15 protein-coding genes (2 of these 15 running past the window's edge) are annotated in these 57,671 nt (G+C 69.0%); 14 read left to right on the top strand and 1 reads right to left on the bottom strand.

What is annotated here, in order from left to right; genetic code table 11:
- Window positions 1–670 carry the 5' portion of a GNAT family N-acetyltransferase gene (locus tag IM25_RS00580; RefSeq protein WP_033096087.1) on the bottom strand. Its footprint begins 314 nt before the window's first position, so 670 of the gene's 984 nt are visible here — the first part of the coding sequence; it begins with the start codon at window positions 668–670; its stop codon lies beyond the left edge, outside the window.
- A 97-nt stretch (window positions 671–767) separates the two neighbouring features.
- Here IM25_RS00580 and mftE point away from each other — a divergent pair, with 97 nt between their 5' ends.
- The 14 genes from mftE to IM25_RS00510 all read left to right on the top strand — a co-directional run.
- Window positions 768–1,451, top strand: coding sequence for a mycofactocin biosynthesis peptidyl-dipeptidase MftE (gene mftE / locus IM25_RS00575; RefSeq protein ID WP_019291273.1), 684 nt, complete (start codon window positions 768–770; stop codon window positions 1,449–1,451).
- Complete coding sequence (gene mftF / locus IM25_RS00570) at window positions 1,448–2,881, top strand: mycofactocin biosynthesis glycosyltransferase MftF (protein ID WP_006553535.1); 1,434 nt, start codon at window positions 1,448–1,450, stop codon at window positions 2,879–2,881. Before mftE ends, mftF begins: the two co-directional genes overlap by 4 nt.
- A gap of 1 nt (window position 2,882) precedes the next feature.
- Window positions 2,883–4,343: a mycofactocin dehydrogenase MftG gene (mftG, locus tag IM25_RS00565; protein ID WP_033096086.1), complete on the top strand. Its 1,461-nt coding sequence runs from the start codon at window positions 2,883–2,885 to the stop codon at window positions 4,341–4,343.
- A 36-nt stretch (window positions 4,344–4,379) separates the two neighbouring features.
- The gene (locus IM25_RS00560; protein WP_065995642.1) at window positions 4,380–5,678 is read left to right on the top strand and encodes a GAF domain-containing protein; all 1,299 of its coding nucleotides are present in this window, start codon (window positions 4,380–4,382) and stop codon (window positions 5,676–5,678) included.
- 66 nt (window positions 5,679–5,744) lie between these two features.
- Window positions 5,745–7,268 (top strand): aldehyde dehydrogenase, encoded by a 1,524-nt coding sequence (gene adh / locus IM25_RS00555; protein WP_065996447.1) that lies wholly within the window; start codon window positions 5,745–5,747, stop codon window positions 7,266–7,268.
- Window positions 7,269–7,361: 93 nt separating this feature from the next.
- Window positions 7,362–7,886 (top strand): DUF779 domain-containing protein, encoded by a 525-nt coding sequence (locus IM25_RS00550; protein ID WP_065995641.1) that lies wholly within the window; start codon window positions 7,362–7,364, stop codon window positions 7,884–7,886.
- A 133-nt stretch (window positions 7,887–8,019) separates the two neighbouring features.
- Entirely contained in the window at window positions 8,020–8,568 is a 549-nt protein-coding gene (locus IM25_RS00545; RefSeq protein WP_006553530.1) for a hypothetical protein, read from the top strand.
- Between the two features lie 146 nt (window positions 8,569–8,714).
- On the top strand, window positions 8,715–10,115 hold the full coding sequence (locus tag IM25_RS00540) for an MFS transporter (protein WP_006553529.1): 1,401 nt from the start codon (window positions 8,715–8,717) through the stop codon (window positions 10,113–10,115).
- 97 nt (window positions 10,116–10,212) lie between these two features.
- A complete protein-coding gene (locus tag IM25_RS00535) occupies window positions 10,213–11,880 on the top strand; it encodes an AMP-binding protein (protein ID WP_006553528.1) in 1,668 nt (555 codons plus the stop codon).
- A gap of 145 nt (window positions 11,881–12,025) precedes the next feature.
- Window positions 12,026–12,295 carry a GlsB/YeaQ/YmgE family stress response membrane protein gene (locus IM25_RS00530; RefSeq protein WP_016932945.1) on the top strand — a complete coding sequence of 90 codons (270 nt, stop codon included), beginning with the start codon at window positions 12,026–12,028 and terminating at the stop codon, window positions 12,293–12,295.
- Window positions 12,296–12,438: 143 nt separating this feature from the next.
- A complete protein-coding gene (locus tag IM25_RS00525) occupies window positions 12,439–14,400 on the top strand; it encodes an acetoacetate--CoA ligase (protein WP_006553526.1) in 1,962 nt (653 codons plus the stop codon).
- A gap of 65 nt (window positions 14,401–14,465) precedes the next feature.
- Window positions 14,466–14,819 (top strand): hypothetical protein, encoded by a 354-nt coding sequence (locus tag IM25_RS00520; protein ID WP_006553525.1) that lies wholly within the window; start codon window positions 14,466–14,468, stop codon window positions 14,817–14,819.
- Window positions 14,820–15,101: 282 nt separating this feature from the next.
- On the top strand, window positions 15,102–35,981 hold the full coding sequence (locus IM25_RS00515; protein ID WP_065995640.1) for a non-ribosomal peptide synthetase: 20,880 nt from the start codon (window positions 15,102–15,104) through the stop codon (window positions 35,979–35,981).
- 141 nt (window positions 35,982–36,122) lie between these two features.
- Window positions 36,123–57,671, top strand: partial view of a non-ribosomal peptide synthetase gene (locus tag IM25_RS00510; RefSeq protein ID WP_065995639.1) — the 5' portion only. 8,028 nt of this gene lie beyond the right edge of the window; only the first 21,549 of its 29,577 coding nucleotides appear in the window; its start codon is at window positions 36,123–36,125; its stop codon lies off the right edge, out of view.

Here is a 57,671-nt window from a genome sequence, read left to right as displayed (position 1 = left end):
GATACGCGACCGCTCGTCCGTGCTCGTCGAACCACGCCCAGCAGCGGCCCGCGTCCCGGTGAGCGCGCAACTCCTCGACGGACGGAGGATCGTCGTCGGCGACGAACGCCATCCCGATCTCGGCGAAGGGCTTGCCCGCCGCGCGTTCGATCTCCTGCAGCACCGGCAGGTCGTCGTCGGTCGCCGGACGGATCGGGGGCAGTTCCTTGCAGTAGTACATCGCCGTCGGTGATTCTGCGTAGAGCCCGAAGCGCTCGGTCATCGGCACGTACCCGGCCTTCGCGTACAGCGCGATCGCTTCGGGTTGCTCGCTGCCCGTCTCGAGGATCATGCGACGGCGACCGGCATCGGTCGCCGTGCGCTCCAGCGCACCCAGCACCCGTGCTGCCACACCACGTCGCCGCATGCTCGCCCGCACGTACATCCGCTTGATCTCGGCATCATCGTCGCGTACCCCTCGATGCGAATGCTCCGGTGCACGCCAGCCGCCGATCCCGGCCGGAACCCCGTCGGCCACCGCCAGGAGGAACACCCCGCGTGGCGGTTCGAATTCGTGCGGCGCCAGTTCGGTGTCGTCGGGTCCGCCGTACCTCCGCACGTATTCGAGTTGGACCTCGCCGATGAGGTCCTGCACGTCCGGATCGTCCAGCGGACGAGGTTCGATCAGCACCGGGAAAGCGTACCGACCGGATCTCGGCGTCCGGGCGGACCCACCGAGACCTCCGGGTTTCGTGCACGCCCGCGAAACCCTTAGCATCGGAGCGGTGATGCGGGAGCTCGCCGACGCCTGTTGGACGGACATCGAACCCGACCGGGTGACGGTGGCCGTCCCGATCGGTGCGTTCGAACAACACGGCCCACACCTTCCCCTCGACACCGACACCCGGATCGCGACTGCTGTCGCCGCCGAGCTGCCCGAGGTGGTCCTCGCGCCACCCCTGCCCTACGGAGCCAGCGGGGAACACGAAGGTTTCGCCGGCACCGTCTCGATCGGAGCCGAGGTGACGAAGGCGCTGATCGTCGAATACGGCAGGTCGGTGTGCCGATGGGCGAAGCGGGTCGTCTTCGTCAACGGGCACGGCGGCAACGCCTATCCGCTGATCGAGGCGGTGAGCCTCCTGCGATACGAAGGCCGCGACGCTGCCTGGCTTCCGTGCGCGGTGCCCGGATCCGATGCCCACGCCGGTGTCACCGAGACGAGTCTGCTGCTGCACCTGGCGCCCGGGGCGGTCGACATGACGCGGGCCGCGGTCGGCGCAACGGAACCGATCGGAGCACTGATGCCACGACTGCGCGAAGCCGGTATCGTCTCGGTGTCCGCGAACGGAGTGCTGGGAGACCCCACCGAGGCCACCGCAGAACTCGGCGCGCGCCTGTTCGCGAGTCTGGTCGAGCGGGCGAGTGCACAGGTCGCCCGGTGGCAGCCGGGAACGGAAGGAAGGCTTCGGTGAGTCGGGCGATCACTCCACAGGCGACGTCCCCGGAGGCGGCGCAGCCCTCAGCGACCCGGCTCCCCGACGGTTTCGGTGTGCGCATCGACGCGCGGGTGCGCAGCTTCGCCGGAGGACGCGTCCTCGTCGGAGGATCGCCCACGCGCATGCTCACACTTGCCCCCGCCGCCGTAGCGATGATCGACGAGGACTTCGTCGAGGTGGTGGACGCGCAGAGCGCCGCGGTCGCGCGACGCCTGCTCGACTCGGGCATCGGAAACCCCCGGCCGACGAAGCTGCCGCCGAGTTCCGCCGTCACCGTCGTCGTCCCGGTCAAGGACAATCCGTCCGGCCTCGCCCGTCTGCTCGCCGCTGTCGAAGGGCACGAGGTCGTGGTCGTCGACGACGGTTCCGAGAAACCGGTCGAGGCGCCGGAACGTGGTCGCGTCCGGGTGATCCGGCACGAGACCGCACGCGGGCCGGCGGCGGCCCGCAACACCGGATTGCAGCAGGTGGCAACGGAATTCGTCGCCTTCCTCGATTCCGATGTGGTGCCGCAGCTGGGCTGGCTCGAACGATCACTGGGGCACTTCACCGATCCTGCGGTCGCACTCGTCGCGCCGCGCGTCGTGGCCCTCGAACCCGACAGCAGCGCGCTCGCGAAGTACGAGCACGCACGCTCGTCGCTCGACCTCGGCAGCCGGGAATCCGCTGTGGTCGCGGGTGGTCCCGTCTCGTACGTGCCGAGCGCGGCGCTGCTCGTCCGTCGCGACGCGCTCGTCGCCTGCGGTGGTTTCGACGAGACGATGCACGTGGCCGAGGACGTCGATCTGTGCCGGCGACTGCAGACCTCGGGGTGGCGGTTGCGGTACGAGCCCATCTCGCGGGTCGCGCACGACCATCGCACCCGCTTCCGGACGTGGTTGACGCGCAAGGCATTCTACGGAACCGGTGCGGCTCCGCTCGCTGAGCGGCATCCGGGTTCCGTCCCACCGATGGTGATGTCGATCTGGACGCTCCTCGCGTGCGTCGCGATCGCGACCTTCACCCGCGTCGGGGTGATCGCAGCGGTGCTGACCCAGGTGGTCACCTTCGTGCGGTTGCGGCGGATGTTCTCCGGACTCGACCGGCCCGACCGCATCGCCGCGCTGCTCACCGCCCAGGGATTCGCCGGTGGTCTGTGGCAGGTGGCGTCGGCGGTGTGCCGGCACTACTGGCCGGTCACGGTCGTCGCAGCGGTGTTCTCCCGCAAGGTTCGGCGGGCGGTTCTGGCTTGCGCTGTGGCCGAAGGCATCTGGGACTGGAAGACGCACCGCGAGAGCGGCGGCCTCGATCCCGTCCGGTACCTGCTCTACAAGCGCCTCGACGACCTCGCCTACGGCGCGGGGCTGTGGAAGGGTGCGCTCGACGCCCGCACGGCGGCCGCGCTCGTACCCGACATCCGGAAGTGACATGATCCCGGCGCACGCCGATGTGGTGATCGTCGGCGGGGGAAGTTGTGGCTGCGTTCTCGCCGCCGGGCTCAGCGACGATCCGGACCGCACCGTGCTGCTGCTCGAGGAGGGCACGGCGTTCGGGTCGGCGTCCGCTGTTCCGCGCGAGATCCGTGACGCTGCCGTCCTTCCGGTTGGTCCGGAGAGCCCGTGGACGGCGGACTTTCCCGGACGGTTGACCTCGGACGTCCAGGCGACCGTGACGCGGGGCCGGGTGCTCGGGGGCTCCGGCGCGGTCAACGGCGCGTACTTCGTGCGTGCGCGGCCGGACGACTTCGCGTCGTGGCCCGCCTCGTGGTCGTACGAGGAGGTGCTGCCGTCCTTCCGGGCCGTCGAGACCGACACGGATGTCCCCGGCGACCTGCACGGAAGTTCCGGCCCGATACCGGTCGCCAGGGTGCCGCGCGAACGGATGCATCCGCTCTCGCGTGCCTTCGTCGACGCCTCCGAAAGTGCGGGATTCGCACCGGTCGCCGACCTCAACGCTCCCGGACCCGACGGGGTGGGTGCGGTTCCGTCGAACATGCGCGATGGCACGAGAGTGGGTCCGTTCCTCGCGTACCTGGCACCCGTCCTGGACCGGCCGAATCTGACGGTCGCCGGCGGGGTGAGCGCGACCCGAGTCGTGATGGCGGGCGGTCGCGCGGTGGGTGTCGAGATCGCCGGACCCGACGGACCACGAACGATCTCGGCCGGACACGTGATCGTCGCCGCAGGCGCAGTGAGGTCCCCGCAGCTGCTGATGCTCTCCGGGATCGGACCGGCCGACGAACTGGGCCGGCTCGGCATCGATCCGCTGCACGACCTTCCCGGGGTGGGCCGCGATTTCTCCGACCATCCGGAGTTCGCCGTCCCGTACCGATTCCGCCCGGGCCTCCCGTCGCACACGCTGCTGCTCGAGACGGTCCTGCACACCGAGAACCTCGAACTGCGCCCGTACACCGCGGCATTCGGTGCGGCGATCCCCGGCAGCGGTGTCGCCGATCCGGTGCTCGGCGTCGTCCTGACGCGCCCACGCAGTCGCGGACGCATCGTGCTCGACGAACGTGACCCGCGACGTCCACCTCTGCTCGACTATCGATACCTGACCGACCCGGCCGACCGGCAAGCTCTGGAGGAGGGTGTCCGGCTCGCCGCCGACCTCCTCGCCGCGACCACCGGCGTCGTCGAGGCCGGCAGCGTGGACGCGCGCGGCGGCAGGCTCGGAACGTCCCTGCACCTGTCCGGCACGTGCCGGATGGGCGACGACGAGAACGCCGTGGTCGACGAGTGGTGCCGCGTGCGCGGGATCGAGGGGTTGAGCGTCGTCGACACCTCGGTGTTTCCGCAGGTCCCCAGCCGTGGGCCGCACGCCACCGCGGTGATGCTCGCCCACCGCATCGCCGCGACCGCGAGGGATGCCCTGCCCCACACGGTGTGATCCCGACTACAGTGTCGGGGGAGGAGGCGCCGGTACATGACGGATCGTGGAATCGCGACGACCAACCCCTGGGTGGCACTCGACCCGGGAGCGGACGTGGCCGCGCACGCACGTGCGGTACTGCGCGCGCACGGCACGTTTGTCTCCGCCCGCGGCAAGGATCGGCTCGACGGGGGGCGCTCGGTGGTCCGCGACTCGTGGAGCCGGAGCCTGCAGCGCGGCATCGATCCCGACGTCGTCGAACAACCCGCACTGCTCTCCGGGCACGACCTCGAGGAGTACCGCGCCGGCCACCCCATGTCGCTGATCCGCCCGGTGGTGCGCAAGCTCCTCGTCGAGGACGCCGACGACAGTGGACTGCTCGTCGCCATCACCGACGGACAGGGACGGCTGCTGTGGGTCGAGGGCGATCACGCCGCGCGCGACCGCGCCCTGTCGATGAGCTTCGTCGAAGGGGCCGACTGGAGTGAGGACCGCGTCGGCACGAACGCTCCGGGAACGGCTCTCGCCGTGGATCATTCGGTGCAGATCTTCGGCGCCGAGCATTTCAACCGCACGGTGCACGAATGGAGTTGTTCGGCCGCTCCCGTGCACGACCCCACCAGCGGCCGGGTCCTCGGTGCCATCGACATCACCGGTGGGCACCGCGTCGCCGCGCCCGAGGTCCTGCAACTCGTCCGCGCGACGGTCGCGGCGGCGGAGGCCGAACTGCGGTTGCATGCCCTGAGCGGCCGCCCGTTGTTCCCGTCGGCGACGCCGCGCATCGAGACGATCGGCGCCGGGCGGCCCGCCCTGCACCGCGGAGGCGAACGCGTCGGCCTGTCCCGCCGGCACGCCGAGATCCTGCTGATCCTCGCCGATCACCCCGAAGGCCTGAGCTCCGACAGGCTCGCGATGCTGCTCGACGAGAACGAACTCGACTCGGTGACCATCCGCGCCGAGATGTCGCGCCTGCGCAAGGTGCTCGGGGCCGAACACCTCGGATCGCGGCCCTATCGGCTGCTCACCACGCTCGACACCGATGTCGCGGACGTGCGCCGCGCACTCGACCGCGGCGACGTGGCCTCGGCGGTCCGCCTCTGTACCGGGGAGATCCTGCCCGGATCGGTGGCGCCGGGCATCGAGGAGATCCGCGACGAACTCTGCTCGGGCGTGCGGGCGGCGCTGTTGCGCTGCGGCGAGGAGCATCTGCTCGCGCAATGGACCGCGTCCGTCCACGGCCGCGAGGACATCACCGCCTGGGCGGCCTACCGGGCATCGATCGATCCCCGGTCACCCCGCTTCGCGCAGGTCGACGCCACATTGACCCGATTGGACAGGCAGCTCGCAACGTAGTTGCAACCCTCGCGTTCGTAGTGTTTCGGATCACATACCGACCGCTCGACGCTGCAGGAGATGCACATGACCGTGTACGCCCGCCCCGGTTCGCCCGACGCCCACATGTCCTTCCAGTCCCGGTACGACAACTGGATCGGTGGCCAGTGGGTGCCCCCGGTGAAGGGGGAGTACTTCGAGAACGTCACCCCCGTCACCGGCCAGGTGTTCACCGAGGTCGCTCGCGGCACCGAGGAAGACATCGAACTCGCGCTCGACGCAGCCCACGCCGCCGCGCCGGCCTGGGGGAAGCCCTCGCCCGCCGAACGCGCGGTGATCCTCAACAAGATCGCCGACCGCATCGAGGAGAACCTCGAGTCGATCGCCCTCGCCGAGTCGTGGGACAACGGCAAGCCCATCCGCGAGACCCTCAACGCCGACATCCCGCTCGCGATCGACCACTTCCGCTACTTCGCGGGAGCCATCCGCGCGCAGGAGGGTTCGATCTCCGAGATCAACTCCGAGACGGTCGCCTACCACTTCCACGAGCCGCTCGGCGTCGTCGGCCAGATCATCCCGTGGAACTTCCCGATCCTCATGGCCGTGTGGAAGCTCGCGCCGGCCCTGGCCGCCGGCAACGCGGTGGTCCTCAAGCCCGCCGAGCAGACACCGGCGTCGATCCTGCACCTGATCTCGATCATCGGCGACCTGCTGCCGCCCGGCGTGGTCAACATCGTCAACGGTTTCGGTGTGGAGGCGGGCAAGCCGCTCGCGTCGAGCCCGCGCATCCGCAAGATCGCGTTCACCGGTGAGACCACCACCGGCCGGCTGATCATGCAGTACGCCTCGCAGAACCTGATCCCGGTCACCCTCGAACTCGGTGGCAAGAGCCCGAACATCTTCTTCTCCGACGTGCTGTCGGCGAACGACGACTACCAGGACAAGGCGCTCGAAGGCTTCACGATGTTCGCCCTCAACCAGGGTGAGGTGTGCACGTGCCCGTCGCGTGCGCTGATCCAGCAGGACATCTTCGACGACTTCCTCTCGCTCGCCGCGGTCCGCACCAAGGCCGTCCGCCAGGGCGATCCGCTCGACACCGACACGATGATCGGCGCTCAGGCCTCGAACGACCAGCTCGAGAAGATCCTGTCGTACATCGAGATCGGCAAGAGCGAGGGTGCCAAGGTCATCACCGGTGGTGAGCGCGCCGATCTCGGCGGCGACCTCTCGGGCGGCTACTACGTGCAGCCGACGATCTTCCAGGGCAACAACAAGATGCGCATCTTCCAGGAGGAGATCTTCGGCCCGGTCGTGTCCGTGACGTCCTTCAGCGATTTCGACGATGCGATCTCGATCGCCAACGACACCCTCTACGGTCTCGGTGCCGGTGTGTGGTCCCGCGACGGTGGCGTCGCCTACCGTGCCGGTCGCGCCATCCAGGCCGGCCGGGTGTGGACGAACACCTACCACCAGTACCCCGCGCACGCGGCCTTCGGTGGTTACAAGCAGTCCGGCATCGGCCGCGAGAACCACCACATGATGCTCGACCACTACCAGCAGACGAAGAACCTCCTGGTGTCCTACGCCCCCAAGGCACAGGGCTTCTTCTGATCCGAACTTCGGCGCCTGTCACGTCCGCACGGCGTGGCAGGCGCCGTTGCCATACGCTCGGAACACCGTGCACCCCAACGGAAAGGCAGGCCTGTGACCGCCCCGCGAATCGTGGCGACCGTCGATGCCGTCGCCCTGCTGCGCCGCCTCGCGCAGCGCAACGGACCGCTCATGATGCATCAGTCCGGCGGATGCTGCGACGGCTCCGCGCCGATGTGTTATCCCGACGGCGATTTCGTCGTCGGCGACTGCGACGTGCTCCTCGGAGTCCTCGACCTGCGCCTCGGGGCAGGGGAGACCCGCTCCGATCCGCCGGTCGGCGCGGACGCCGTGCCGGTGTGGATCTCCGGTTCGCAGTTCGAGGCGTGGAAGCACACCTGTCTCGTCCTCGACGTGGTGCCCGGGCGCGGCTCCGGGTTCAGCCTCGAGAGTCCGGAGGGGGTGCGTTTCCTCAGTAGGGGGCGCGCGTTCACTTCCGACGAAATGGCTCTCCTGGAAGCCCACCGGCCACTCACCGGGCGGGACCGGGAGGCCGGCGTGGAGCCCGCCGTGTCCGATGTGCCCACCGTGGTCGCCGAGGCCGCCGACGCGTGCCCGGTACCCGGCCTGTCCCCGTGATCCCATCTGCGTGATCCCATCGGGAGGAGGGTGACTCGCCTGCCGGTTGCCGGTGTGCGTCAGAATCGGGACGGAATCCGTCCGGATTCCGGACGACGACGTGGGCGCCCGGCGGGTGCGACGAGGAGTGGGCATGGCCTTCGCAGGCAACGTGGACGAACTGGCACTGCTGCAGACGGTGCGCCTGAAGAAGCAGGTCACTGCCGAGGTGATCGCCGCGCACCTCGGTGTGTCGGTGGCGGCCGGCCAGGCTGCGGTGGCCGCGCTCCTCGAACAGGGCAAGGCGTCGGAGAACGGCGGCGGCATCAGCCTCACCGACAAGGGCACCTCCGAGCTGAACGATCAGCTCGATGCCGAACGGGTCTCCATCGACGAGGATTCGATCTCGGAGCTCTACGACCAGTTCCTCCCGCTCGACGAGGAGCTGAACACGCTCCTCGAGAACGCGGACGCCGACGGATTCGTCGACGGCCTCATCGACCTCGACCGCCGGGCGCAGAGTCTGTTCGACGACGTGTCGGCGTTCGTGCCGCGCCTGTCGCGCTACCAGGACCTGTTCGCCGAGGCCCTGGAGAAGATCAAGGGCGGCTCGCTGGCGTGGGCCACGGCCGCCAACATCGACTCCTACGCCTCCGTGTGGGGCGAGATGCGCCAGGAGATCGCGGGCGCCGCCGGCCGCTGACAATTTCGTTCGTTCGGCGCACTATGTGATGCCGGTCACCTCTACCCCCCTTTCGGGGGTGGTGCGGGGGTGACCGGCATCACTACGTTTCGTTCATCCGCCGAGGCGATCACGCCCGCGGTTCGAACGGACAACGGAGGACTCACGTGACCAGTGTGTCGACCCCGGGGGCTGCCGAACCCCCCGTCGCCGGACCGGTGGGACGTTCGCGTCCCGATCCATCCACACCCCGCCACGCGGGCCCCTCGAAGGAAGGGCCCGGTATCCGGCGCGTCGCCGTCGCCAGCTGCATGGGCACGACGATCGAGTTCTACGACTTCTTCATCTACGGCACCGCCGCAGCGCTCGTCTTCCCGACGGTCTTCTTCCCCGCGCTCGGATCGACCGCAGGTACCGTCGCCTCCTTCGCGACCTTCGCCGTCGCCTTCATCGCCCGCCCCGTGGGCGCAATGCTGTTCGGGCACTTCGGCGATCGCATCGGACGCAAGAAGACGCTGATCTCCACGCTGCTGCTGATGGGTATCTCCACCCTGCTCATCGGCCTTCTGCCCGGCGCCGAGACCATCGGTGTCGCCGCCCCGATCATCCTCGTGCTGCTGCGATTCGCCCAGGGCTTCGCAGTGGGCGGTGAGTGGGCCGGTGCGACCCTGCTCACCGCCGAATACGCGCCACCAGGCCAACGCGGTCTGTACGCGATGTTCCCGCAGCTCGGTCCCGCCATCGCATTCGCCCTGTCGAGCGGAACCTTCCTGTTCACCGGTCTCGCCCTCGGCGACACCAACGACGCCTTCCTGAACTACGGCTGGCGGATCCCGTTCCTGCTCAGCATCGTTCTCGTCGGCATCGGCCTCTACATGCGCCTCGCCATCGAAGAGACTCCTGTCTTTCGTGCGGAGCAGGAAGCCCGCCGTAGTGCCCCGGCCGCCGAGATCGAGGCCCCGCGCCGGCTGCCCTTCCTCGACGCGTTGCGCTACCAGGCCAAGGAGATCTTCCTTGCCGGCGGCGCGCTGGCCATCATGTTCGCCTTCTTCTACATGGGCACGGCCTACCTGACCAGCTACGCGACGTCCGAGCTGGGATTCGACCGGCCGTTCGTCCTGGTGGTGGGCATCGCCTCGTCGCTCGTCTTCGGTCTCGCGATCGTGCTGTCCGCGCTGTATTCCGACCGCTTCGGGCGCAAGAAGGTCATCATGGTCTCGTGCGCCTTCTCCGTGGTCTGGGCACTGGTGTTGTTCCCGCTCCTCGACACCGGCTCACCGATTGCGTTCGTGCTCGGAATGATGATCACCCTCGCGATCTTCGGTATCGCCTACGGGCCGTGCGGAGCACTGCTGCCCGAGATGTTCGCGACCCGCTACCGCTACACCGGTGCCGGTCTGGGCTACAACTTCGCCGGTGTCCTCGGCGGCGCCATCCCGCCGATGATCGCCGCACCGCTCGCCGCCTCCTACGGCGGTATCGCGATCGGGATCATGCTGGCCGGAATCGGCCTCGTGAGCCTGGTCTGCACCGCGGCGCTCGTGGAGACCCGCGACCGGGCCCTCTGATCCACCGCCCCACCGATCCACCCCCGGTGGCGGTCGTCCGGCAGCAGCCCGACGACCGCCACCACAGCCGTTTCCCCGCCTCGTGAAGGAGAATGCGATGTCCGGCCTCGACGTCGACCGTCTGCCCAGCTACACCCAGGGTGCCTGGGACGTCCCGCTGCTCGGCGACACCATCGGCGACAACCTCGACCGCACCGCCGCCCGCTTCGGCGACCGTGAGGCGCTCGTCGATTCTGCCGCCGGAAAGCGCTGGAGTTACACCGAATTCGTCGCGGACATCGACGTGCTCGCGCTCGGTATGCTGCGGGCGGGCATCACCAAGGGTGACCGCGTCGGAATCTGGGCACCCAACTGCTGGCAGTGGGTGCTCGTGCAGTACGCGACCGCGAAGATCGGGGCGATCCTCGTCAACATCAACCCCGCCTACCGCTCGCACGAGCTGCAATACGTCCTCGAGCAGGCCGGTGTGCGGATGCTGGTGTCCGCCCCGACGTTCAAGACCTCCGACTACGCGCAGATGATCGAGACCGTCCGGCCCAACTGCCCCGATCTCGAGGACGTCGTCCTGCTCGACTCGCCGCGGTGGGACGAACTCGTCGACTCCGGCCGCGCCGCGCTCACCGAGGACCGGGCACCGCTCGACGCGGCCCAGGCCTCGTTGTCGCCCGACGATCCGATCAACATCCAGTACACCTCGGGCACCACCGGTTTCCCCAAGGGCGCCACCCTCAGTCACCACAACGTGCTCAACAACGGTTTCTTCGTCGGCGAGCTGTGCCACTACACCGAACGCGACCGGGTCTGCATCCCCGTCCCGCTGTACCACTGCTTCGGGATGACGATGGGCAACCTCGCGTGCACGAGTCACGGCGCGACCATCGTGTTGCCGGCGCCGGGATTCGACCCCGCTGCGACGCTCGGTGCGGTCGCCGAGGAGAAGTGCACGTCGCTGTACGGCGTGCCGACGATGTTCATCGCCGAACTGGCCGACCCCGGATTCGACAACTACGACCTGTCGAGTCTGCGGACCGGAATCATGGCGGGATCACCGTGTCCGGTGGAGGTGATGAAGCAGGTGATCGACCGGATGGGCATGAGCGAGGTCTCCATCTGCTACGGCATGACCGAGACCTCCCCGGTCTCGACGCAGACCCGCAGCGACGACAGCATCGAGCGGCGCGTGAGCACCGTCGGTCGTGTCGGCCCGCATCTCGAGGTGAAGGTCGTCGACCCCGTCACCGGACTGACGGTGCCGCGCGGCGAACCCGGCGAACTATGCACCCGCGGTTACTCGGTGATGCTCGGCTACTGGGATCAGCCCGACAAGACCGCCGAGGCGATCGACGCGGCCCGCTGGATGCACACCGGCGACATCGGCGTCATGGACGAGGACGGGTACGTCTCGGTGACCGGCCGGATCAAGGACATGGTCATCCGGGGTGGGGAGAACATCTACCCCCGCGAGATCGAGGAATTCCTCTACACCCACCCGGACATCCTCGACGCCCAGGTCGTCGGCGTGCCCGACACGAAGTACGGCGAGGAACTCATGGCGTGGATCCGGATGCGCGAGGGCGCCGAACCGCTCGACGCCGATTCGCTCCGGACGTTCTGCACCGGCAAGCTCGCCCACTACAAGATCCCGCGCTATGTGCACGTGGTCGAGGAGTTCCCGATGACGGTGACCGGGAAGGTCCGCAAGGTGGAGATGCGCGAGCAGGCGATCGCCTTGCTCGAGGCGACACGAGCGGACGGGGGCCGGTGAGACCACGGCCCTGCCGGAGAAGGATGTTCACTCGACAGGCACGTCGAATCCGCCTCGTGTGAGGGGTTCATGATCGACACTGATGGGGTACATGGTCGTCGAGGTTGCGCCGCCCCGGGTGCGGCGCCGAACAGAGAGGCTCACCATGGGACAGATCATCGGCACGATCATCTTCGGCGCAGTCATCGGTATCCTCGCCAGGTTGGTGATCCCCGGTAAGCAGGCGATGGGGATGCTCATCACCATCGTCATCGGCATCATCGGTGCGCTGATCGGTTACTGGATCTGGGGTCTGATCTCGTCCGAGGGGAACGAGAACACCTCCGGCATCGATTGGATCCGCTGGATCATCTCCATCGCCGTCGCTGTGGTGCTCACCCTCATCTACACGTCTGCGACGCGCGAGCGGCGGTAGCCGAGAGTCCTCGCGCGAGACTCCGTTTCGGACGTCTCGGACGCCGTGCACGGGCAGTCCGTCCGTGCACGACGGTTCCCGGCCGGTCCGGGCGGGCCTTCGTCCGTGTTCAGGTACGGTCCCGGACCGGGAGGTGAACTGTGGTGGAACCGCAATGGACTCCGACGGACGTCGACATCGAGCAGGCGAACGTCACCGGATTCACCCGGTTCGTCGAGGAGAGACACGGACTCGACCTGCCCGGCTACCGGGCGTTGTGGCAGTGGTCCGTCGACGAGCCCGGCGCATTCTGGCAGGCAGTGTGGGACGCCTTCGACGTCGTCTCCCACACCGACCCCGGCCCGGCTCTGGCCGACGCCTCCATGCCCGGTGCCGTGTGGTTCCCGGGCGCGCGACTGAACTTCGCCGAGTACGTCTTCCGGGAGCGTCCCCCGGACGAGGCCGCCATCGTCCACCTCGACGAGGAGGGACGCCGGCGCGAGGTCTGCTGGTCCGAACTCGAACGCCGGACGGCCGCGCTCGCCGCGACGCTCCGCGCGCACGGGGTGGGGGAGGGTGATCGTGTCGTCGGCTACCTGCCCAACATCCCCGAAGCGATCGTCGCCCTGCTCGCCACGGCGAGCATCGGGGCCGTCTGGGCCGGATGTGGACAGGACTACGCCGCACCTGCGGCGATCGACCGTCTGGGCAGACTCGAACCACGAGCACTCGTCACGGCAACCGGATACCGCTACGCAGGACGGCGGCACGACCGCGTCGACGAGGTGGACGTACTCCGCGCCGCGATGCCTGGCCTCGCCCTGACGGTCGTCGTGTCGGAGGAGGAGACATCGTTCGACACGTCCGGGTTCGACATGTCCGGGCAGACCGGGACCGTTCTGGACTGGCGGGACGCTGTCTCCGGCGACGCCGCTCTCGAACCCCTACCCGTTCCCTTCGACCATCCGTTGTGGGTGGTCTTCTCCTCCGGCACCACCGGCCCACCGAAAGGCTTGGTGCACGGCCACGGTGGTGTGCTGCTCGAACACCTCAAGGCGTTGTCGCTGCACCTCGACCTCCGTCCCGGCGACCGCTTCCTCTGGTACACCAGCCCGAGCTGGATGATGTGGAACTTCCTGCTCTCGGGGCTGCTCGTGGGATGCACCGTCGTCACCTACGACGGCGCCCCGTCCCATCCCGAGGTCGATCGCCTGTGGCGGATCGCGGCCGAGGAGAACGTCACGGTGCTCGGGACGAGCCCCGGCTATGTGCTGGCCTGCATCAAGGCCGGTGTCGTCCCGCAGGACGACCACGATCTGTCGGCCCTCCGCGGCGTCGGGGTCACCGGGTCGACGCTGCCCGCCTCGTCGTCGGCGTGGCTGTCGGACAACGCCGGCGAGCACGTGCAGGTGATGTCGATCTCCGGCGGGACCGACGTCGTGACGGCCTTCGTCGGCGCCGTCCCCACGGTGCCCGTGTGGCCGGGGGAGATCTCGGTGCCCTGCCTCGGCGTGGCGGTCGACGCCTTCGACGAAGGGGGCCGGCCGGTGCGCGGAGAGGTCGGCGAACTCGTCGTGACCGTCCCCATGCCGTCCATGCCCGTGCGGTTCTGGAACGACCCGGACGGCAGTCGCTACCGCGATGCGTACTTCTCCGTCTATCCGGGTGTGTGGCGCCACGGCGACTGGATCACGATCACCGAGCGCGGAACCTTCGAGATGCACGGCAGGTCCGACTCCACCCTCAACCGCCACGGTGTGCGGATGGGCAGTGCCGATATCTACCAGGCCGTGGAGAACCTGCCCGAGGTCGTCGAGTCGCTCGTCCTCGGCATCGAACAACCCGACGGCACGTACCGCATGCCGCTGTTCGTCGTCCTCGCCGAGGGCGTCACGCTCACCGACGACCTGAAGGAACGGATCCGTGCGGCCGTGCGCGAGCACGCCTCGCCCCGGCACGTGCCCGACGAGATCGTCGCCGCGCCCGGGGTGCCGCACACCCGCACCGGTAAGAAGCTCGAGGTTCCCCTCAAACGGATCCTGCAGGGAGCCGATCCCGGCCGCGTCGTCGACCGCACCGCGATCGACGAACCCGACCTGCTCGACTGGTACCGCGACCAGGCGTGATCCGGGGCACACCATGAGCGTCACCTAACTGGACAGTCCCCGTCCCGAATGGTCGGATTGCGCCCATGGACATCGCCATCAAGATCTTCCTCATCCTGCACTTCATCGGCCTCGCGGGCATCATCGGTTCGTGGCTCGCGGTCATCAAGGAACCGCGCGTCGTCGCCGGCATGCTGCACGGCGCCATCCTGCAGGTCGTGACGGGTCTGGCCCTGGTCGGTCTGCGGGAGGCGCAGGACGTCGTCGAGGTGAACCACATGAAGATCGGCATCAAGCTGCTGGTCGCCCTCGCCGTGCTCGTCGTGGCGTTCATCGGCCTGAGGAAGGAGAAGCAGAATCCCGGCTCGACCGCGACGCTCGCCCACGTCGCCGGTGGTCTGGGCATTCTCAACGTGATCATCGCCGTGGCGTGGACGTGATCGTCCGCACTCGGGTGACAGCTGGTCGGCGCCGGGTGGGCACCCTGTAGATTGGGACCGATGCGTATGTCATGGGCTCCGGTGATGACCGGCGGGTAACCTGCTTCGGGCGCCTCGGCCGAAAGGCCGGGGATTCGTTGCTGCGTCCGGTCCTGCGGAGAGTCCTACCGCCCGGCCGCGCCGTAACGATTCCCACCTGGTCAGCAGATAAACCGAGAAGGTTGTGCGCTGCGCAAGCTGCCGCCGATGGGGGTTGCGCGACGGTGAGAGAGAGGTTGGGGATTGGACTCGCTGGGTAGCGGCGGATCGGAAGCGGCGAACGCGCAGGGCATCGTGCCGCCCGGGGCCTTTCCGCTCTCGCCGGCACAGCTGGGCATGTGGTTCGCTCAGCACGTCGATCCGACGGTGCCCGCCAACATCGCTCAGTACGTCGAACTCGAGGGCGACCTCGACCGCGACCTGCTGCGTGCCGCGAGTGTCCGCGCCGCCCACGAGATGGGATCGGGTTTCCTCCGGTTCATCGAGGTCGACGCCCAGCCCTACCAGCTCGTCGACCCCACTCTCGAAGAGTCCGTCGGGTACGAGGATCTTCGGGGCGAGCCCGATCCTCGCCAGGCCGCGCTCGATTGGATGCGCGACGACCGCAGCCGTCCCGTCGACGTCCTCCGCGACCGGCTGATCTCCGCGACGGTCCTGCGCATCGGTGACCGTCGTTACTTCTGGTACAACCGCGTCCACCATCTCGCGCTCGACGGTTTCGCCGCCGCGACCTTCATGACCCGCATCGCCGAGCTCTACACGGCGTCGGTCGACGGCGTCGAACCGTCCCCGAGCCTCGCGTCCGATCTGCGAAAGGTCCACGACGTCGAGATGGAGTACCGCGGATCGAAGCGGTTCGCCGACGACCGCGAGTACTGGGTGCAGCAGATCGAGGGCATCGAGGACCCCACGAGCCTCGCCGGCCGCACCGCGGCGCCCGCGCCGGTCAGCCGCATCGACAGCGCGGCGTTGTCGGATGAGACCGAACGTCGCGTCGAGCAGCTGTCAGAGCGGGAGAACACGAGTCTGGCGACCGCCGTCATCGCGGCGTTCGCGGCCTACGTCGCCCAGATGACCGGGCAGACCGACGTCGTCCTGAGCCTGCCCGTCGCGGCTCGCACGACCGCCCTGTTGCGCCGCTCCGGCAGCATGGTCTCGAACGTCGTCCCGCTCCGGCTGAGCGTGACCGACGAGACCACTGTGCACGACCTGATCGCGGCGTCCGGTGCTGCCGTCTCGGGCGCGCTGCGTCACCAGCGCTACCGGCACGAGGACATCGTCCGCGACCGCGCCGCGACCTCGGCGGGGGGAGCGCAGTCCACCTTCTTCGGACCGTGGGTCAACATCATGCTGTTCGACAACGAGGTCCGACTCGGCGACATGGTGGGACGGATCAACATCCTGTCCACCGGTCTGATCGAGGATCTCGGCGTCAACGTCTACACCAGCGGCGACAACACCCACATCGACTTCGAGTCGAACCCGAATCTCTACGGACCCGACCGGGCCGCCTCCGACCACGCGCGGTTCGTCGAGTTCTTCGACCGCTTCGTCGGTTCGGCCTCCGACCGGCCCGTCTGGGACATCCCGCTCGCCGGCGGCACCGAACTCGACCGGGTCGTCCGCGACTGGAACCGCACCGACCATCCCGTGCAGCGCCGCGACCTGCTCGCGGAGTTCCACGACCGGGTCGCGACCTCTCCCGAGGCGACCGCGCTGGTCTTCGAAGGCGAATCGCTGACCTACGCCGAATTCGCCGCGCGGGTGAACAGCCTTGCCCGGGCACTGGTCGATCTCGGTGTCGGCCCCGAGTCCCTCGTCGGACTGGCCATCCGACGCTCGCTCGAGCTCGTCGTCGGCATGTACGCGATCGTCGAGGCGGGTGGTGCCTGGGTGCCGATCGACCCCGACCACCCCGCCGATCGCACCGCCTACATCCTCGAGACCGCCCACCCCGCGGCGGTGCTCACCACGGCACGCGACGACGTGACGCTGCCCGAGGGCATCCCCACGATAGACGTCGACACCTTCGACCACGCGCGGTTCGGCACGACACCGCTCACCGACGCCGAACGACGCGGACCGATCCTGCCGGACACGACCGCCTACGTCATCTTCACCTCCGGTTCGACGGGCCGGCCGAAGGGCGTGGCCGTGAGCCACGTGGCGATCGACAACCAGATCCAGTGGATGAACGACCAGTACGGTCTGACCTCCACCGACGTGTACCTGCAGAAGACCGCGACGACCTTCGATGTGTCGCTGTGGGGCTTCTTCATGCCCCTGCGCGTCGGCGCGACCCTCGTGATCGCGACGCCCGACGGGCACCGCGACCCGGTCTACGTCGCGAACAAGATCGCCGAGCACGGCATCACGATCACCGACTTCGTGCCGTCGATGCTCACCGTCTTCGTCGCGAATGCGCCTGCCGGGACGTGTGATTCGCTGCGGCACGTCTTCGTCATCGGTGAGGCCCTGCCGTCCGAGACCGCCGCGGACTTCGCGCGCATGTGCCCGGCCGGGCTCCACAACCTGTACGGACCCACCGAAGCCGCGGTCTCCATCACCTACCACCGGGCCGCTCCCGGCGACGTGCACAGCGTCCCGATCGGCGTCCCGCAGTGGAACAGCCGCGCATACGTCCTCGACCGGCGGCTGCGGCCGGTGCCGGTGGGCCGACCCGGCGAGCTCTACCTCGCCGGCGTCCAGCTCGCGCGCGGATATCTCGACCGTCCCGACCTGACCTCCGACCGTTTCCTCGCCGACCCCTTCGGGGCGCCCGGCGAGCGGATGTACCGCACCGGCGACCTGGTGCGGTGGGAGACCGCCGCCGACGGCACGGGTCTGCTCGAATACATCGGCCGCACCGACTTCCAGGTCAAGTTCCGCGGCCAGCGCATCGAACTCGGCGAGATCGAAGCGGTGCTCCTCGCGCACTCCGCCGTCTCGCAGGCCGTCGTGCTCGTGGTGGAGACCCCCACCGGGGACCAGCTCGTGGGGTACGTCGTCGCGGCTCCCGGCCGCACCATCGACCCTTCCGATCTCGCCGATCATGCCGGCCGGTCGCTGCCGTCGTACATGGTTCCGGCGTCGCTCATGGTGCTCGACGCGCTGCCGCTCAACACGAGCGGCAAGCTCGACCGGAAGGCGCTGCCGGAGCCGGTCTTCAGCAGCACCCGCGTCTTCCGTGAGCCGCGCACCCCCGCCGAGCGTGCCGTCGCCGAAGCGTTCGGCGAGGTCCTCGGTGTCGAACGTGTCGGTCTCGACGACGACTTCTTCGAACTCGGCGGCAACTCCCTCGTCGCCACCCAGGTGGTCTCCCGCATCGGAGCCGCGCTCGACACCCAGGTGCCCGTGCGTGTGCTGTTCGAGGCGTCCACGGTCGTGGGTCTCGCGACCCGGCTCGCCAAGCAGATCGGTACCGGCGCGCGGTCCCCGCTCGTCGCCCGACCGCGACCCGACGTGCTGCCGTTGTCGACTGCGCAGCAACGGATCTGGTTCCTCAACCGCTTCGACGTCAGCACCGCCGCCTACAACCTTCCGTTCACGGTGCGGCTCACCGGCGCCGTCGATCCCGCAGCGGTGTCCGACGCCTTCGCCGACGTGGTGGCGCGGCACGAGAGCCTGCGGACCGTCTACCCCGAGGTGGACGGCGAGCCGCAGCAGACGATCCTTCCGGTCGAGCAGGTCGTCGTCCCGCTCGAGCCGATCGACGTCGACGAGCAGGACCTGCACGCGGCCGTCGTCGACCTCGCGAGCCGCGGTTTCGACGTCGTCCGCGACGTCCCCTTCCGGGTCGCGCTGTACCGGCTCGCCCCCGACGACTACGTCCTGGCCATGGTGCTGCACCACATCGCCGCCGACGGCTCCTCGTTCGGCCCCTTCGCCCGCGACGTGGTCACGGCCTACAGCGCCCGCGCCGAGGGGAACAAGCCGAGCTGGACGCCGCTTCCCGTCCAGTACGCCGACTACGCCGTTTGGCAGCGAGAGGCCCTCGGCGACGAGGCCGACCCGAATTCCGTTGCGGCGCAGCAGCTCGACTACTGGGTGAACGAGCTCGACGGTCTGCCCGACCAGCTCGACCTGCCCACCGACCGGACCCGGCCCGCCGTCTCCTCCTACAACGGCGACAAGCACCGCTTCGCGATCGACGCCGAGACCCACCGCGGTCTCGTCGACCTCGCCCGCAGGCAGCACGCGTCGCTGTTCATGATCGTCCACGCTGCCTACGCGGCGCTGCTGTCCCGCCTCAGCGGTTCCGACGACATCGCCATCGGTACCGCCGTGGCAGGTCGTGGGGAGAAGGATCTCGACGACCTGATCGGCATGTTCGTCAACACCCTCGTCCTGCGCACCAGGGTCGATCCCGGCGTTTCGTTCGAGGACTACCTCGCCGGCGTCCGGGAGACCGACCTGACGGCGTTCTCGAACGCAGACGTCCCCTTCGAGCGTCTCGTCGAGGTGCTCACCCCGCCGCGCTCGACCGCGCGGCACCCGCTGTTCCAGGCCGCGCTGTCCCTCGAACCGGGCACCGCGCGCGACGTCTCGTTCGCGGGAGTCCACGCCGTCGGCGCCGAACTGGACGTGCCGATCTCGAAGTTCGACATCCAGCTGTGGGTGACCGAGAAGACCGGTGACGACGGCGAACCCGCCGGCCTCGACGCCCTGTTCGAGTACGCCACCGACCTGTTCGACGCCGCGACGGTCGCCGTCTTCGCCGAACGCTTCGCGCGGATTCTCGCCGGGATCGTCGCCGATGCGTCGACCTGCGTGGGCGACCTGGCGATCCTCTCGCCCGGGGAGGCCGAACGCCTGCTCACGGCGACGGGGCCCGAGCCTGCCGAGGCCCGCACCCTGGTGGAACTGCTGACCACCGGCGCCGTCGACCATCCCGACCGCGTCGCCCTCCGCGACCGCGACACCGTCCTGACCTACCGCGAACTCGACACGTGGTCGAACCGCATCGCCCGGCGGCTCGTCGAGCGCGGTGCCCGGCCCGACGGCATCGTCGCGCTGGCCTTCCCACGGTCGTGGGAGATGGTGCTCGCCGTGTGGTCGGTCGCCAAGACCGGCGCCGCCTACACGCCCGTCGACCCGGAGTACCCGGCCGAACGCGTCACCCACATGCTCGACGACTCGTCGGCCGTCTTCGGTCTGACGACGGGGGAGTACGCCACCGGTCTGTCCTCGGCCACCGAGTGGATCCGACTCGACGACCCCGAGTTCGTCGACGCGTGCGCGTCCTACCCGGACGGCCCGCTCACCGACGCCGACCGCGCTGCGCCGCTGCGCCTCGACCACACCGCTTACGTCATCTACACCTCCGGTTCGACGGGCAAGCCCAAGGGCGTCGCCGTCACCCACCGCGGCCTCGCCGGTCTCGTCCGCGAGACCGTCGAACTGTACGGCGTGACAGAGGAATCGAAGCTCCTGCACATCTGCTCGCCGAGCTTCGACCCGACGGTCCTCGACTGGACGCTGGCCGGGTCCACCGGCGCCGAACTCGTCGTGACACCGCCGTCCGTCTACGGCGGCGCCGAACTGCGCGCGCTCATCGAACGCACCGGCGTCACCCACACCGTCATCACCCCGGCGGTGCTCGGTTCCGTCGACCCGAGCGGACTCGACGCCCTGCGCGTCGTGAACGTCGGTGGCGACGTGTCCACGGCCGACCTCGTCTCCCGCTGGGCGCCCGGCCGCAACTTCTACAACGCCTACGGGCCGACCGAGACCACGATCGTCTCGACGCGCGCTCTGCTCGAACCGTCCGGGCCGATCACCATCGGACGGCCCGTGGCGGGCGTGCACGCCCTGGTCCTCGACAGCCGGCTCCGCCCGGTCCCCGCCGGTGTCGCGGGTGAGCTCTATCTCGCGGGCGACGTGCTCGCCCGCGGTTACCATCGGCGTCCGGCGCTCACCGCCGACCGGTTCGTGGCGAACCCGTTCGGCGCGAACGGAACCCGGATGTACCGCACCGGCGACATCGTGCGCTGGGACGAGCAGGGCCGCATCGAGTTCGCCGGACGCGCCGACTTCCAGGTCAAGGTCCGCGGCTACCGCATCGAACTCGGGGAGATCGACGCCGCGCTGCTGACCCACCCCTCGGTCGCCTTCGCGACCACCGTCGGACACGAGATGCCGTCGGGCCAGACCGCGCTCGTCGCGTACGTGCACGGGGACGAGCAGATCGATCCTGCCGAACTCGCCGATCACGTCGGCCGCTCGCTGCCGTCGTACATGGTGCCGTCGCAGATCGTCGTGCTCGACGAGGTGCCGCTCAACCCGGTCGGCAAACTCGACCGCCGTGCCCTGCCCGAGCCCGATCTCGGCATCAGCTACCGCGAGTTCCGTGCCCCGACCACTCCCATCGAGGAGACGGTCGCGAACGTCTTCGCCGAGGTACTCGGCGTCCAGGGCGTGGGTCTCGACGACGACTTCTTCGAGCTCGGCGGCAACTCGCTGCTCGCCACGCAGGTCGTCTCCCGGCTCGGTGTCGCCCTCGACGCGCAGGTGCCGGTGCGGGCGTTGTTCGAATCCAGTTCGGTGGCGGCCCTGGCGGTGCGCGTCGAGCAGGAGGCAGGTCGCGGAGCGCGTATCGCTCTGACGAAGATGCCGCGGCCCGAACGTGTTCCGCTGTCGCTCGCGCAGCAGCGCATGTGGTTCCTCAACCGCTTCGATCCGCGGTCGTCCACCTACAACCTCCCGATGGCGCTGCGCCTGACCGGCGAACTGGACGTCGCCGCACTGCAGGTGTCGATCATGGACGTCATCGATCGGCACGAGTCGTTGCGCACCGTCTTCCCCGACTCGCCGAACGGACCGCACCAGGTCGTCCGTGCCGCGGCGGAGGTCGTGCCGGATCTGACCCCGACCCGGATCACCCCCGACGAGCTGCCGGCCTCCGTGCGCCGCCTGGTCTTCACCGGACTGGACGTGACGTCGGACGTGCCGATCCGCGCCGAACTGTTCGAACTCGGCGACCAGGACCACGTGCTCGCGCTCGTCGTGCACCACATCTCGGCCGACGGCTGGTCCACCGGCCCGATGGCGCGCGACATCATGGTCGCCTACACTGCCCGCACCGAATGGGAGGAGCCCTCGTGGGCACCCCTGCCGGTGCAGTACGCCGACTACACGCTGTGGCAGCGGCAGGTACTCGGATCCGAGGACGATCCGCAGTCGCTGATCTCCCGGCAGCTCGACTACTGGCGTCGCACCCTCGCCGGTGCGCCCGACCAGCTCGATCTGCCCGCCGACCGTCCGCGGCCGGCCGTGCAGTCGTACTCCGGTGCGACCGTGGACTTCCCGATCGATCCGGAACTGCACCGCGAGCTCGTGGCGCTGGCACGTACCCGCAACGCATCGCTGTTCATGGTGGTGCACGCGGCCCTGAGCGTGCTGCTCGCGCGGATGTCCGGTCAGGACGACATCGCGATCGGCACCCCGGTCGCGGGTCGCGGCGAGCAGGCGCTCGACGACCTGATCGGCATGTTCGTCAACACCCTCGTGCTGCGCACGGATGTCGATTCGGGCAGGCCGTTCACCGCGCATCTCGCACGGGCACGCGATGCGGCGCTCGGCGCCTTCGGCCACGCCGACGTGCCGTTCGAGCGGCTCGTCGAGGTGCTCAACCCGACCCGCTCCACCGCCCGGCACCCGCTGTTCCAGGTGATGCTCTCGTTCGAGAACCTGCGCGCCGCGCACGTCGAACTGCGTGGCCTGACCCTCGACGTGCTCGACATCGACACGGCGGTCGCCAGGTTCGACCTGCAGCTCACCCTCACCGAGGACTTCGCGGAGGACGGCACGCCGAACGGTCTCGGAGCGGCGTTCACCTATGCGACCGACCTGTTCGATCACGCGACGGTGCGCGGATTCGCCGATCGCTTCGTCCGCATCCTCGAGGCCGTGGTGCGCGAACCCGAGGTCGTCGTCGGCGACATCGACCTGCTCGACGCCGACGAGCGACTCGCGGTCCTCGAATCGTGGAACGACACCGCGCACGAGCTGGAACCGGCCACTCTCGTCGACCTGTTCGACGCCCGGGTGGCGACGGATCCCGACGCCGCGGCCGTGGCCTTCGAGGGCGAGCAGCTGACCTACGCGGACTTCGACGCGCGAGTGAACCGCCTTGCCCGCCATCTGATCTCGCAGGGTGTCGGACCGGAGTCGACCGTCGGACTCGCGGTGCGGCGATCCCTCGACCTCCTCGTCGGCATGTACGCGATCGTCAAGGCCGGCGGCGCCTCCCTGCCGCTCGACCCCGATCAGCCCGCCGACCGCAACGCGTACATCCTCGACACGGCGGCGCCGGTCGCGGTGCTGACCACCACCCGCGACGCCTTCGGGTCGACCGCGGCCGCGCACACGATCGAGATCGACACGCTCGATGTGTCCGACCTGCCGTCCGGCCCGATCACCGATGCCGATCGCATCGCCACGCTCACGCCGGCGAACACCGCCTACGTCATCTTCACGTCCGGTTCGACGGGACGGCCCAAGGGTGTCGCGGTGCCGCACGGCGCAATCGTCAACCGCCTGCTGTGGATGCAGGACGAGTACGGCCTCGGTCGCGACGACGTGGTCCTGCAGAAGACGCCGTTCACCTTCGACGTGTCGGTGTGGGAGTTCTTCTGGCCCCTGCAGATCGGTGCGCGACTCGAGATCGCACTTCCCGACGGTCATCGGGACCCGGCCTATCTCGCCCGGGTCATGGCCGACCGCGGCGTCACGGTCGCGCACTTCGTGCCGTCCATGCTCGCGGTCTTCGTCGCCGAGAACGCCGCGGCCTCGGCCTCATCGTTGCGGATGGTCTTCGCCTCGGGCGAGGCACTGCCTGCCTCGGTCGCTGCACGCCTGCGGTCGATCCTGCCGGGCGCTCGCCTGCACAATCTGTACGGCCCCACCGAGGCGGCCGTCGACGTGACCTACCACGAGGTCACCGCGGCCGACGCGGTGTCGGTGCCGATCGGCGTCCCGGTCTGGAACACCGGCGTCCACGTCCTCGACGGCCGACTGCATCCGGTGCCGGTCGGTGTCGCGGGTGAGCTCTACCTGTCGGGCGTCCAGCTGGCGCGCGGTTACGTGGCGCGGCCGGACCTGACGGCGGAACGCTTCGTCGCCTCGCCGTACGGGGCGGGGGAGAGGCTCTACCGCACGGGCGATCTCGTGCGGTGGGTCGCCCGGGAGACCTCCGACGCACGCACGGCGCGTGCCGAACTCGAATACATCGGCCGCACCGACTTCCAGGTCAAGCTGCGCGGTCTGCGCATCGAACTCGGCGAGATCGAGACGGCCCTGCTCGCGCTCGACGACGTCGACCAGGCCGTCGTGCTCGTGCGCTCGGACGCCCACTCCGGTGAGCACCTCGTCGCCTATCTCGTCGCCGCCGACGGCCGGTCGCTCGACACCACCTCCGTCTCGCGTCGTCTCGCCGGCTCGCTGCCGGCCTACATGGTGCCGTCGGTCTACGTCGTGCTCGACGAGTTCCCGCTCGGATCGTCGGGCAAGCTCGACCGCAAGGCCCTGCCGGCCCCGGTCTTCGAGGTCAAGGAGTTCCGCGCCCCGACGACCCCGGTCGAACAGATCGTCGCGTCGGTCTTCGCCGACGTCCTCGGACTCGACCGCGTCGGTCTCGACGACGACTTCTTCGCGCTCGGCGGCAACTCGCTGATCGCAACACAGGCCGTCTCCCGCATCGGCGAATCCCTCGGTGGCCGAGTGGCATTGCGCGTGATCTTCGAGGCATCCACCGTCGAGGCCCTCGCCGCCGCCGTCGAGGCCGACTCGTCGGGTGCGGCCCGCACACCGCTCGTCGCCGGGCGCCGCCCCGAACGGGTTCCGCTGTCGCTCGCGCAGCAACGCATGTGGTTCCTCAACCGCTTCGACCCGGAGTCCGCGGTCAACAACATCCCGGTGGCCGTGCACCTGTCCGGTGCGCTCGACGTCGCCGCGCTCGGGACCGCGCTGCGCGACGTCGTCGCACGGCACGAATCGCTCCGCACCGTCTACCCCGACGTCGACGGCTACGGCTACCAGAAGGTGCTCCCGGTCTCGGAGGTGCCGGTCGAGCTGACCGTCACCCGTATCGACGCCGACCGTCTGCCCGCCGAACTGCGTGCACTCGCGGCGACGTCCTTCGACGTCGCTGTCGACGTACCGATGGTGGTGCGGCTATTCGAAACCGGCCCTGATTCGCACGTGCTCGTCGCGATCCTGCACCACATCGCCGCCGACGGATTCTCGATGGTGCCGTTGACCCGCGACATCATGATCGCGTACGCGGCTCGGTCGCAGGGCGGGGATCCGGCCTGGGCTCCGCTCGAAGTCCAGTATGCCGACTTTACTCTCTGGCAACACGAGGTGCTCGGTGCGGAGAACGACCCGGAATCGCTGTTATCAAAGCAAATTCGTTACTGGACGAAGGTGCTTGCTGGTCTACCTGACAGTCTCGACCTGCCGGCGGATCGGCCTCGCCCGGCGGTGGCGTCCTACGCGGGTGCCGTCACCCGATTGCGGATCGACGCTGAGCTCCGTATCGCTATCGAACGCGTCGCCCAGCAACACCGCTCCACCGAGTTCATGGTGGTGCACGCGGTGTTGGCCTTACTGCTTGCGCGGCTGAGCGGCTCCGGTGACATCACTATCGGTACTCCGGTCGCGGGCCGCGGTGAACGTTCCCTCGACGACCTCATCGGTATGTTTGTCAATACGCTCGTTCTGCGGACCCGAGTGGATCCCTCAGCGGGATTCGAAGATCTGCTTGCCCATGTCCGCGAAGTGGACCTCGGGGCCTTCGGGCACGCAGAGCTTCCGTTCGAACGTCTCGTCGACGTACTTGCTCCCGTTCGCACTCAGGCTCACAATCCGTTGTTCCAGGTGATGCTCGCATTCCAGAACCTTGGGCAGGTCGCTCTTGAGTTGTCGAACCTATCGGTCTCGAACCTGCCGTTCGACCACGGCATGTCGAAGTTCGACCTCGCATTTACCGTTCTCGACGTTGGCGAAGAAGAGGTCGATCGCGGTTATGAACTTGAAATTCAATATGCGACTGATTTGTTCGACGCCTCCACAATCGACGAATTGAGTAAGCGATTTGTCCGTCTCCTCCATGTCGTCACCGCAGACTGGTCCGTGACGGTGGGAGATATCGATCTACTGGATGCCGACGAGCGGTCGCGTCTGCTCCAGCATTGGAATGACACTCATCATGAGGTGGATGAGTCGTCTACCCTCGTGAATCTGTTCTTCGAACAGGTCGAGCGCACGCCGGATGCGATCGCGGTGGAATTCGAGGGTGAGGCACTGACCTACTCCGAATTCTCCTCCCGTGTCAATCGTCTTGCACGGCATCTGGTCTCGGTGGGAGTGGGGCCGGACTCGACGGTCGCGTTGGCTATGCGTCGGTCGACAAGCTTGTTGGTGGGTATGTACGCCGTTGTGGTGGCGGGAGGCGCCTACGTCCCGGTGGATCCGGATCAACCGGACGAGCGCAACGCATATATCCTCGACACGGCGGCTCCCGTGGTGGTGTTGACGACTGAAAGCGACAAGTTTGCGGTCTCCGGAGCAAAAGTGGTGCCGAACCTGACTATCGACACCTTGGATCTGTGCGATGTTTCGGATGCGCCTGTGTCGGATGTAGATCGGGTATCGCCGTTGCGGCGGACGAACACCGCCTACGTCATCTTCACGTCGGGATCGACGGGACGACCGAAGGGTGTTGCGGTACCGCACCGCGCGATAGTCAATCGTCTGCGCTGGATGCAGCACGAATACCCGCTTGACGCCACCGATGTAGTACTGCAAAAGACTCCGTTCACCTTCGACGTCTCGGTCTGGGAGTTCTTCTGGCCATTGCAGGTCGGCGCTCGCCTCGTGGTGGCGCGGCCCGACGGTCACCGCGATCCGCGCTACCTGGTCTCCGTGATAGCGCGCAGTTCCGTCTCGGTCGTTCACTTTGTCCCGTCGATGCTCGCGGTCTTCGTTGCAGAGTCTTCCGTCGCCAATTGCTCGTCGCTGCGTTACTTATTCGCGTCGGGTGAGGCGCTCCCGCCAGCGTTGGCGGCCCGCACCATTGCCGTCTTGCCCCGTGTCGGGCTGCACAATCTGTACGGACCGACGGAGGCTGCGGTGGACGTGACGTACCACGAGGTCGTCGATTCTGACGTGCTGTCGGTGCCGATCGGCGCGCCTGTGTGGAACACGAAGGTCTACGTCCTCGATCACCGCCTGGCTCCGGTCCCTGTTGGTGTCCCGGGGGAACTTTATCTCGCGGGCGTTCAGCTTGCCCGAGGTTACGTAAATCGGCCGGATCTGACGGCCGACCGCTTCGTTGCCTCTCCATTCGGTGATGGTGAGCGTCTGTACCGCACCGGCGATCTCGTCCGATGGATTGGTGATGGTGAGCGGGGTGAACTCGACTACATTGGGCGAACAGATTTCCAGGTCAAGCTCCGTGGTCTGCGGATCGAATTAGGGGAAATCGAAGCCGCACTTCTCGAATGTGACGACGTCGACCAAGCCGCAGTCCTCGTGCGACAGGACCAACTGGTCGCATATATCGTGCCGCAGAGCGGCGCGACCCTCGACCGCGAGGTGGTCGATACGTATCTGTCGACGCGTCTGCCGTCCTACATGGTGCCCGCGACCTATCTCGTGCTCGATGCCATGCCATTGGGTGCGTCCGGCAAACTCGACCGCAAGGCGTTGCCAGATCCTGTTATCGAGTTACAGGAGTTCATGCCGCCGCGCACGCCGGTCGAGGAGATCGTCGCGGGTGTCTACGCGCAGGTGCTCGGTGTCCCGCGCGTCGGCCGCACCGACGACTTCTTCGCGCTCGGTGGGAACTCGCTCGTGGCGACGCAGGTGGTCGCCCGTCTCGGCGACGCCCTCGACACGACCGTCCCCGTCCGTGCCCTGTTCGACGCCCCCACCGTCGAGGCTCTCGCGGTCCGCGTCGAACAGTTCGGGGGAGCCGGGTCGCGGCCCGCCCTCGAACGGCGCGAGCGTCCGGAGCGGATCCCGCTGTCGCCCGCGCAGCAGCGCATGTGGTTCCTCAACCGCTTCGATCCGGCCTCCGCGGCGAACAACATCCCCGTCGGTGTCCGCCTCACCGGGAACCTCGACGTCGACGCGCTGCGCACCGCGCTCGGCGACGTCATCGAGCGGCACGAGTCCCTGCGGACGGTCTACCCGGACATCGACGGCGTCGGCCACCAGTCGGTGCAGCCGCCCTACGAGGTGGAACTGCCCGTCGAGCGGGTCGCCGAGAGCAGCCTGCTCGAGCGGGCGGAGCAGCTCACCTCGGCCGGCTTCGACGTCACGAGCGAAGTGCCGCTGCGGGTCGTGCTGTTCTCGCTCGGCGCGCGTGAGCACGTGCTGTTCCTCGTGGTCCACCACATCGCGTCCGACGGCTTCTCGCTGCGGCCGCTCGCGCGCGACATCATGGTCGCCTACGCGAGCCGTTCGCGCGGTGAGACCCCGAACTGGGCGCCGCTCGAGGTGCAGTACGCCGACTACGCGTTGTGGCAGCGCGACGTGCTCGGCTCCGAGGACGATCCGCGTTCGGTGCTCTCCCGCCAGGTGGAGTACTGGACCGCGCAGCTGGCGGACCTTCCCGACCAGCTCGACCTGCCGTCGGATCGTGCTCGCCCCGAGGTCGCGTCGAACACCGGACGCACCAGCCGGTTCCGTATCGAACCCGAGCTGCACTCGGCGCTGGAAAGCCTTGCCCGGGAGCGGAACACGTCCCTGTTCATGGTCGTGCACGCGGCCCTGACGGTGCTGCTGGCGCGACTGTCCGACAGCGAGGACATCGCGATCGGCACCCCGATCGCGGGTCGCGGCGCGGCCGCCCTCGACGACCTCGTCGGCATGTTCGTCAACACGCTCGTGCTGCGTGTCGGTGTGCGCAACGACATCCGGTTCCAGGATCTCCTCGCCGAGGTGCGCGACACCGACCTCGACGCCTTCGCGAACGCCGACGTCCCCTTCGAGCGGCTCCTGGAGATCCTCGACCCGCAGCGTTCGCAGGCGCGTCACCCGCTGTTCCAGGTGGCTCTGACCTTCCAGAACACCGGCCGGGTCGAGTTCGACCTCGACAGCGTCACCGCCGCGGCGGTCGACTACGAGGCGCCCACCGCCAAGTTCGACCTGCAGTTCACCTTCGCCGAGAGCGTCGGCGAGGACGGTTCGGCGGCCGGTATGGACTTCGCCGTCACCTACGCGACCGATCTGTTCGACGACCTGCGGGTCGCGGCGTTCGCGGAGCAGCTGCTGCGCATCCTGCGCGGGGTGGCCGAGGATCCGGCGGCGGTGGTCGGCGACATCGAGATCGTCGACGACTTCGAACGCGAACTGGTCGTCTCGCGCTGGAATTCGCTGGGCGACGACGTCGCACCGGCCGGAACGACACTCGTCGACATGTTCGAGGCGCGCGTCGCCGAACGCGGCGACGCGGTCGCGGTGCGGTTCGGCGACGAGCAGTTGTCCTACCGCGAACTCGGTGCGCGGGTGCACCGCCTGGCACGTCATCTCATCGATGTCGGTGCGGGTCCGGAGGATCTGGTCGCGGTCGCGATGCCGCGCTCGCTCGATCTGATCGTGGCGCTGCTCGCGGTGCTCGAGGCCGGTGCCGGTTACCTGCCGATCGACCCGAACTCGCCGACCGACCGGATCGAGTTCCTGGTTTCGGACGCGACGCCGGTGGCGGTGGTGACCACTTCGGACGTCGAGGTCGCGTTCCCGGCCTCGGTGCCGGTCGTCGAGATCGACCGTCTCGATCTGTCGGAGGTCGACGACGCACCGATCCTCGACGCGGAGCGTCGTGCCCCGCTGACGTCGACGAATCTGGCGTACGTGATCTACACGTCGGGCTCGACGGGACGCCCGAAGGGTGTGCTGATCCCGCACCGCAATGTGGTGCGGCTGATGGTCAACACCGAATCGGTGTACGGCTTCGACTCGTCGGACGTGTGGACGATGTTCCACAGCTACGCCTTCGACTTCTCGGTGTGGGAGCTGTGGGGACCGCTGCTCTACGGCGGAACCCTCGTGGTCGTCGACTACTTCACGTCGCGTTCACCGGAAGCCTTCCGCGAGTTGCTGATCCGCGAGCGGGTCACCGTGCTCAACCAGACCCCGTCGGCGTTCTACCAGCTTGTCGAGGCCGACCGGGTGGCGGCCGACGAGGCACAGCTGTCGCTGCGGTACGTGATCTTCGGTGGTGAGGCACTCGAGCCACGGCGTCTGGCCGGGTGGTTCGAGCGTCACGGCGACACCTCACCGCGGTTGGTGAACATGTACGGCATCACCGAGACGACCGTGCACGTGTCGTACCGGGAGATCGGTGCCGACCTGGCGCAGGGCGCGTCCGCGAGCGTGGTCGGTGTGCCGATCGCGGGTCTGCGGGTGTACGTGCTCGACCGGCGGCTCAAGCCGGTGCCGGTGGGTGTGGCCGGCGAGATGTACGTCGGCGGCGGCCAATTGGCGCGTGGATACCTGCGCCGTCCGGAGCTGTCGGCGGCACGTTTCGTCGCCGATCCGTTCTCGTCCGACGGTGCGCTGCTGTACCGGACGGGCGACGTCGCACGCTGGGTCGTCTCGGGCGATCTCGAATATCTCGGACGCGCCGACGACCAGGTGAAGATCCGCGGTTTCCGCATCGAACTCGGTGAGGTCGAGGCTGCGGTGCTCGCGCAGGACGAGGTCGCCCACGCGGCGGTCATCGTGCGCGAGGACACCCCGGGAGCGGCCCGGATCGTCGCCTATGTGGTTCCGCACGAGGGCATGTCGATCGACACCGAAGCGCTGCGCAGCAGTGTCGCCGTGATTCTTCCGGAGTACATGGTGCCCTCGGCGTTCGTGGTGATCGACGCGATCCCGCTGACGGTCAACGGCAAGCTCGACCGGCGGGCGTTGCCCGAGCCGGTGTTCGAGACGCGTGGTTTCCGCGCGCCGAGCACCCCGATCGAGGAGATCGTGGCGGGGGTGTTCGCCGATGTGCTCGGTGTCGACCGCATCGGTGCTGACGACGATTTCTTCGCGCTCGGTGGCAACTCGTTGATCGCGACGCAGGTGGTTTCCCGGCTCGGTGCCGCGCTCGATGCGCAGGTGCCGGTGCGGGCGTTGTTCGAGGCGTCCACCGTCGCGGAACTCGCGACGCGGGTCGAGCAGGAGTCCGGTCGCGGTGCGCGGGTGCCGCTCACGGCCCGGACCCGGCCGGAGTCGATCCCGCTGTCGCTGGCGCAGCAGCGGATGTGGTTCCTCAACCGCTTCGATCCCGACTCGACGGCCTACAACATCCCGTTCGCGTTGCGGATGACGGGCGCACTGGACGTCGACGCCTTGCGTGCCGCGGTCGCCGACCTCGTCGCACGGCACGAGTCCCTGCGGACCGTCTACCCCGAGACCGAATCCGGTCCGGTGCAGCGCATCCTGCCCGCCTCGCAGGTCCGGCCCGAGCTCGAACCGGTGGACGTCACCGCCGCCGATCTCGAACCGCGGATGCGGGAGATCGCCGCGGCCGGCTTCGACGTCACGGTCGACGTGCCGGTGCGGATGCATCTGCTCCGCGTCGCCGACGACGATCACGTCCTCGTCACCGTGGTCCACCACATCAGCGCCGACGGCTCGTCGATGGTGCCGCTGGTCCGCGACGTCATGACGGCCTACGCCGCCCGGTCCGCGGACAGCGATCCGGCGTGGGCGCCGCTCGAGGTGCAGTACGCCGACTTCGCGTTGTGGCAGCGGGAGGTCCTCGGCTCCGAGGACGATCCGGAGTCCACCGCCGCCGAGCAGCTCGGCTACTGGCGCATCGCGCTCGCCGACCTGCCCGACCAGCTCGACCTGCCGCTCGACCGTCCGCGGCCTGCGCAGCAGAGCTTCCGCGGCGACCGCGTGGAGTTCACCATCGGTGCCGATCTGCACCGCGAGCTGCGCGACCTGGCACGCAACCGGAACGCGACCGTGTTCATGGCCGTGCACGCGGCCTTCGCGGCGCTGCTCGCGCGCCTGTCCGGCTCGACGGACATCGCGGTGGGCACCCCCATCGCGGGTCGCACCGAGCAGGCCACCGAGGACATCATCGGCATGTTCGTCAACACGCTGGTGCTCCGGCTGGAGGTGGACGGTGGTGCGTCCTTCGACGAACTGCTCTCCGCGGCACGGGAAACCGATCTGCAGGCGTTCGCCCACGCGGACGTGCCGTTCGAGCGCCTCGTCGAGGTCCTGAACCCGGCCCGCTCGACCGCCCGGCACCCGCTGTTCCAGGTCGGCTTCTCGTTCCAGAACCAGAGCCGCTCCGAACTCGCCCTGCCCGGCCTCGACATCGAACCGGTCGATCTCGAAGGCGGCACCGCCCAGTTCGACATGCACCTGATCGTCGCCGACAGCTACGGCGACGATGGCGCGCCGCAGGGCATCGACGCAATCCTCACCTACGCGACGGATCTGTTCGACCGCGAGACCGCGGAAGCCGTCGCGGCCCGTTTCGAGCAGCTGCTCGAAGCGCTCGTCGAGTCGCCGGCACTGCCCGTCGGCGATCACGCGTTGCTCCTGCCGCAGGAGCGCGACGCGGTGCTCGGCGCGTGGAACGACACCGCCCACGGAACCGACACCGGAGCGACCCTCGTCGGTCTGTTCGACGAGCAGGTCGCCGCACACCGCGACGACGTCGCGCTCGTGTACGAGGGCCGGCAGTGGACCTACGGCGAGTTCGACTCGTCGGTCAACCGTCTCGCCCGGCACCTGCTGGGTCTCGGTGTGGGACCGGAGCACCGGGTCGCGCTGGCGATCCGTCGTTCGCCCGAGTTGCTCGTGGGCATGTACGCGATCGCGAAGACCGGCGCGGCCTACGTGCCGGTCGACCCGGAGCAACCCGCCGAGCGCAACACCTACATCCTCGACACGGCCGCTCCCGTCGCGATCGTCACGACGAGCGGCGACCGGGTCGAGCACGGCACCGCGCCGGTCGTCGAACTCGACCGTCTCGACCTCACCGGGCTCCCGGACGGCCCGATCACCGACGACGACCGGTCGGCTCCACTGCGGCCGGGCAACACGGCGTATGTGATCTTCACGTCGGGTTCGACCGGACGCCCCAAGGGCGTCGCGGTCTCCCACGCCGCGGTCGTCAACCAGTTGCTGTGGAAGCGTGAGCATTTCGGCATCGGGTCCGACGACGCGGTGCTGCTCAAGACCGTCGCGACGTTCGACCTGTCGGTGTGGGAGTTCTGGTCGGCGCTCACCTCCGGTGCCCGCCTGGTGATCGCCACCGCCGACGGACACCGCGATCCCGACTACCTGCTCGCGCTGCTGCGCGACGAGCAGGTGACCACGCTGCACACCGTTCCGTCCATGCTGTCGATGCTGATGACGGTCGCGGCCGGTCCGGTGGCGCCGTCGCTGCGGCGGATCCTCGCGATCGGTGAGGCACTGCCCGCGGCGGTGGCCCAGCAGTTCCGCGCGGACAACACTGCGACGCTGTACAACCTCTACGGGCCGACCGAGGCTGCGGTCTCGGTGACCGTCCACGAGGTCGACGACGCCGACCGCACCGTCGTCCCGATCGGTGTGCCCGAGTGGAACACGGCCGTCTACGTCCTCGACGACCGGTTGCGACCGGTGGCGCCGGGCGTCGCCGGCGAGCTGTACCTCGCGGGTGCCCAGCTCGCGCGGGGCTACCACGACCGTCCCGACCTCACCGCGGACCGGTTCGTCGCCGACCCGTACGGGCGCGGACGCATGTACCGCACGGGGGACATCGTCCGGTGGAACCGTGCCGGTCGCCTCGAATACCTCGACCGGGCCGACTTCCAGGTCAAGGTACGCGGTTACCGCATCGAACTCGGCGAGGTCGAGACCGTCCTGCGGGAGCTGCCGGACGTGAAGGACGTCGCCGTCCTGGTGCGCAATACCGCCCACCTCGGCGACCGTCTCGTCGCGTACGTCGTTCCGGCCACCGACGCGTTCGACTCCGGTGCGACACGGGCGTTCGACGCCGGTGCGACACGGGCGTTCGACGCCGGTGCGACACGGGCGGCGCTCGCGGAGCGACTGCCGTCGTACATGGTGCCGTCGGCCTTCGTCGAACTCGACGCGCTGCCGCTGAACACCAACGGCAAGCTCGACCGGCGGGCCCTGCCCGACCCCGAACTCGACGCGGGGCAGTTCCGCGCCCCGACCGATCCCGTCGAGGAGATCGTGGCCGCGACCGTCGCCGAACTGCTCGGTGTCGAGCGGGCCGGTCTCGACGACGACTTCTTCGAACTCGGTGGCAACTCGCTGCTCGCGACGCAGCTCGCCGCCCGGCTCGGTGCCGCACTCGACACCCGCGTGCCCGTCCGGACCGTCTTCGAGTCGTCCACGGTAGTCGCGCTCGCCGCCCGCATCCGGCCGTCGGTGGGCGAGGGCGCCCGCCCGGCACTCACGACCGTCCCGCGCCCCGAACAGGTGCCGCTGTCGCTCGCCCAGCAGCGCATGTGGACCCTGAACCGGGTCGATCCCGAATCGGGTGTCTACAACATCCCCGTCGCCGTGCGCCTGACCGGTGCGCTCGACGTGGACGCCCTGCGCGCAGCGATCGCCGACCTGTTCGCCCGGCACGAGGTGCTGCGCACCGTCTACCCGGACAGCGGTGACGGTCCGGTGCAGGTCGTGCTGCCGGTCGCACAGGCCGTGCCCGAGCTCACCCCGGTGAGCGTGACCACCGACGAGCTCGTCGACCGCCTCACCGAGATCCTCGGCAGCGGATTCGACGTGACGGCATCGGTCCCGCCGGTGCGGGTCGCGCTGCTGCGTCTCGCGGCGGACGAACATGTCCTCGCGGTCGTGGCGCACCACATCAGCGCCGACGGGTACTCGATGCGTCCGCTCGTGCGCGACGTGATGACCGCCTATCTCGCGCACGCCGCGGGGGAGACCCCGGGATGGGAACCGCTCGAGGTCCAGTACGCCGACTACACGCTGTGGCAGCAGAGAGTTCTCGGCTCCGAAGACGATCCCGAGAGCGAGCTGTCGCGTCAGCTCGACTACTGGGCCGACGAACTCTCCGGTGTCCCGGAGGTTCTCGCCCTGCCCACGGATCGTCCGCGCCCCGCCCGCCAGTCGACCGTCGGTGAGTCGTTCACCTTCACGATCGGTGAGGAACTCGCGCAGCGCATCGAGAAGACCGCCCGCGAGCACAACGCGACGGTCTTCATGACGATGCACGCCGCCTTCGCGGTGCTGCTCGCCCGCCTGTCGGGCAGCGAGGACATCGCGGTGGGGACCCCGACCGCCGGTCGTGGTGAGGAAGCGCTCGACGACCTCGTCGGCATGTTCGTCAACACCCTCGTGCTCCGCACCCGGGTGGCCGGTTCGGCGACCTTTGCGGAGCTGCTCGCACAGGCCAAGGAGAAGGACCTCGCGGCGTTCGGCAACGCCGACGTGCCGTTCGAGCGGGTCGTCGAACGTCTCGGTGTGCGACGCAACAGCGCGTACACCCCGCTGTTCCAGGCGATGCTCACCTTCCAGAACATCGACACGGGCACCTTCGCCCTGCCGGGGCTCGAGGTGGCCGCGCTCGAGACGGGCGCCGACCAGGCGAAGTTCGACCTGCAGTGCACGGTGGTCGAACGGTTCTCCGAGTCGGGAGCGCTGACCGCGCTCGATGTGACCTTCACCTACGCCACGGCACTGTTCGACGCCGCGACGGTCGAGGCCTTCGGCGATCGCTTCGTCCGGATCCTCGAGGCCGTCAGCGCCGACCCGCAGGTCGTCCTCCGTTCGATCGACATCCGCACGGATGCCGAGCGGGCGCGGGCGGCCCGGCCGAAGAAGGCACGCACCGTCGCCGATCTTCCGGCACTCGTGGCGGCAGCGGCCGCGGTGGCCCCGGACACCGTCGCCTTCCGGCACGGTGAGCGCGAGGTCACACTCGGCGAGTTCGCCCAGCGTCTGGACACCATGGCCACCACGACCGGCGGTGCGCTCACCGCGGAAGCGCTCGTCTCGGTGGTTTTGAACGGCCTCGTACCGGGGATGCTGCCCCAACTCGGCGCCGACGGTCTCGCACAGTTGGTGCGCGATGTGATCGCCGTCGCGGAAGGCGTCGATGCCGATGCGGTGGGAGACGCGGATTAGTCCTGTGTCGGTCACTTCGGGATAATGGAAGATCGGCTGTCGTTCGACTGCCCGGCCAGTACGGTGCCGGGTGGCAGCGGGGGGCGGTGTCGCGTGCACAGCGTGATGCCGAGCGCAGGTTATTTCAGGAGGCTGACGTAGATGACGGGTGACATGGCGGGCAAGCCGGCGCTGGCGATCGAGGACCTTCCCCGGTTGCTCGCCGCCGTCGCGGAGATCGAACCCGACCGCGTCGCCCTCACCGACGGTGATACCCGTATCGGCTACGCGCGCCTGCGCGACGAGATCGCCACGCTCGACACCGCCATGGGCGGTGCGCTCGGTTTCGACGCGCTGTTCCCGGTCGTTCTGTCGAACATCGCGCCCGCTCTGCTGGGTGCTCCGGGTCTCGCGGGGGTGGTCGACGCCCTGCTGGCCGACGCCGTCGAGGTGCTCGGCGACGATGTGGCAGCACCGGCCACGGTCGATCCCGACACCCTCATGGCGCGTTTCGACGCCCAGGTGGCGCGGACCCCCGATGCGGTCGCTCTCGATTTCGACGGGCAGGCCCTGACCTACCGCGAATTCGACGCCCGCGCCAACCGTCTCGCACGTCACCTCATCGGTCTCGGTGTGGGCCCCGACGCACGTGTCGGTCTCGCCGTCCGTCGGTCGTTCGACCTGCTGGTCGGCATGTACGCGATCGTCAAGGCCGGTGGCGCCTACGTGCCGCTCGATCCCGACCACCCGGCCGACCGCCTCGCCTACGTCCTCGAGATCGCCGAGCCGGTCGCCGTCGTCACCACCGAGCGCGACGCCGTCGATCTCCCCGGTTCCGTCCCGGCGCTGACGATCGACACCCTCGACCTGTCCGAGGTATCCGACGAGCCGATCACTCCGGAGGAGCGCGGCGGCGCGCTCACGGCCGATCACCTCGCCTACGTCATCTTCACGTCGGGTTCGACGGGACGGCCCAAGGGCGTCGCCGTCGAGCACCGGGCGATCGTCGCGAACATCGACTGGCGTCAGTCCGAGTACGGGATGCGCGCCGACGACGTGGTGCTGCAGAAGACGCCGTTCACCTTCGACGTGTCGGTCTGGGAGTTCTTCTGGCCCCTGCAGGTGGGTGCCCGTCTCACGATCGCCGTGCCCGACGGGCACCGCGACCCTGCCTACCTCGCGCAGACGATGATCGAACGCGGCGTGACGATCGCGCACTTCGTGCCGTCGATGCTCGCCGTCTACCTCACCGAGTCCACCGCCGCGTCGGTGAGCACCCTCCGCTATGTCTTCGCGTCCGGTGAGGCGCTGCCGCCGCAGACCGTCGCCCGCTTCTACGAGATCTCCTCGGCGCGTCTGCACAACCTCTACGGGCCCACCGAGGCCGCGGTCGACGTCACCTACTTCGCGACCTCCGCCGACGACACCGTCGTGCCGATCGGTGCCGCCGTGGCCGACACCGGCCTCTACGTCCTCGACGAGGGTCTGCGCCCCGTCCCGGACGGTGTCGAGGGCGAGCTCTACCTCGCGGGCGTCCAGCTCGCGCGCGGCTATCTCCGTCGCCCCGATCTGACCTCCGATCGTTTCGTCGCCGACCCGTTCGGCGAGCCCGGCGACCGCATGTACCGCACCGGCGACCTCGTGAAGACGAACGAGGACGGGCAGATCGAGTACATCGGCCGTACGGACTTCCAGGTGAAGCTGCGCGGTCTGCGCATCGAACTCGGCGAGATCGAATCGGCGTTGCTCGACCACCCGGGCGTGCGGCAGTCGGTCGTCGTCGTGCACTCCGACCCCGCGCTCGGCGACCACCTCGTCGCCTACCTCGTCACCGACGGCCGCGACATCGAACGGTCCGAGCTCGCCGACGCCGTGCGCCGGCGCCTGCCCGACTACATGGTGCCGTCGCTGTTCGTCGAACTCGACGAGTTCCCGCTCGGCGGCAGCGGCAAGCTCGACCGGAAGGCCTTGCCCGCACCGGATTTCAGCTCCCTGCAGCGCGAATACCGCGCGCCGTCGACTGCTACCGAGCATGCCGTCGTCGCCGCTTTCGAGCAGGTCCTCGGCATCGAGCAGCTCGGTGTCGACGACGACTTCTTCGAACTCGGCGGCAACTCCCTGAGCGCGACGCGGGTCGTCGCGCGGCTCAGCGCCGATCACAAGGTCCGCATCGACGTCCGCGAGTTCTTCGACGCCCCGACGGCGGCCGAACTCGCCTCGCTCGTCGACGCCGCCATGGCCTCGGGTGGCGACGGACGCGCACCGCTGGTCCCGCAGGTGCGTCCGGAACTGGTGCCGTTGTCGCTCGCGCAGCAGCGGATGTGGTTCCTCAACCGCTTCGAACCGGAATCGGCGGTCAACAACATCCCCGTGGCGATCGGCCTGTCGGGGGCACTCGACGCGGCGGCCCTGCAGGCCGCGGTCACCGACGTGCTCGGCCGGCACGAGTCGTTGCGGACGATCTACCCGGACGTCGACGGTGTGGGCTACCAGCAGGTGCTGCCGGTGGACGAGGTGGTGCCCGACCTGACGCCGGTCCCGGTGGCCGAGTCCGATCTGATCGCCCGGGCCACCGAGATCGTCGGCACCGGCTTCGACGTGACGACGCAGGTCCCCTTCCGGGCCCGGCTGTTCGCCGTCACCGAGACCGGGACCGCGGCCGAGCACGTGCTGGTGCTGGTCGTGCACCACATCGCGTCCGACGGTTTCTCGATGGGTCCGCTGACCCGCGACGTCGTGACGGCCTACGCGGCCCGCGTCTCGGGTGACGCCCCGCAGTGGGAGCCGCTGCCGGTGCAGTACGCCGACTTCGCCATCTGGCAGCGGGAGGTGCTCGGTTCGGAGGACGATCCGGAGTCGATCATCTCCTCGCAGGTCGCGTTCTGGCGGGAGACCCTCGCGGGTCTGCCCGAGCAGCTCGACCTGCCGGCGGACCGTCCGCGACCGGCGGTCGCGAGCTACCGCGGTGCCTCGCACCGGTTCGTCCTGGACTCCGAACTCCGTTCCGCCGTCCGCGATCTCGCCCGGCGCACCTCCACCACCGAGTTCATGGTCGTGCACGCGGCACTGGCGGTGCTGCTGGCGCGTCTGTCGGGCACCGACGACATCGCGATCGGCACCCCGGTGGCCGGTCGTGGCGACGCGGCGCTCGACGATCTGGTGGGCATGTTCGTCAACACCCTCGTGCTGCGCACCCGGGTGGAGGGCGGCGAGTCGTTCGAGCAGGTGCTCGGCCGGGTGCGCGGCGCCGACCTCGAAGCGTTCGGGCACGCCGACCTGCCGTTCGAGCGGCTCGTCGAGATCATCGACCCCGAACGGTCGACGGCACGGCACCCGCTGTTCCAGGTGCTCCTCGCGTTCCAGAACCTCGATGCCGGCTCCCTCGAGCTGCCCGGCCTGACCGTCTCGGCGCTCGATGTCGACGTGGCACTGGCGAAGTTCGACCTGCAGGTCACCGTCTCGGACGACGCCACCGCCGAGGGTTATCTCGTCGAATTGACTTATGCCACCGATCTGTTCGACGCCCGGACGATGGAGTCCTTCGCCGAGCGCCTGGCCCGGATCCTCACCGCGGTCGTGACCGAACCCGCACTCCCGGTCGGTGATGTCGCGCTGCTCGACGATGCCGAGCGCACCGATGTGCTCGCCACGTGGAACGCCACCGAGCACGCACTCGGCGACGCCGGGACCCTCGTCGATCTGTTCGCCGAGCAGGTCCGGCGGTCGCCGGACGCGGTCGCGGTGGAGTTCGAGGGCGAGACGCTGACCTACGGCGAGTTCTCCGAGCGTGTGAACCGTCTTGCACGACACCTGATCTCGCTCGGTGTCGGTCCCGACGCGCGGGTGGGTCTGGCGATGCGCCGCTCGCTGGATCTGCTCGTCGGTATGTACGCGGTCGTTACGGCCGGTGGTGCCTACGTGCCGATCGATCCGGATCAGCCCGAGGATCGCAACGGGTACATCCTCGACATCGCCGCGCCCGTGGTGGTGCTGACCACCGAACGCGACGGATTCTCCGTGCCGGCCACGGCATCGGTGCCGTCGCTCGCGATCGACACCCTCGACCTGTCCGCGACACCGGCCGAGCCGGTCACCGACGCCGACCGCGTCGCGCCGTTGCGGCCGTCGAACACCGCGTACTCGATCTTCACCTCCGGTTCGACGGGACGCCCGAAGGGTGTGGCGGTCGCCCATGCCTCGGTCGTCAACCAGATCCGGTGGATCACCACCGAATACGGGATCGGCCCCGACGATGTGGTGCTGCAGAAGACCCCGTTCACCTTCGACGTGTCGGTGTGGGAACTCTTCGGCACCCTCGCCGTCGGTGCGCGCATGGTGATCGCGGTCCCGGACGGGCACCGCGACCCCGCCTATCTCGGCACCGTCATCCGCGAGCGCGCGGTGACGGCGACCTCCTTCGTCCCGTCGATGCTCGCGGTGTTCGCCGCGTCGGTGTCGCCCGACGACTGCGCGTCGCTGCGCACCGTGCTCGTCGCCGGTGAAGCCTTCCCGCTGTCGGTGGCCGAGCAGTTCTCCCGGAGCAGCGACGCCGAGCTCCACAACCTCTACGGCCCCACCGAGGCCACGGTGCACGCCACCGCCCGCCCGGTCGCAGGAACGACGGGTGGTTCCGTCGCGATGGGCGCTCCGGTGTGGAACACCCGCGCCTACGTGCTCGACTCGCGACTGTCGCCGGTTCCCGCCGGTGTCGTGGGAGAGTTGTATCTCGCGGGCGTGCAGGTGGCGCGCGGTTACGTCGGCCGCCCCGATCTGACCGCCGAGCGTTTCGTCGCCTCGCCCTTCGGCGAGGGTGAACGTCTGTACCGCACGGGCGACCTCGTGCGCTGGAGCAACGACCGCAGCGGAGATCTCGAGTACCTCGGCCGCACCGACTTCCAGGTCAAGCTCCGCGGTCTGCGTATCGAGCTCGGGGAGATCGAGACCGCGCTGCTCGACCACACCGGGGTGTCGCAGGCCGCCGCGCAGGTGCGCCGCGATCAGCTCGTCGCCTACGTGGTCCCGGCCCCGAACACGACCTTCGACCGCGACGCCGCGCAGGCCGCGCTGAGCGCGGTGCTCCCGGCCTACATGGTGCCGTCGCAGTTCGTGGTCCTCGACGAGATGCCGCTCGGCAGCTCGGGCAAGGTCGACCGGAAGGCGCTGCCCGACCCGGTCTTCGAGGCTCGCGGCTTCCGTGCACCCACGACCCCGGTCGAGGAGGTCGTCGCCGGCGTGTTCGCCGACGTCCTCGGTGTCGACCGTGTCGGGCTCGACGACGACTTCTTCGCCCTCGGCGGCAACTCGCTCATCGCGACGCAGGTCGTCGCGCGCCTCGGTTCCGAACTGGGAACCGTTGTGCCCGTTCGTGTCCTGTTCGAGGCGCCCGGCGTAGCCGCTCTCGCCGCCCGCGTCGAGCAGAGCGAGGCCCAGGGCCGCACGCCGCTCGTCGCACAGGAACGTCCCGAGCGGGTCCCACTGTCGCTCGCGCAGCAGCGCATGTGGTTCCTCAACCGCTTCGAACCGGAATCGGCCGTCAACAACATCCCCGGGGCGATCCGGTTGACCGGCGCCCTGGACGTCGAGGCGCTGCGCTCCGCGGTGGTCGACGTGCTCGGCCGGCACGAGTCGCTGCGGACGATCTACCCGGACGTCGACGGTGTGGGCTACCAGCAGGTGCTGCCGGTGTCCGAGGTCGAACCCGACCTCACGCCGGTCGACGTCACCGAGACGCAGCTGGTGCAGAGCATCACCGATCTCGTCTCGTCCGGCTTCGACGTCTCCACCCAGGCACCCTTCCGGACGCAACTGTTCGCGGTGTCGGCGACCGAACACGTGCTCGCGCTGGTCGTGCACCACATCGCCGCCGACGGCTTCTCGATGGGCCCGCTCACTCGCGACATCGTCTCGGCCTACGCGGCCCGCGCCGCCGGCGGCGAGCCGGGATGGGAGCCGCTGCCGGTCCAGTACGCCGACTTCGCGATCTGGCAGCGGGAGGTGCTCGGCTCGGAGGACGATCCGGAGTCGGTCATCTCCTCGCAGGTCGGTTTCTGGCGGGACACGCTTGAGGGTCTGCCCGAGCAGCTCGACCTGCCGGCCGACCGCCCGCGCCCCGCCGTCGCCACCAATCGTGGTGCCCTGCACGAGTTCACCATCGACGAGACGCTGCACGACCGCATCGTCACGCTCGCCCGCGAACGCAACGCGACCCCGTTCATGGTGGTGCACGCCGCGCTGGCGGTGCTGCTGGCGCGTCTGTCGGGCACCGACGACATCGCGATCGGTACTCCGGTGGCCGGTCGTGGCGACGCGGCGCTCGACGATCTGGTGGGCATGTTCGTCAACACCCTCGTGCTGCGCACCCGGGTCGAGGGCGGCGAGTCGTTCGAGCAGGTGCTCGGCCGGGTGCGCGGCGCCGACCTCGAGGCGTTCGGCCACGCCGACCTGCCGTTCGAACGACTCGTCGAGATCATCGACCCCGAGCGCTCCACCGCGCGTCACCCGCTGTTCCAGGTGATGTTGTCGTTCCAGAACCTCGAGACCGGCTCCCTCGAACTTCCGCGGCTGACCGTCGAGGCCGTCGACCTCGACATCGCGACCGCCAAGTTCGACCTCCAGTTCGTCGTCACCGAGACGCCGACCGCGACCGGTGCCGCCGAGTACTCGGTGGGCTTGGCCTACGCCACCGATCTGTTCGACACCCGCACGGTCGAGCGCGTCGCCGAGCGCTTCGTCCGTCTCCTCGATGCGGTCACCGGTGATCTCTCCGTCGCTATCGGTGATGTCGACCTGCTCGACGATGCCGAACGCGTGCAGGTCCTCGAGCAGTGGAACGACACCGGCCGCGCGCTCGACGACACCTCGACCCTCGTGGATCTGTTCGCCGAGCAGGTCCGGCGGTCGCCGGATGCGGTCGCGGTGGAGTTCGAGGGCGAGTCGCTGACCTACGGCGAGTTCTCGGAGCGCGTGAACCGTCTTGCGCGGCATCTGATCTCGCTCGGTGTCGGTCCCGACGCGCGGGTGGGTCTGGCGATGCGCCGCTCGCTGGATCTGCTCGTCGGTATGTACGCGGTCGTTACGGCCGGTGGTGCCTACGTGCCGATCGATCCGGATCAGCCCGAGGATCGCAACGGGTACATCCTCGACATCGCCGCGCCCGTGGTGGTGCTGAGCACCGAACGCGACGGATTCCGCGTACCGGGGGAGAGGTCCGTCCCGAGCCTGCTCGTCGACACCCTCGACCTGTCCGCGACGGCGTCCGGGCCGGTCACCGACGCCGAGCGGACGTCTCCGCTGCGGGCGTCGAACACCGCCTACGTCATCTTCACGTCCGGGTCCACCGGGCGCCCGAAGGGTGTGGCGGTGCCGCACGGCGCGATCGTCAACCGCCTGCGCTGGATGCAGCACGAATACCCGCTCACCGGCGCCGACGTGGTGCTGCAGAAGACCCCGTTCACCTTCGATGTGTCGGTGTGGGAGTTCTTCTGGCCCTTGCAGATCGGTGCCCGACTGGTGGTCGCCGTGCCGGACGGTCACCGCGATCCGCGGTACCTGGCCTCGGTGATCGAGCGGCGCGGCGTGACCGTCGTGCACTTCGTGCCGTCGATGCTGGCGGTGTTCGTCGCCGAAGCGTCGGCCGACGAACTCACTTCGCTCCGTCACGTCTTCGCCTCCGGTGAGGCGCTCCCGCCCGCACTGGCCGCACGCACGCGGGCACTGTTGTCCGATGCCGGCCTGCACAACCTCTACGGCCCCACCGAGGCAGCCGTGGACGTGACCTACCACGAGGCCACCGACGCCGACACGGTCTCCGTGCCGATCGGCGCCCCCGTGTGGAACACCCGCGTCTACGTCCTCGACGAGCGTCTCGCGCCCGTGCCCGTGGGGGTCGCGGGAGAGCTCTATCTCGCGGGAGCTCAGCTCGCCCGCGGGTACATGCAGCGCCCCGACCTCACGGCCGAACGCTTCGTCGCCTCGCCGTTCGGCGACGGTGAGCGGCTGTACCGCACCGGCGACCTCGTGCGCTGGACGGAGGGCGCCGGCGAGCTCGACTACATCGGCCGCACCGACTTCCAGGTCAAGCTCCGCGGTCTGCGCATCGAACTCGGCGAGATCGAGACCGCGCTGCTCGTCCTCGACGAGGTCGACCAGGCCGTCGTGCTCGTCCGTCAGGACCAGCTCGTCGCCTACGTCGTCCCGCAGGCCGGTGCGACCTTCGATCAGGTGGCGGCTGGTGCGGCACTGTCCGCGCAGTTACCGGCCTACATGGTGCCCGCCACCTACGTGCTCCTCGACGCCATGCCGCTCGGTGCGTCCGGCAAGCTCGACCGCAAGGCACTGCCCGACCCGGTCTTCGAGGTCAAGGAGTTCCGCGCTCCCACCACCTCCACCGAGCAGGTCGTGGCGTCGATCTACTCCGAGGTCCTCGGTGTCGACCGCGTCGGCCTCGACGACGACTTCTTCGCGCTGGGCGGCAACTCGCTCATCGCCACCCAGGTGGTCTCCCGCATCGGTGCCGCGCTGAACGCCACCGTTCCGCTGCGCTTGCTGTTCGAGGCCTCCACCGTGGAAGAGCTTGCAGCACGCCTCGAACGCGGGGTCTCCGGCGGTCCGCGCCGGCCCCTCGTCGCCACCGAACGACCTGACCGGGTGCCGTTGTCGCTCGCGCAGCAGCGCTACTGGTTCCTCAACCAGTTCGACACGGCGTCCTCCGCGGTCGACAACATCCCGATCGCCGTGCGGCTCGTCGGCACCCTCGATGTCGAGGCGCTCCGCGCGGCAGCACGCGACGTCATCGCGCGACACGAATCGCTCCGCACCATCTACCCGGACTCGCCGGAGGGCCCGCACCAGGTGGTGCTCCCGCTCGACGGTGCGCTGCCCGAACTCGTCGTGCGCGAGGTCGCGGAGGCCGAACTCGAACCCGAGATCGTCGCCTTCATGTCGACGACCTTCGACGTGACCTCCGAGGTGCCAGTCGCGGTGCGCATCTTCCGCGTCAGCGACGACGAGCACATCCTCGCGCTGGTCGTGCACCATGTGTCGGCCGACGGTGCGTCGGTCGGCCCGCTCACCCGCGACCTGATGACGGCCTATGCAGCGCGCTCCCACGGGGACGCCCCGGCATGGGAACCGCTGCCCGTGCAGTACGCCGACTACGCGCTGTGGCAGCGCGAGGTGCTCGGCAGCGAGGACGATCCGGAATCGCTGGCCGCCAAGCAGGTCGAGTACTGGAAGCAGGCCCTCGCCGGCCTGCCCGACCAACTCGACCTCCCGTCCGACCGCCCGCGTCCGCCGAGTCAGAGCTTCCGCGGCGAATCGTTGCAGCTCACGATCTCACCTGAACTGCACCGCGGCCTGCAGGAACTCGCGCGATCGAAGAACGCGACGCTGTTCATGGTCGTCAACGCGGCCTTCGCGACCTTGCTGGCACGGCTCTCGGGCACCCGCGACATCGCGATCGGCACCCCGATCGCCGGTCGTGGCGAGCGCGAGCTCGACGACCTGATCGGCATGTTCGTCAACACGCTGGTCTTCCGCAGCGACGTCGACCCGGCACAGTCCTTCGAACGACTCCTCGAAGGCACCCGCGAGACCGACCTCGGTGCCTTCGCGAACGCCGACGTGCCGTTCGAACGCCTGGTGGAAGTGCTGAACCCCGTGCGCTCGACCGCCCGCAACCCGCTCTTCCAGGTGGGTCTGTCGTTCCAGAACCTGGCGCGTACCCAGCTCGAACTGCCCGGTCTGACGGTGAGCTCCACCGATTTCGAGTTGCAGCTTGCGAAGACCGACCTGCAGCTCACGGTGTTCGACCACTACGACGACGACGGTGCACCTGACGTCATCGACGCCACCTTCACGTACGCGACCGATCTGTTCGACGAGTCGACGGTCGAGGGCTTCGCGCAGCGTTTCGTGCGGGTCGTCGAGGCGATCGTCGCCGACCCGACCACGGCCGTCGGCGACATCGACATGCTCGACGGATCCGAACGGGTCGAGATCCTCGAGTCGTGGAACGCCACCGACCGCGTGGTCGAGCAGGCGTCGACCCTGGTGGATCTGTTCGACGAGCAGGTCTCGCGGGTGCCGGATGCAACGGCATTGGTGTTCGAGGGTGAGTCGCTGACCTATGCCGAGTTCGATGCTCGGGTGAATCGCCTTGCACGCAAACTGGTCTCGCTGGGTGTGGGTCCGGAGTCGACGGTGGCGTTGGCGATGCGTCGCTCGGTCGAGTTGCTGGTCGGTATGTATGCGGTGGTCAAGGCCGGTGGCGTGTATGTGCCGGTGGATCCGGATCAGCCGGACGATCGCAATGCGTACATTCTCGACACGGCTGCTCCGGTGGTGATCCTGTCCACCGAACGCGACGAGTTCACGGCACCGGGGGAGAAGTCTGTCCCCATCCTGCTGCTCGACAGCCTGGATCTGTCCGAGCTGTCCGCGGCGCCGGTGACCGACACCGAGCGGATTGCGCCGTTGCGTGCGACGAACACGGCGTATGTGATCTTCACGTCGGGTTCGACGGGCCGGCCGAAGGGTGTGGCGGTGCCGCATGCGGCGATCGTCAACCAGTTGCTGTGGAAGCGTGAGCATTTCGAGCTCGGTACCGATGATGCGGTGCTGTTGAAGACGGTGGCGACCTTCGACCTGTCGGTGTGGGAGTTCTGGTCCGCTCTGGTCTCCGGTGGCCGTGTGGTCATCGCGTCGGCCGACGGTCATCGCGATCCGGCCTATCTGAACCGGTTGCTGACGGAGCAGTCGGTCACGACCCTGCACGTGGTGCCGTCGATGCTCGAGGCTCTGATGGTCGACGCGGGCGGCACCCTCACGCCGTCCCTGCGGCAGGGACTGGCCATCGGTGAGGCCCTCCCGCCGGCCACCGCGAAGCGGTTCGTCGAGCACAACGCCGCCCGGTTGGTGAACCTGTACGGCCCGACCGAGGCCGCGGTGTCCGTCACCGCCGGTGACGTCACCGATACCTCGGGGGCGTCGGTGCCGATCGGTGTGCCCGAGTGGAACACCCGTGTCTACGTGCTCGACGAGCGTCTGCATCCGGTGCCGGCCGGTGTCGCCGGTGAGCTCTACCTCGCCGGTGCGCAGCTCGCACGCGGCTACTTTGATCGACCCGATCTGAGCGCGGAGCGGTTCGTCGCCTCACCGTTCGGTGACGGAGAACGCTTGTACCGCACGGGCGATCTGGTGCGGTGGACCCGCGATGGGCAGCTGGACTACCTGTCGCGCACCGACTTCCAGGTGAAGGTGCGTGGTTTCCGCATCGAGCTCGGCGAGATCGAATCCGCCCTGCGTGCGATGGATGCGCTGCGTGACGTCGCGGTCATCGCCCGGGAGGACGAGCGGGTCGGCACCCAGCTGGTCGCGTACGTCGTTCCCGCCGAGAACAACACCCTCGACGCGGCGACGGTCAGGAGCGACCTGGCGACGCAGGTGCCGTCGTACATGGTGCCCTCGGCGTTCGTGACGCTCGACGCGCTGCCGCTGAACGTCAACGGCAAGCTCGACCGCAGGGCCCTGCCCGAGCCGGTCTTCGAGACCCGCGAGTTCCGGACCCCCGTCACACCGGCCGAGCAGGCCGTCGCCGCGGTCTTCGCCGAGGTGCTCGGCGTCGAACGGGTCGGCCTCGACGACGACTTCTTCGAACTCGGCGGCAACTCGCTGCTCGCCACCCAGGTGGCCTCCCGCCTCGGAGCCGCGCTCGGTGCGAAGGTTCCGGTGCGCGCCCTCTTCGAGAACACCACCGTCGAATCGCTCGCCGGTGCGGTCGAGTCGCAGCGCGGCGACGACCGCCGGCCTCTCGAAGCCGTCGAGCGGCCCGAGCGCGTGCCTCTGTCGCTCGCGCAGCAGCGCATGTGGTTCCTCAACCGCTTCGACACCGAATCGTCGGCCTACAACGTGCCGATCGCGATCCGGCTCACCGGCGATCTCGATGTCGACGCGCTGCAGGCCGCCGTCGGCGACCTCGTGGCCCGTCACGAATCGCTGCGCACCTTCTATCCGGAGACCGGGGACGGTCCCGTCCAGGTCATCGTTCCGGCCGCGCAGGCGGTTCCCGACCTCACCCCGGTGGACGTGCCGGAGGCGGACATCGTCGCCGCCGTCCAGGAACTCGCGGCGACGATCTTCGACGTCACCACGGCTGTGCCGCTGAGCGCGCGACTGTTCCGGGTCCGCGAATCCGACTACGTCCTCGCCTTCGTGGTCCACCACATCTCCGCCGACGGCTCGTCGATGGGTCCGCTCACGCGCGACCTCATGACGGCCTACGTCGCGCGATCGCAGGGCGACCCCCCCGCGTGGGAGCCGCTCTCGGTGCAGTACGCCGACTTCGCCATCTGGCAGCGCGAGGTGCTCGGCGACGAGGACGATCCCGAATCGCTCGCCGCCAAGCAGGTCGAGTACTGGAAGCACGCTCTCGCCGGCCTGCCCGACCAGCTCGATCTCCCGAGCGACCGGCCGCGTCCCGCGGTCCAGTCGTTCCGGGGCGGCCGCGTCGACTTCACGGTCGAGGCCGAACTCCACCGGCGCCTCGCCGACCTCGGCCGGCGCACGAACACCACGATGTTCATGGTGCTGCACACCGCACTCGCGGTGTTCCTCGCACGCATGTCCTCGAGCGACGACATCGCGATCGGCACGCCGATGGCCGGTCGTGGCGAGCGCGAGCTCGACGACCTGATCGGCATGTTCGTCAACACGCTGGTGTTCCGGACCCACGTCGATTCGGACGCGTCGTTCACCGAACTGCTGGGACGTACCCGTGAGGCCGACCTCGGCGCGTTCGCGAACGCCGACGTGCCGTTCGAGCGGCTCGTCGAGGTGCTCAACCCCGCGCGGTCCACGGCACGGCACCCGCTGTTCCAGGTGGGTCTGTCGTTCCAGAACCTCGCGCAGGCCGCACTCGAACTCCCCGGTCTCACCATCTCCGGTCTCGACACCGACATGGAGATCTCGCAGTTCGACCTGCACCTGATCGTCACCGATCGCTACAGCGAGGACGGCACGCCCACGGGCATCACCGGCTACTTCACCTACGCGACCGATCTGTTCGACGAATCGACGGTCGCGGAGTTCGCCGCCCGGTTCATCCGCGTGCTCGACGCCGTGGTCGACGACCCGGCCCTGCCGGTCGGCGATCTGCCCCTCCTCGACACCGTCGAAACCGCGCGAGTGCTCGAGGCATGGAACGACACCGTGCACCCCACCGCCTCGGCGACCCTGGTGGATCTGTTCGACGAGCAGGTCTCGCGGGTGCCGGATGCGACGGCGTTGGTGTTCGAGGGCGAGTCGCTGACCTATGCCGAGTTCGATGCTCGGGTGAATCGCCTTGCACGCAAACTGGTCTCGTTGGGCGTGGGTCCGGAGTCGACGGTGGCGCTGGCGATGCGCCGCTCGGTCGAATTGCTGGTCGGCATGTACGCGGTCGTCAAGGCCGGTGGCGTCTACGTGCCGGTCGATCCGGATCAGCCGGACGAGCGCAACGCCTACATCCTCGACACCGCTGCTCCCGTGGTGATCCTGTCGACCGAACACGACGAATTCACGGCGCCGGGGGAGAAGTCTGTCTCCACCCTGTTCCTCGACAGCCTGGATCTGTCCGAGCTGTCCGCGGCGCCGGTGACCGACACCGAGCGGATTGCGCCGTTGCGTGCGTCGAACACGGCGTATGTGATCTTCACGTCGGGTTCGACGGGCCGGCCGAAGGGTGTGGCGGGGCCGCATGCGGCGATCGTCAACCAGTTGCTGTGGAAGCGTGAGCATTTCGAGCTCGGTACCGATGATGCGGTGTTGTTGAAGACGGTGGCGACCTTCGACCTGTCGGTGTGGGAGTTCTGGTCGGCTCTGGTGTCCGGTGGGCGTGTGGTCATCGCGTCGGCCGACGGTCATCGCGATCCGGCCTATCTGAACCGGTTGCTGACGGAGCAGTCGGTCACGACCCTGCACGTGGTGCCGTCGATGCTCGAAGCATTGATGGTCGACGCCGACGGAGTGCTGGCCCCCTCGCTGCGCCACATCCTCGCCATCGGCGAAGCGCTGCCGCCGGCGACCGCCCAGCGGTTCCTGACCCACAACCGGGCGCGGCTCGTGAACCTGTACGGCCCGACCGAGGCCGCGGTGTCCGTCACCGCCGGTGATGTCACCGATACCTCGGGGGCGTCGGTGCCGATCGGTGTGCCCGAGTGGAACACCCGTGTCTACGTGCTCGACGAGCGTTTGCATCCGGTGCCGGCCGGTGTCGCCGGTGAGCTCTACCTCGCGGGCACACAGTTGGCGCGCGGTTACTTCGGGCGCCCGGATCTGAGCGCGGAGCGGTTCGTCGCCTCGCCGTTCGGTGACGGAGCACGCTTGTACCGCACGGGTGACCTGGTGCGGTGGACCCGCGAGGGGCAGTTGGATTACCTGTCGCGCACCGACTTCCAGGTGAAGGTGCGTGGTTTCCGCATCGAGCTCGGCGAGATCGAATCTGCCCTGCGTGCGATGGATGCGCTGCGTGACGTCGCGGTCATCGCCCGGGAGGACGAGCGGGTCGGCACCCAATTGGTCGCCTACGTCGTGCCCGCGGACGGTGCGCAGGCGGACATCGAGTCGATCAGGTCCGCGCTCGGCACCCGGGTGCCGTCGTACATGGTGCCCTCGGCGTTCGTGATGCTCGACGCGCTGCCGCTGAACGTCAACGGCAAGCTCGACCGCAGGGCCCTGCCCGAACCGGTCTTCGAGACCCGCGAATTCCGCGCTCCGAGCACCCCGGTCGAGGAGATCGTCGCCGGCGTGTTCGCCGACGTCCTCGGCCTCACCCGAGTGGGTGTGGACGACGACTTCTTCGAACTCGGCGGCAACTCGCTGCTCGCCACCCAGGTCGTCTCGCGGATCGGCGCGGCACTCGACACCCGCGTCCCCGTGCGCGTGCTGTTCGAGGCCCCCAGTGTCGCGGCGCTCGCCGTCGCGGCCGAGCAGCACACCGGTGCGGCGGCACGTCCGCCGCTGGTGCCGCAGCCGCGGCCCGAGCGTGTGCCGCTGTCGCTCGCGCAACAGCGCATGTGGTTCCTCAACCGCTTCGACACCGAGTCGTCGGTCAACAACATCCCGGTCGCGGTCCGCCTGACCGGGGCACTCGACCTCGGTGCGCTGCAGGTAGCGGTCCAGGATCTGCTCGCCCGGCACGAGGTGCTCCGCACCATCTATCCCGAGATCGACGGGCAGCCCTACCAGCTGATCCTCCCGGTCGCGGAGGCCGCACCCGACATCGACGTCGAATCGGCCACCGAGGACGACCTGCTGCAGAAGGTGACGGCGGTCGTCTCCCGCGGGTTCGACGTCACCACCGAGATCCCGCTGCGCGCACGACTGTTCGAGCTCTCCGAGCGCGATCACGTGCTCGTCTTCGTCGTCCACCACATCAGCGCCGACGGCTGGTCCATCTCGCCGCTGACCCGCGACGTCATGACGGCCTACATGTCCCGCGCCGAGGGCGAGGCTCCCGGCTGGGCACCGCTGCCCGTGCAGTACGCCGACTTCGCGATCTGGCAGCGCGACGTGCTCGGCGACGAGGACGATGCCGCGAGTCTGCTCGCGGCGCAGGCCGACTTCTGGAAGCACACCCTCGCCGGACTCCCGGACGAGCTGAACCTGCCGATGGACCGGCCGCGTCCCGCGGTGCAGTCCTTCGCCGGCGGCAAGGTCGACTTCCTCCTCGACGCCGACACGCACCGCGGTCTCGCGGCGCTCGCGCGGCGGACCGGCACGACGATGTTCATGGTCGTGCACACCGCGCTCGCGGTGTTCCTCGCGCGGATGGCCGACACCGACGACGTCGCGATCGGCACCCCCATCGCGGGTCGCGGTGAGGCCGAGGTCGACGACCTGATCGGCATGTTCGTCAACACGCTCGTGCTGCGCAGCCGGGTGGACACGGGTGAGGGCTTCTCCGACCTGCTCGCACGGGTGCGCGAGGCCGACCTCGAGGCGTTCGCCCATGCCGACATTCCGTTCGAGCGGCTCGTGGAGATCCTCAACCCCGAGCGGTCGACGGCACGCCACCCGCTGTTCCAGGTGGTCCTGTCGTTCGAGAACCTGCCCGAGACCGCCCTGGAACTGCCCGAGCTCACCGTCTCCGGCGTCCCGTTCGAGGTCGACACCGCGAAGTTCGACCTGGGCCTGACCCTGCGCGAACACATCGACGGATCCGGCGCGCCCGCCGGCCTGTCCGCCGAGTTCTCGTATGCCAGTGCGCTCTTCGACGAGAGCACGGTCCAGCGTTTCGCCGAACGGTTCACGCGACTGGTCGGCGGCATCCTCACGGACGACCGCGCACCGGTCGGCGACCTGCCGCTGCTCGCCGACGACGAGTTCGCGCAGCTCACGGCGATGCGCGGACACGACGTCATCACCGAACCGAGCACCCTCGCCGAGTTCCTCACGCGCGGCGTCGCGATGGATCCCGACGCCGTCGCGGTGCGGTACGAAGGACGGTCGATCACCTACCGCGAACTCGACGAGACCTCGTCGAAGCTCGCGCGGGTGCTGATCGATCGCGGCATCGGCCCGGAGAACTTCGTGGCCGTGTCGTTCCCGCGCTCGTACGACATGACGGTCACCGTCATGGCCGTGGCCAAGTCCGGTGCGGCGCACGTCCCCGTCGACCCGACCTATCCGGCCGACCGCGTGCGCTACATGCTCGACGACTCCGGGGCCACCCTGGGCATCACGTCGTCCGAGTTCGTCGGCGGACTGCCCGACGACGCGGAATGGCTGCTGCTCGACGACCCGGCGTTCGCCGCGGACGTCGAATCCCGCTCCGCCGCACCGATCACCGACGCCGACCGGGTACGCCCGATCCGGGTCCACCACCCCGCCTACCTGATCTACACCTCGGGGTCGACCGGCAAGCCCAAGGGCGTCGTCGTCACGCACACGGGTCTGGCGGGCCTGAAGGACATGGTCACCGATCTGTACGGGGTGACCTCCGAATCGCGGTTCCTGCAGATCTGCTCGCCGAGCTTCGACCCGTCGGTGCTCGAGTGGATGGCGGCCTTCGCATTCGGCGCGACGCTCGTGATCGTGCCCGCCAGGATCATCGGCGGTCCGGATCTCGCCGAGCTGCTGAAGACCGAGCGCGTGACGCACACGATCATCACGCCGGCGGTGCTCGGCACGATGGACTCCACGGGCATCGACAGCTTCGAAGTGCTCTCCGTCGGTGGCGACGTGACGACGCCGGAACTGCTGGCCGAATGGTCGCAGCGCACCACCTACGTCAACGCGTACGGCCCGACCGAGGCGACCATCGTGTCGACCTTCGGCGAGATGGAACCCGGACGTCCGATCACCATCGGCGAACCCATCGTGGGCATGACGGCCCTCGTGCTCGACTCGCGTCTGCGTCCCGTGGCCGCCGGTATGGCGGGTGAGCTCTACGTGGCCGGCCGGGCACTCGCCCGCGGATACCACCGCCGCAACGCGCTGACCGCCGAGCGGTTCGTCCCCAACCCCTACGGCGAACCCGGCGACCGCATGTACCGCACCGGCGACGTCGTCCGGTGGCGGCCCGTCGAGGACCGGCTCGAGATCGAGTTCGTCGGCCGCAGCGACTTCCAGGTCAAGGTGCGCGGTTTCCGCATCGAACTCGGGGAGATCGACGCCGTCCTCAGTGCACACGAGTCGGTGAACTGGGCGACGACGGTGGGGCGGTCCACCCCATCCGGCGCGACCGTCCTCGTGTCCTACGTGCTGCCCGTCCGCGGCCGCACGATCGACACCGCACAGGTGACGGAGTTCGTGGCGCGCTCGCTGCCGCCGCACATGGTGCCGTCGGCGATCGTGGTGCTCGACGAGGTGCCGCTGACGCCGGTGGGCAAGCTCGATCGTGATGCTCTGCCGGAGCCGGTGATCGAGGAGCGCGAGTACCGGGCTGCGGAGAGCGAGGTCGAGCAGATCATTGCGGAGGTGTTCGCGGAGGTTCTGCATCTGGACAAGGTGAGTGTCGACGAGTCGTTCTTCGCGCTCGGTGGCGACAGCATCGTGTCGATCCAGTTGGTGTCGCGGGCGAAGGCGCGGGGCGTGGTCTTCACGCCGCGCGACGTCTTCGAGCGTCGTTCGGTGGCGGGCCTCGCCGAGGTCGCCACCCGCGCCGACGAGACGCAGGCGAAGCGACTCGAGGAACTCCCCGGCGGCGGTGTCGGCGACGTGCCGCTCACCCCGATCATGCGCGAGGTCCTCGGCTGGCCCGGCGGCTTCGACCGCTTCTCGCAGACCGTCGCCGTAACCCTCCCGGCCGACATCGACCGGGACGTGCTGACCCGCACCATCGGTGCGGTCGTCGACCATCACGACGCGCTGCGCTCGATCCTCGAACGCGATGCCGACGGAGAGGTGACCCTGCGGGTCCGCTCCGCGAGCACCGTGGACCCGGACGCCCTGCTGTCGCGGGTCGAGGTCGCGGCCGACGTCGACGACGCCGAGCTCACCGAGATCGCCTCCCGCGAACTCGATTCGGCGCTCGGAGCACTCGACCCGTTCGCCGGTTCGGTGCTGCGATTCGTGTGGTTCGACTTCGGCTCGGCCGAACGTCGCGGCGTGCTCCTCGTCGTCGCCCACCACCTGGTGATGGACGGCGTGTCGTGGCGCATCCTGCTGCCGGATCTCGGTCTGGCCTGGGGGCAGATCGTCTCCGGTGAGCAGCCGCGGCTCGAGGCCGTCGGGACGTCGTTGCGCCGCTGGGCCCACGGCCTCGTGGATGCCGCGGCACAGCGCCGGTCGGAACTGCCGCTGTGGGAACGGATCCTCGAGGGACCGGACCCGCTGCTCGGCGAGCGTCCCTTCGACCCCGCCGTCGACGTCACCTCCACCGTCGAACGCATCGAGATGAATCTCGACGCCGCGCAGACCGATGCACTGCTCACCACGGTGCCGGCCCTGTTCCGCGGCGGTGTCGCCGACGGTCTGGTGGCCGCGCTCGGACTGGCACTCGTGAGCTGGCGCCGCGACCGCGGCATCGAATCCTCCTCCGCCCTCGTGAAGTTCGAGGGTCACGGCCGTGAGGAATCCGTGGTGCCGGGCGCCGACCTGTCCCGGACGGTCGGCTGGTTCACCAGCGCCTACCCGGTGCGGGTCGACCTCGCCAGTGTGGACGTCGACGACGCCTTCGCCGGTGGAGCCGCGATGGGTGCGGCGGTCAAGGCCGTCAAGGAACAGCTGCTGGCCATTCCGGACAAGGGCATGGGCTTCGGTCTGCTGCGCTACCTCGATCCGGAATCGTCGGCACGACTCGCCGCCGTCGCACGCTCACCGCAGATCAGCTTCAACTACCTCGGTCGCGTGTCCTCCGCGGACGTGCCGGAGGAACTCGCCGAGATCGGCTGGGCCCCGACCGACGCGCTGGGACGCGTCGACGCCGCTCTCGACGCCGACATGCCCGCGAGCGCGGCGATCGACATCAACGCGATCGTCAACGACGGCGCGGACGGCCCGCAGCTCGGCGCGAACATCGCCTTCCCGGCGGGTCTGCTCGACCGCGAGGACGTCGACGAGTTCGTGCAGCATTGGCGGGCCGCCCTCGCGGCGCTCGTCACCCACGCCGCCGACCCCGCCGCCGGTGGGCTCACCCCCTCCGACGTGCCGCTCGTGTCGGTCACGCAGGCCGATCTCGACCGCTGGCACGTGCGCTACCCGTCGCTGGCGGACGTGTGGCCGCTGTCGCCGCTGCAGTCCGGTCTGCTCTTCCACGCGTTGATGACCGGCGAGGACGACGTCGACGTCTACACGATGCAGGCCGTCCTCGATCTCGAGGGAGAGGTGGATCCCGAGCGGCTCCACCGCGCCGCGCAGGCACTGCTCGACCGGCACGCCAACCTGCGGACGGTCTTCGTGACCGACGCCGACGGCGACTCGGTGCAGCTCGTCCTCGACGACGTGCAGGTGCCGTGGCGCACCGTCGACCTGTCCGCCGAGGTCGCCGCGGACGGCGTCACCGCCACGGTGCCGTTCTGGAAGGACGAGGAGGCACGCCGCTTCGTCATGGACACCGGACCGCTCATGCGGTTCGTCCTCGTGCACCTCGGCGACGGCCGCTACCAGCTCGGCGTGACCACCCACCACGTGCTGGTCGACGGCTGGTCGATGCCACTGCTCATGCAGGACCTCATGGCCCTGTACGCGACGAGGGGAGAGGTGTCCCTGCTGCCGCGGGTGCGCTCGTACCGCTCCTTCCTCGAATGGGTCACCGCCCGCGACCGCGAATCCTCGCGTGAGGCGTGGGCGCAGACCTTCGCCGGCTTCGAGGAGCCGACGCTGCTCGCCCCGCAGACCCCACGCCATCCCGGACTGCAGGGCGACGACCGGGTGAAGGTCGAACTCGACGCCGAGCGACTGACCGCCGTCAGCGGCGCCGCCGCGCGCCTCGGTGTCACGGTGAACACGCTCGTGCAGGCCGCCTGGGGCGTGCTGCTCGGCCGCCTCACCGGTGCCGAGGACGTCGTCTTCGGCGCTACGGTCTCGGGTCGCCCCGCCGACCTGCCCGGTGTGGAGTCGATGGTCGGCCTGTTCATCAACACGCTGCCCGTGCGGGTCGCCTTCGATCCGGACGAGCCCGTCTCGGCGTTCCTCGAACGCCTGCAGGGCGAGCAGGCCGCACTGCTCGGTCACCACCATCTCGGACTCACCGAGATCCAGTCCGCGACGGGTCCGACCGTCGGCTTCGACACCCTCACAGTGTTCGAGTCGTACCCGCTCGACGAGGCAGCACTCGCGGAGCAGTCGGCGTCGATCGACGGCATGGCCGTGACCGGCGTGGGCACCCACGATGCGACGCACTACCCGCTGAGCCTGTTCGTGCACCTGCGCGCCGGTCTCGACGTCGAACTGCGTTACCAGCGGGCACTGTTCGATCGCGAACAGGCCGAGACGCTGGTGCAGCGTTTCGTGCGTGCCCTCGAATCGATGGCTGCCCGGCCGGAACTGCCGGTCGGTGAGATCGCACTCCTCGGTGAGGACGAACTCGACCGGATCCTGCGCGTGTGGAACGACTCGGATCACCGGTTGGACGAGAACGCACTGCTCACTTCGCGTTTCGACGGCCAGGTCGAACGCACACCGGACGCGGTCGCGCTCGTCTACGAGGGAGAGCAGCTCACCTACGCCGAGTTCGACGCCCAGGTCAATCGCCTCGCCCGGCACCTCATCGACCGGGGTGTCGGACCGGAATCGCTGGTCGGTCTCGCGGTCAGGCGCTCGACCGAACTGCTCGTCGGTATGTACGCCATCGTGCGCGCGGGTGGTGCCTGGGTTCCGATCGACCCGGATCATCCGGCCGATCGCACCCGCCACATCCTCGACACCGCCGACCCGGTGTGCATCGTGACCACCGCTCGCGACGAGTTCGAGGTGCCCTCGGGAATCGACGTTCAGGCGATCGAGATCGATCGCCTCGACCTCGCGGACGTCTCCGCCGCGCCGATCCGCGACGACGAGCGTCGCGGAATCCTGCGGCCCGACAACACCGCCTACGCGATCTTCACCTCCGGCTCCACCGGCCGGCCGAAGGGCGTCGCGGTGACGCATCGGGCGATCGTCAACCAGACCGAGTGGATGCTGCACGAATTCGAGATGACCTCGGAGGACGTGTACTTCCAGAAGACCGCGACGACCTTCGACGTGTCGTTGTGGGGCTTCTTCATGCCGCTGAGTGTCGGTGCGAAGCTCGTG

Origin of the sequence: Rhodococcus sp. p52, from assembly GCF_000763325.2 — a bacterium.
Classification (GTDB): Bacteria; Actinomycetota; Actinomycetes; order Mycobacteriales; family Mycobacteriaceae; genus Rhodococcus; species Rhodococcus pyridinivorans.
Note: the sequence above shows the minus strand (reverse complement) of the source record. Positions and strands in the feature narration are given on the sequence as shown.

What these genes read in the sequence shown, in the direction of transcription:
- mftE (WP_019291273.1), top strand. Translation starts at nt 768, where the DNA reads ATGCGGGAGCTCGCCGACGCCTGTTGGACGGACATCGAACCCGACCGG.
- mftG (WP_033096086.1), top strand. Translation starts at nt 2,883, where the DNA reads ATGATCCCGGCGCACGCCGATGTGGTGATCGTCGGCGGGGGAAGTTGT.
- IM25_RS00560 (WP_065995642.1), top strand. Translation starts at nt 4,380, where the DNA reads ATGACGGATCGTGGAATCGCGACGACCAACCCCTGGGTGGCACTCGAC.
- adh (WP_065996447.1), top strand. Translation starts at nt 5,745, where the DNA reads ATGACCGTGTACGCCCGCCCCGGTTCGCCCGACGCCCACATGTCCTTC.
- IM25_RS00545 (WP_006553530.1), top strand. Translation starts at nt 8,020, where the DNA reads ATGGCCTTCGCAGGCAACGTGGACGAACTGGCACTGCTGCAGACGGTG.
- IM25_RS00535 (WP_006553528.1), top strand. Translation starts at nt 10,213, where the DNA reads ATGTCCGGCCTCGACGTCGACCGTCTGCCCAGCTACACCCAGGGTGCC.
- IM25_RS00530 (WP_016932945.1), top strand. Translation starts at nt 12,026, where the DNA reads ATGGGACAGATCATCGGCACGATCATCTTCGGCGCAGTCATCGGTATC.
- IM25_RS00520 (WP_006553525.1), top strand. Translation starts at nt 14,466, where the DNA reads ATGGACATCGCCATCAAGATCTTCCTCATCCTGCACTTCATCGGCCTC.